50 protein-coding genes and 2 tRNA genes (2 of these 52 cut by a window edge) are annotated in these 57,671 nt (G+C 33.9%); 34 read left to right on the top strand and 18 right to left on the bottom strand.

Annotated features, from left to right (window positions below; genetic code table 11):
- From nhaD to MTX13_RS02985, 8 genes are all read left to right on the top strand, one after another.
- Positions 1-1,073, top strand: the 3' portion of a protein-coding gene (nhaD, locus tag MTX13_RS03020) for a sodium:proton antiporter NhaD (protein WP_250432936.1). It extends 316 nt beyond the left edge of the window; only the last 1,073 of its 1,389 coding nucleotides appear in the window; the start codon falls outside the window, past its left edge; the stop codon is at positions 1,071-1,073.
- Between the two features lie 53 nt (positions 1,074-1,126).
- Complete coding sequence (locus MTX13_RS03015) at positions 1,127-1,828, top strand: MotA/TolQ/ExbB proton channel family protein (RefSeq protein WP_250432935.1); 702 nt, start codon at positions 1,127-1,129, stop codon at positions 1,826-1,828.
- 1 nt (position 1,829) lies between these two features.
- Positions 1,830-2,225: an ExbD/TolR family protein gene (locus tag MTX13_RS03010; protein ID WP_250432934.1), complete on the top strand. Its 396-nt coding sequence runs from the start codon at positions 1,830-1,832 to the stop codon at positions 2,223-2,225.
- A 1-nt stretch (position 2,226) separates the two neighbouring features.
- Entirely contained in the window at positions 2,227-3,114 is an 888-nt protein-coding gene (locus MTX13_RS03005; protein WP_250432933.1) for an energy transducer TonB, read from the top strand.
- A 3-nt stretch (positions 3,115-3,117) separates the two neighbouring features.
- Positions 3,118-4,335 carry a bifunctional folylpolyglutamate synthase/dihydrofolate synthase gene (locus MTX13_RS03000; protein ID WP_250432932.1) on the top strand — a complete coding sequence of 406 codons (1,218 nt, stop codon included), beginning with the start codon at positions 3,118-3,120 and terminating at the stop codon, positions 4,333-4,335.
- Positions 4,336-4,393: 58 nt separating this feature from the next.
- A complete protein-coding gene (locus MTX13_RS02995) occupies positions 4,394-5,131 on the top strand; it encodes a DUF6263 family protein (RefSeq protein WP_250432931.1) in 738 nt (245 codons plus the stop codon).
- 102 nt (positions 5,132-5,233) lie between these two features.
- Positions 5,234-5,308, top strand: a tRNA-Val gene (locus MTX13_RS02990).
- Between the two features lie 38 nt (positions 5,309-5,346).
- Positions 5,347-5,421, top strand: a tRNA-Val gene (locus MTX13_RS02985).
- A gap of 34 nt (positions 5,422-5,455) precedes the next feature.
- Here MTX13_RS02985 and MTX13_RS02980 read toward each other — a convergent pair.
- Positions 5,456-6,748: a UDP-N-acetylmuramoyl-tripeptide--D-alanyl-D-alanine ligase gene (locus tag MTX13_RS02980; protein WP_250432930.1), complete on the bottom strand. Its 1,293-nt coding sequence runs from the start codon at positions 6,746-6,748 to the stop codon at positions 5,456-5,458.
- A 66-nt stretch (positions 6,749-6,814) separates the two neighbouring features.
- A complete protein-coding gene (gldJ, locus tag MTX13_RS02975) occupies positions 6,815-8,506 on the bottom strand; it encodes a gliding motility lipoprotein GldJ (protein ID WP_250433855.1) in 1,692 nt (563 codons plus the stop codon).
- A 263-nt stretch (positions 8,507-8,769) separates the two neighbouring features.
- Between gldJ and porU the strand changes: the two genes are divergently transcribed.
- The 8 genes from porU (at position 8,770) to ctlX (ending at position 19,950) form a co-directional block, all read left to right on the top strand.
- Positions 8,770-12,639, top strand: coding sequence for a type IX secretion system sortase PorU (porU, locus tag MTX13_RS02970; protein WP_250432929.1), 3,870 nt, complete (start codon positions 8,770-8,772; stop codon positions 12,637-12,639).
- Between the two features lie 33 nt (positions 12,640-12,672).
- Complete coding sequence (gene porV, locus MTX13_RS02965; protein ID WP_250432928.1) at positions 12,673-13,911, top strand: type IX secretion system outer membrane channel protein PorV; 1,239 nt, start codon at positions 12,673-12,675, stop codon at positions 13,909-13,911.
- Between the two features lie 92 nt (positions 13,912-14,003).
- Positions 14,004-14,486: a cytidine deaminase gene (gene cdd, locus MTX13_RS02960; RefSeq protein ID WP_250432927.1), complete on the top strand. Its 483-nt coding sequence runs from the start codon at positions 14,004-14,006 to the stop codon at positions 14,484-14,486.
- A gap of 90 nt (positions 14,487-14,576) precedes the next feature.
- A complete protein-coding gene (pdhA, locus tag MTX13_RS02955) occupies positions 14,577-15,575 on the top strand; it encodes a pyruvate dehydrogenase (acetyl-transferring) E1 component subunit alpha (RefSeq protein WP_250432926.1) in 999 nt (332 codons plus the stop codon).
- Positions 15,576-15,578: 3 nt separating this feature from the next.
- Positions 15,579-17,198, top strand: a complete 1,620-nt coding sequence (locus MTX13_RS02950) for a pyruvate dehydrogenase complex dihydrolipoamide acetyltransferase (protein WP_250432925.1) — start codon at positions 15,579-15,581, stop codon at positions 17,196-17,198.
- A gap of 85 nt (positions 17,199-17,283) precedes the next feature.
- Positions 17,284-18,234 carry a M20/M25/M40 family metallo-hydrolase gene (locus MTX13_RS02945; RefSeq protein WP_250432924.1) on the top strand — a complete coding sequence of 317 codons (951 nt, stop codon included), beginning with the start codon at positions 17,284-17,286 and terminating at the stop codon, positions 18,232-18,234.
- A complete protein-coding gene (locus tag MTX13_RS02940; RefSeq protein WP_250432923.1) occupies positions 18,227-18,910 on the top strand; it encodes an SDR family oxidoreductase in 684 nt (227 codons plus the stop codon). Before MTX13_RS02945 ends, MTX13_RS02940 begins: the two co-directional genes overlap by 8 nt.
- A 110-nt stretch (positions 18,911-19,020) precedes the next feature.
- Complete coding sequence (ctlX, locus tag MTX13_RS02935; protein WP_250432922.1) at positions 19,021-19,950, top strand: citrulline utilization hydrolase CtlX; 930 nt, start codon at positions 19,021-19,023, stop codon at positions 19,948-19,950.
- Here the strand turns inward: ctlX and MTX13_RS02930 are convergent.
- Positions 19,947-20,573, bottom strand: a complete 627-nt coding sequence (locus MTX13_RS02930; RefSeq protein ID WP_250432921.1) for a chromophore lyase CpcT/CpeT — start codon at positions 20,571-20,573, stop codon at positions 19,947-19,949. The genes ctlX and MTX13_RS02930 overlap by 4 nt on opposite strands.
- Positions 20,574-20,610: 37 nt before the next feature.
- The gene (locus tag MTX13_RS02925; RefSeq protein ID WP_250432920.1) at positions 20,611-22,686 is read right to left on the bottom strand and encodes a tetratricopeptide repeat-containing sensor histidine kinase; all 2,076 of its coding nucleotides are present in this window, start codon (positions 22,684-22,686) and stop codon (positions 20,611-20,613) included.
- 345 nt (positions 22,687-23,031) lie between these two features.
- Here MTX13_RS02925 and argS point away from each other — a divergent pair, with 345 nt between their 5' ends.
- Together argS and MTX13_RS02915 are read left to right on the top strand one after the other, a co-directional pair.
- Positions 23,032-24,810: an arginine--tRNA ligase gene (gene argS, locus MTX13_RS02920; protein WP_250432919.1), complete on the top strand. Its 1,779-nt coding sequence runs from the start codon at positions 23,032-23,034 to the stop codon at positions 24,808-24,810.
- Between the two features lie 91 nt (positions 24,811-24,901).
- Positions 24,902-25,402, top strand: coding sequence for a hypothetical protein (locus MTX13_RS02915; protein ID WP_250432918.1), 501 nt, complete (start codon positions 24,902-24,904; stop codon positions 25,400-25,402).
- Position 25,403: 1 nt separating this feature from the next.
- Here MTX13_RS02915 and MTX13_RS02910 read toward each other — a convergent pair whose 3' ends face one another.
- Genes MTX13_RS02910 through MTX13_RS02900 form a run of 3 tightly spaced genes read right to left on the bottom strand, consistent with a single transcriptional unit; the run spans position 25,404 to position 29,154 of the window.
- Entirely contained in the window at positions 25,404-27,695 is a 2,292-nt protein-coding gene (locus MTX13_RS02910) for a TonB-dependent receptor plug domain-containing protein (protein ID WP_250432917.1), read from the bottom strand.
- A complete protein-coding gene (locus MTX13_RS02905) occupies positions 27,688-28,584 on the bottom strand; it encodes a FecR family protein (protein WP_250432916.1) in 897 nt (298 codons plus the stop codon). The genes MTX13_RS02910 and MTX13_RS02905 overlap by 8 nt, the downstream gene beginning before the upstream one ends.
- Before the next feature lie 54 nt (positions 28,585-28,638).
- The gene (locus MTX13_RS02900; RefSeq protein ID WP_250432915.1) at positions 28,639-29,154 is read right to left on the bottom strand and encodes an RNA polymerase sigma factor; all 516 of its coding nucleotides are present in this window, start codon (positions 29,152-29,154) and stop codon (positions 28,639-28,641) included.
- A 102-nt stretch (positions 29,155-29,256) separates the two neighbouring features.
- Between MTX13_RS02900 and MTX13_RS02895 the strand changes: the two genes are divergently transcribed.
- From MTX13_RS02895 to MTX13_RS02885, 3 genes are all read left to right on the top strand, one after another.
- Complete coding sequence (locus tag MTX13_RS02895) at positions 29,257-31,614, top strand: LamG domain-containing protein (protein ID WP_250432914.1); 2,358 nt, start codon at positions 29,257-29,259, stop codon at positions 31,612-31,614.
- A gap of 127 nt (positions 31,615-31,741) precedes the next feature.
- On the top strand, positions 31,742-33,070 hold the full coding sequence (gene ffh, locus MTX13_RS02890) for a signal recognition particle protein (RefSeq protein ID WP_250432913.1): 1,329 nt from the start codon (positions 31,742-31,744) through the stop codon (positions 33,068-33,070).
- Positions 33,071-33,114: 44 nt separating this feature from the next.
- Positions 33,115-33,996 (top strand): bifunctional 5,10-methylenetetrahydrofolate dehydrogenase/5,10-methenyltetrahydrofolate cyclohydrolase, encoded by an 882-nt coding sequence (locus MTX13_RS02885; RefSeq protein ID WP_250432912.1) that lies wholly within the window; start codon positions 33,115-33,117, stop codon positions 33,994-33,996.
- Positions 33,997-33,998: 2 nt separating this feature from the next.
- Here MTX13_RS02885 and MTX13_RS02880 read toward each other — a convergent pair whose 3' ends face one another.
- From MTX13_RS02880 to MTX13_RS02840, 9 genes are all read right to left on the bottom strand, one after another.
- Positions 33,999-34,421: a VOC family protein gene (locus MTX13_RS02880; RefSeq protein WP_250432911.1), complete on the bottom strand. Its 423-nt coding sequence runs from the start codon at positions 34,419-34,421 to the stop codon at positions 33,999-34,001.
- Positions 34,422-34,498: 77 nt separating this feature from the next.
- The gene (locus MTX13_RS02875) at positions 34,499-35,068 is read right to left on the bottom strand and encodes a hypothetical protein (RefSeq protein WP_250432910.1); all 570 of its coding nucleotides are present in this window, start codon (positions 35,066-35,068) and stop codon (positions 34,499-34,501) included.
- A 107-nt stretch (positions 35,069-35,175) separates the two neighbouring features.
- Entirely contained in the window at positions 35,176-36,057 is an 882-nt protein-coding gene (locus tag MTX13_RS02870) for a LytR/AlgR family response regulator transcription factor (protein ID WP_250432909.1), read from the bottom strand.
- Entirely contained in the window at positions 36,057-36,818 is a 762-nt protein-coding gene (gene rluF, locus MTX13_RS02865) for a 23S rRNA pseudouridine(2604) synthase RluF (RefSeq protein ID WP_250432908.1), read from the bottom strand. Before rluF ends, MTX13_RS02870 begins: the two co-directional genes overlap by 1 nt.
- Before the next feature lie 17 nt (positions 36,819-36,835).
- Positions 36,836-37,660 (bottom strand): alpha/beta fold hydrolase, encoded by an 825-nt coding sequence (locus tag MTX13_RS02860; protein ID WP_250432907.1) that lies wholly within the window; start codon positions 37,658-37,660, stop codon positions 36,836-36,838.
- Positions 37,657-38,022 carry a cupin domain-containing protein gene (locus MTX13_RS02855; RefSeq protein WP_250432906.1) on the bottom strand — a complete coding sequence of 122 codons (366 nt, stop codon included), beginning with the start codon at positions 38,020-38,022 and terminating at the stop codon, positions 37,657-37,659. Before MTX13_RS02855 ends, MTX13_RS02860 begins: the two co-directional genes overlap by 4 nt.
- A 1-nt stretch (position 38,023) precedes the next feature.
- On the bottom strand, positions 38,024-38,998 hold the full coding sequence (locus MTX13_RS02850; protein ID WP_250432905.1) for a YitT family protein: 975 nt from the start codon (positions 38,996-38,998) through the stop codon (positions 38,024-38,026).
- A gap of 20 nt (positions 38,999-39,018) precedes the next feature.
- Complete coding sequence (locus tag MTX13_RS02845; RefSeq protein ID WP_250432904.1) at positions 39,019-39,570, bottom strand: hypothetical protein; 552 nt, start codon at positions 39,568-39,570, stop codon at positions 39,019-39,021.
- 26 nt (positions 39,571-39,596) lie between these two features.
- Entirely contained in the window at positions 39,597-41,135 is a 1,539-nt protein-coding gene (locus MTX13_RS02840) for a helicase HerA-like domain-containing protein (protein ID WP_250432903.1), read from the bottom strand.
- A 103-nt stretch (positions 41,136-41,238) separates the two neighbouring features.
- On the opposite strand from MTX13_RS02840, the gene MTX13_RS02835 reads away from it, so the two are divergent.
- A complete protein-coding gene (locus tag MTX13_RS02835; RefSeq protein WP_250432902.1) occupies positions 41,239-41,871 on the top strand; it encodes a 7-carboxy-7-deazaguanine synthase QueE in 633 nt (210 codons plus the stop codon).
- A 57-nt stretch (positions 41,872-41,928) separates the two neighbouring features.
- Here MTX13_RS02835 and MTX13_RS02830 read toward each other — a convergent pair whose 3' ends face one another.
- Entirely contained in the window at positions 41,929-42,474 is a 546-nt protein-coding gene (locus MTX13_RS02830) for a DUF2911 domain-containing protein (protein WP_250432901.1), read from the bottom strand.
- A gap of 263 nt (positions 42,475-42,737) precedes the next feature.
- On the opposite strand from MTX13_RS02830, the gene asnB reads away from it, so the two are divergent.
- The 12 genes from asnB (at position 42,738) to secDF (ending at position 57,151) form a co-directional block, all read left to right on the top strand.
- A complete protein-coding gene (asnB, locus tag MTX13_RS02825) occupies positions 42,738-44,426 on the top strand; it encodes an asparagine synthase B (protein ID WP_250432900.1) in 1,689 nt (562 codons plus the stop codon).
- Positions 44,427-44,502: 76 nt separating this feature from the next.
- Positions 44,503-45,267, top strand: a complete 765-nt coding sequence (locus MTX13_RS02820; RefSeq protein ID WP_250432899.1) for a hypothetical protein — start codon at positions 44,503-44,505, stop codon at positions 45,265-45,267.
- A 96-nt stretch (positions 45,268-45,363) separates the two neighbouring features.
- Positions 45,364-46,107 (top strand): DUF6090 family protein, encoded by a 744-nt coding sequence (locus MTX13_RS02815; protein ID WP_250432898.1) that lies wholly within the window; start codon positions 45,364-45,366, stop codon positions 46,105-46,107.
- A 38-nt stretch (positions 46,108-46,145) separates the two neighbouring features.
- Positions 46,146-46,907, top strand: a complete 762-nt coding sequence (locus MTX13_RS02810) for a DUF6090 family protein (protein ID WP_250432897.1) — start codon at positions 46,146-46,148, stop codon at positions 46,905-46,907.
- 232 nt (positions 46,908-47,139) lie between these two features.
- Positions 47,140-47,709: a helix-turn-helix domain-containing protein gene (locus MTX13_RS02805; RefSeq protein WP_250432896.1), complete on the top strand. Its 570-nt coding sequence runs from the start codon at positions 47,140-47,142 to the stop codon at positions 47,707-47,709.
- Positions 47,710-47,732: 23 nt separating this feature from the next.
- Positions 47,733-48,443 (top strand): CPBP family intramembrane glutamic endopeptidase, encoded by a 711-nt coding sequence (locus tag MTX13_RS02800; protein WP_250432895.1) that lies wholly within the window; start codon positions 47,733-47,735, stop codon positions 48,441-48,443.
- Complete coding sequence (locus MTX13_RS02795; protein WP_250432894.1) at positions 48,440-49,258, top strand: type II CAAX endopeptidase family protein; 819 nt, start codon at positions 48,440-48,442, stop codon at positions 49,256-49,258. Before MTX13_RS02800 ends, MTX13_RS02795 begins: the two co-directional genes overlap by 4 nt.
- 292 nt (positions 49,259-49,550) lie before the next feature.
- The gene (gyrB, locus tag MTX13_RS02790; RefSeq protein WP_250432893.1) at positions 49,551-51,488 is read left to right on the top strand and encodes a DNA topoisomerase (ATP-hydrolyzing) subunit B; all 1,938 of its coding nucleotides are present in this window, start codon (positions 49,551-49,553) and stop codon (positions 51,486-51,488) included.
- Between the two features lie 119 nt (positions 51,489-51,607).
- A complete protein-coding gene (gene mdh, locus MTX13_RS02785; protein ID WP_250432892.1) occupies positions 51,608-52,534 on the top strand; it encodes a malate dehydrogenase in 927 nt (308 codons plus the stop codon).
- A 91-nt stretch (positions 52,535-52,625) separates the two neighbouring features.
- Complete coding sequence (locus MTX13_RS02780; RefSeq protein ID WP_250432891.1) at positions 52,626-53,288, top strand: DUF4412 domain-containing protein; 663 nt, start codon at positions 52,626-52,628, stop codon at positions 53,286-53,288.
- 94 nt (positions 53,289-53,382) lie between these two features.
- Positions 53,383-54,003: a hypothetical protein gene (locus MTX13_RS02775; protein ID WP_250432890.1), complete on the top strand. Its 621-nt coding sequence runs from the start codon at positions 53,383-53,385 to the stop codon at positions 54,001-54,003.
- Positions 54,004-54,184: 181 nt separating this feature from the next.
- Positions 54,185-57,151 (top strand): protein translocase subunit SecDF, encoded by a 2,967-nt coding sequence (gene secDF, locus MTX13_RS02770; RefSeq protein WP_250432889.1) that lies wholly within the window; start codon positions 54,185-54,187, stop codon positions 57,149-57,151.
- Positions 57,152-57,226: 75 nt separating this feature from the next.
- Here the strand turns inward: secDF and MTX13_RS02765 are convergent, their stop codons facing one another.
- Positions 57,227-57,671 carry the 3' portion of a DUF192 domain-containing protein gene (locus MTX13_RS02765; protein WP_250432888.1) on the bottom strand. It continues 53 nt past the right edge of the window, so the window shows 445 of its 498 coding nt (coding positions 54-498); the start codon falls outside the window, past its right edge; the stop codon is at positions 57,227-57,229.

The raw sequence follows: 57,671 nt of genomic DNA, 5'->3' as shown, positions 1-57,671 counted from the left end.
TTGATGGGTTCTCAACCATTAAAACTTTTATAAAAACAAAAAGTAAGAAACGAATACTTTGGATTTTTGGATTTTTAGCGTTTTTTCTGTCAGCTATTATTGATAATCTAACGGCTACAATAGTTTTAATTTCCATACTTCAAAAAATAGTAAATGATAGAAATGTAAGAATTTGGTATGCTGGTTTAATAATAATAGCAGCCAATGCTGGTGGAGCATGGTCGCCAATTGGTGATGTGACCACTACCATGCTATGGATTGCAGATAAGGTTTCAACTGGGCATTTATTTGTATACTTGTTTGTGCCTTCGTTATTGTGCATGTTAGTGCCATTTTTTATCGCGAGTTTTTTACCTGCTTTCAAAGGCGATCTAGATTATGAAGATAAAGATGACAAACCTAAAAGTCGCTTTAGTTCAACAATGCTGTATTTAGGTTTGGGAGGTATTGTATCTGTACCAATCTTTAAAACTGTAACGCACTTACCCCCTTATGTCGGCATGATGTTAGCGTTAGGTGTAGTGGCCGTTTTCGCCGAAATTTACAGTTCTTCAAAGTTTAGCATATCTAATTTTGATTCTGAAAGTGATGCTCATAGCTCTCATAGTCCGGTTCATCATTCACTATCCAAAATTGAAATGCCAAGTATTTTGTTCTTTTTAGGAATTTTAATGGCGGTAGCTGCGTTAGAATCTTTAGGAATATTATTTGGTTTTGCCACATCCTTACAGGAAAATATGCCCATGATGGGTACCGAATTACACCATGAAGGTGTTTCTGATTTAGTGGTTTTATTATTAGGAGTAGGTTCTGCTGTAATTGACAATGTGCCTTTGGTAGCGGCTAGTTTAGGAATGTTTTCTGTACCTATGGACAATGAACTATGGCATTTTATTGCCTATTCTGCAGGAACAGGAGGTAGTATGTTAATTATTGGTTCTGCTGCAGGTGTTGTTGCCATGGGAATGGAGAAAATCGATTTTTTTTGGTATCTAAAAAAGATTTCTTGGTTAGCACTTGTTGGTTTCTTGGTTGGAGCTGTAGCATTTATGTTTACTAGAACAATATTTTAGCATAATTTAGTTAGAAAAAACACGTTATAAGTTAAAAATAGATTCAATTTAATATGATAAATTCTATAATCCAAGACGTTCAGGATGGCACAGAAGTGTTAACAGATGGAGAATCAGTTGAAAAAACATTGTCCATTATTGAGTTAATTACCAGTGGCGGAACAGCTGGAATGTTAATTATACTATTGCTTTTTGTACTATTAATAGTTGCTTGTTACATATATTTTGAAAGATTATTTGCTATTAAAGCAGCATCGAAGGTAGATAGTAACTTTATGAATCAAATTAAAGACCATGTCAGTAATGGCAAAATTGATTCAGCCCAAATGCTATGCGCTCAAGTAAATTCACCTGTATCACGCTTGATTAATAAGGGATTAACACGTATAGGTAAGCCTCTGGAAGATATTAATACAGCAATTGAAAATGCTGGCCGTTTAGAGATTTACGGATTGGAAAAAAACGTAAGTATGTTAGCCACCATTTCAGGAGCTGCTCCAATGATTGGTTTTCTTGGTACTGTAATAGGTATGATATTGGCAATATTTGAATTGGCTAATGCAGGAGGAACTATCCAGATGGATGTTTTGGCAAGTGGGCTATATACAGCCATGACGACAACTGTTGCTGGTTTGATTGTAGGTATTGTTGCTTACATTGCCTATAATCATTTAGTTGTAAAAACCAATAAAGTTGTTTATCAAATGGAAGCGAATTCAGTAGAGTTTTTAGATCATTTAAACGAGCCAATATAGTATGGATATTCGCGGAAGAAATAAAGTAACACCAGAGTTCAATATGTCTTCAATGACAGATATTGTATTCCTTTTACTTATATTTTTTATGATCGCTTCTACTTTAGTTACTACAAGCGCTATTGATATTTTATTACCAAAAGCTAGTGGCAAAACTGAAAACAAAAAATCTGTTGCAGTTAGTATTACCAAGGATTTACGCTATTATGTGGATCAAAAATTAGTTGGCGAGAGTGTTCTGGAAAACGAATTGGTAAATGTTTTATCTAGTAAAGACCAACCAACAATTGTTTTACGAGCAGAAAAAACCGTGCCAGTAGATAATGTGGTTAAAGTAATGGATATTGCCAACCGAAATAAATTTAAAGTTATCCTTGCGGTAAAACCAAGTAATTAGGATGAAATATTTAGAGACTAAACACGAACGTAATTCGGCTAAAATCACAACTTTAATCGTTATGATTATTTTGCTGCTTTTATTTGTTGTTGGTCCTCCGTATATGGATCCACCTATTGAGTATGGTGTAGCCGTTAATTTTGGAAACAGTAATGTTGGTCAAGGTAATGTTCAACCCAAAAAACCTATAAAATCTGAACCTAGAGAGATTCGTAAGCCTATTGAAGAAGTTTCTAAACCAAAAGAAACTACCCCAGAACCAGCTTCATCTGAAAAAGCAAAGGCCGAAGATGTTCTAACACAGGCTGAAGAAGAAGCTATAGCAATTAAAAAACAAAAAGAAGCAGAAAGAAAAGAGCAATTAGAAGCTGAACAAAGAGCAAAAGCCGAAGCAGATGCTAAAGCAAAGGCTGAAGCTGATAGAATAGCGAAGGAAAAAGCTGAACAAGAAGCTAAAAAGAAAAAATTAGATGCATTAATAGGAGGCGTTAGTAAATCTGAAGGCTCTGAATCTGGTGGAGAAGGTAATGATAATAAAGCAGGAGATAAAGGACAATTAGATGGGGATCCTTATGCAGCAAGTTATTTTGGAGACCCAGGCACTGGTAGTGGAGGTGTAGGTTATGGGCTAAATGGTAGAGGAAAAGCAACATACCAAACCCTTAAACAAGACTGTAATGAATCTGGTATGGTGATTGTAAAAATTGTTGTGAATAGAAACGGTAATGTTATTGAAGCCGTTCCAGGTGTTAAAGGCACCACCAACACTGCACAATGTCTATTGGACCCTGCAAAAAAAATAGCTTTATCCCATAAATGGCGACCAGATTCTAATGCACCAGCCAAACAAATAGGTTTTGTTAAAGTAAACTTCAATTTAGGTCAATAACCAATGACATATCAAGATACTTTAAATTGGATGTTTTCAAAACTTCCAATGTATCAAAGACAAGGTAAGGCAGCTTATAAAGCAGATTTAAGTAATACACTTTTATTGGCTAGCCACCTTAACAATCCTCAAGATAAAATTAAGTGTATACATGTGGCTGGAACCAATGGAAAAGGTTCTACTAGCCATATGATTGCTTCCATTTTACAAGAATCGGGTTTAAAAGTAGGACTTTTTACTTCTCCGCATTTAAAGGATTTTAGAGAACGCATTAAAATTAATGGTGTTTGCGTAAGTGAAGAATTTGTAATAGAATTCATTAACCGAAACAAAGCATTTTTTGAAAGTCAATCGCTTTCATTTTTTGAAATGACCACAGGAATGGCTTTTGAGTATTTCTCAACACAACAGGTAGATATAGCTGTAATTGAGGTTGGTCTTGGTGGCCGATTGGATTCAACAAATCTTATAACACCACTTGTGTCGGTAATCACAAACATTGGTTTGGACCACACCCAGTTTTTGGGAAATACACTGGAGGCAATAGCCTATGAAAAAGCTGGAATTATTAAACCTGAAGTTCCAGTTGTTATTGGTGAGTATATGGAAAAAACTAAACCAGTGTTTTTAAAAATAGCACTCGAAAATAAATCAGAGATATATTTTGCCCAAAACTTGTATGGTGCAAATTTTGAAAGTGATTTAAAAGGAAGTTATCAAAAGCATAATATTAAAACGGCTGTAAGTACTATTCAAGTTTTAAATTCACTAGGTTATAGAATTACTGACATAAATATTAAGAATGGACTCTTAAATGTAGTAACGAATACCGATTTAAAGGGAAGATGGCAAATATTGCAGGAAAGGCCTAAAATAATTTGTGATACTGCTCATAACGAAGATGGTTTAAGACATGTCATGAATCAATTACAAGCTGAAGATTATGAAGACTTGTACATGGTCTTTGGTGTAGTTAATGATAAAGATTTAGATGCTATTATTAAGCTTTTGCCCAAAAAAGCGTATTATTTTTTTTGCAAGCCTAATGTTCCTCGTGGTCTGGATGTACATACTTTAGCGAACCAATTTTTAGAGAAAGGATATAAAGGCGAAGTATGTGAAAGCGTAGAAGATGCGTTAAATAAAGCCAAATCTAAAGCAAGTATTAACAATGTTATATACGTGGGAGGTAGCACTTTTACTGTAGCAGAAATAATTTAGCCCATCTCCTTTTAAGGCTCTATATTTGTTTTCAATTAATAAAAAATATTTTAAAATCATGAAGAACTTAATTACACTATTATTGTTAGTGGTTTCAACTGTTTCATTAGCCCAAGAATCTACATTTTTGAGATTTAATTATAATACAGGAGACAAGTATTTAATGAATATGGTAATGGTCCAGGATATGGGTGAAACTATGAAAATGGATATGCAGGTGGAAATACAGACAGAAGTAAAAGAAACTATTGATACTATTTTTAATACTGAAATGAGTTTTAAAAGAATTAAAATGGACATGGCTCAAGCAGGTACTAAACTGTCTTACGATTCAGATACTAAAGAAGAAGATTTAGATGACGAAATTAAAATGATGAGTGCGCAAATGAAGCCTATTTTAGAAACTGTTTTAGCAGTGAAAACTAATACTTATGGAGAGGTTTTGGATATGAAAATGATTGAAGGTAATGCTGCTAATGCTAATCAGTTTACTAACCAAACACAAAGTTTGATATATCCTAAAGAGGCTGTTAAAATTGGTTCTTCTTGGACTGATGAAAAAGAAAACGATGGTGTGATAATTAGTTACATGTATACGGTAAAATCCATTGATACTAAATCGGTAATTTTAGATGTAAGTGGTAGTATTTCAGGAGTTGCAACTGGTACTTTAGCAGGAAGTATGAATATAGACAAAGCTTCAGGTGTTTCTAATACATCTAACCTTACAATGGATATGGACGTTATGGGGCAAAAAATGACAACAGAAATAGTAATTTCTATGACTAAAGTATAATAATTTTAAAACGAACAGGTTGATTTAAAAAAGAATTTATTTTTTTTGAAAAAAGCTTTTGTGAATTGAAAAACTACTTTATATTTGCAGTCCGATTACAAAGGGCGATTAGCTCAGTTGGTTCAGAGCACCTCGTTTACACCGAGGGGGTCGGGGGTTCGAATCCCTCATCGCCCACAAATTAAGTCCGTTTTAAAACGGACTTTTTTATTTTTGGGTCATTAACTCAGTTGGTTCAGAGTGTTACCTTGACAGGGTAGAAGTCACTGGTTCGAATCCAGTATGACCCACTAAAAAATCTGCATATAGCAGATTTTTTAGTTTTTATTCATTGACAAGTAAATCCAATATTCTTTCTAAAGCCATACCTCTTGAACCTTTTATAAGTAGCAAACTATTTTTTATTTCTAATTGCGGGTAATACTCTTTAAAATCACTAAATGATTTAAAAAACAGATTACTTTCTACATTGTTTTTACATAAATAGAAATTTTCTCCAATAAAATATTTTTGAGTAAAAGGCATACTTTGAACTCGAGTAACAATACGTTGATGTTCCAATTGAGAGCTTTTACCCAATTCAAACATATCACCAAGAAAGACTATCTTGTGTTTAGCTTTTTGTTTGTTGAAGTTTATTAAAGCGGCTTCCATGCTAGTTGGATTCGCATTATAGGCATCTAAAATAATTTTATTAGTCCCTTTGATTATTATCTGCGATCGGTTGTTGTTTGGAGTGTAGTTTTCAATAGCTTGTTTAATATTTTCTGGAGAAACTTTAAAATAATCACCAATTGCTATTGCTGCAGCAATATTTCCAAAATTGTAATCACCAATTAATTGAGATTGGATTTGTTGGTTTTTGTAGGCAACTCTAACATATGATTCATAATTTTGTAAGCTAATGGTTATTACGTCCGAACCTGAAGATGTGCCAAATTTTATTGTTTTAGCATTTTTCGTTTTTTCGAATTGAATAGAATCATCAGTATTTACAAAAATAGTTTTATTATATTTTATTAGATGAGTGTACATTTCTGATTTCCCTTCTATAACACCTTCTACACCGCCAAACCCCTCTAAATGGGCTTTTCCAAAATTAGTTATGTACCCATAATCTGGTAGAGCAATATGGCATAAAAAACCAATCTCTTTTTTATGGTTAGCACCCATTTCAACAATGCCTAATTCAGTATGTTTGGTCATAGAAAGCAGAGTTAATGGCACACCAATATGGTTATTCAAATTGCCTTTAGTAGCTACGGTATTGTATTTTTTAGATAGTACTGCATTAATAAGCTCTTTGGTTGTGGTTTTTCCATTACTGCCAGTAAGGGCAATAATTTTAATGCCAATATAGTTTCTGTGGTAAGTAGCTAGTTCTTGCAATGTTTTTAAAACATTATCTACTAAAATGGTTTGGTCACTAATTTTGTAGGTGTGTTCATCTATTATTACGTATTTAGCCCCTAGCTTTAAGGCCTCGTCTGCAAATTTGTTTCCGTTGAATTTTTCACCCTTAAGAGCAAAAAACATATCACCCTTTGTAATTTTTCTAGTGTCAGTTGAAATGTTTTTACAGTCTAAAAAAAGCTTGTGAATATCTTGTATCGTCATAGATTAAAAGTATAAAAAAAGTCCTGACGACAGTCAGGACTTTTCAAAATATTTTAGAACAAAATCTTAATTTTTTGTTTTGTTTTTCTTTTCAGATTTAGAGCCTACACGCGACATGGCGCATCTAAATCCAATATAATCTGTAGCCATATCCTGTGGGAAATAACGACGTGTAGCTGGGTCTAACCAATACTCTCTATCTTTCCAAGAGCCTCCTTTGTAAACACGAACTTCATCGTTGATTAAGGAAGTACGTTTATCAGATTGGTCGTACTCACGAATTAACTGCCCAGAAGAATCAACTTCTACATTGTGCTTTGGAGAGTTATACATTTTACGTGTATGTGATCCATCTACCACTTCACCGTCTTCATCTTCATTAAAGTTATCTCTGTATTGTCTAGAAGAACGCTTGTCACCATCTCTAAAGTTTCTATTGTCACTAGTGTCAAAGTTCATTCTCAAGTATGTTTCGTTTTCATCAACAGGTACTTGGTGAATTTCTCCAGGTAAGTTTCTAGCAATTACTTTTCCGTTTGGTAGGGTATCAAAAACAATATCTTCAGTAGTTACTATTTTTACAGTACCATCTTCATTAATGGCATTTTTTGTATACACATTACCACGGTAGTAGTTAAAGTCAGTAAATTCATCATCTACAATAGGTCTATAAACATCAGCTACCCATTCGGCAACGTTACCAGCCATATCATATAAACCATAATCATTAGGTTCATAAGATTTTACTTGGTTTGTAATATCGGCACCATCATCAGACCATCCTGCTATACCACCATAATCACCTTTACCTTGCTTAAAGTTGGCTAATTGATCACCACGAACTTTACGTTTACCAGAACGTGTGTATTGACCATCCCATGGATATTTTTTACGACCTCTATAAACATTATAACTTCTTAATGATGTTAGTCCTAAAGCAGCATATTCCCATTCAGCTTCGGTTGGTAGTCTATATTTAGGCGAAATCAACCCCGTTTCTCTAGTTGCATGTACATTAATTGTATCGCCTGCAGCAGTAGTTTGAACTCTTCTACGAGTGTTTGCTGGACTAGTAATACTATCATTACCACCATAAACTTGTGATGGTGCATTAATATAAGTATCAGTATTGAAAGTAGCGTCAGCAGAAACCGAATTTAATTTGGCATCTCTAGCTATGTAACCAGCATCTTCTAATTTAGCTTCGTTAACACGGTCTGAACGCCAGTTGGCAAATTCTACAGCTTGAATCCAACTTACACCAACAACAGGATATTCTGCATAACCTGGGTGACGCAAATAGTTTTCAGTCATAACTTCGTTGAAACCTAAACGGTCTCTCCAAACCAATGTATCAGGCAAAGCGCCATTATATATGGCTCTGTAGTTTTCATCAGTTGGTGGGTAAACACGCTTAATCCAATCTAAATATTCTAGATACATTAAATTGGTTACCTCAGTTTCATCCATATAGAATGATTGAACGTGTTGCTGATTGGGTGTGTTGTTCCAATCATGCATAACATCGTCTTGAACTTTTCCCATTGTGAAGGTTCCTCCTTCTACAAAAACAAGACCAGGACCTGCTTCTTGACCTTTGAAGGAAGTATTGTATTGGAATCCACCATCTCTTGAGTTGATGTCCCAACCTGTAGCTCTGGAGCTGTTTGAACTGGATGATCTTTTACAACCAACCATAGTGCTAGCGATAGCTAAAACTAACAATACCCTTATTGTTAATACATTTTTCATATCCATACGTTTAAGTAAGCCATTATTATTTTGGTGACGCAATATAAGAATTATACCTAATAATACAAGCAAAAAATCAATTTTTAGCTAAAAAAATATGCATTTCATCCTATTTATTAGGCATTACACCGATGATTTTTGACGTTTTTATTGTTGTTTTCTCACATCATAACGTCTATTTTTGTCATTTATTATTGTTGAATAATCTTGTTTTTTGAAATTTGTTTATTTTCAAATAATAAGTAGTGTTAATTCACGTTATTTGTGTGATGAAAAAGAAATTGCTACTACTAACCATATTGACTCACCTTATAGGTTTTTCACAACAAAAAAGTTTTGTGATAAATTGGGAAGGAGACAAAACTATATCTATAGAGAGGTTCTCGTTTAAGGTTCCTGCATTTAATCCCGATAATTTTAGTTATAGCCTTACCCAAGGATTGCAATTTATTAGTCAATGGAGCATTGGTCAACTAGTTGATGAAAATTCTGTTGAAATTACTAATGTGAGCTATGGGGCAATTACAAAAAGTGAATTAAAGAGTTTAAACCTTCAAACTGTACCCAAGTCGTTAAAAGTTAAGTTGGAAAATAGTATAGCTCGTGATAAACGCTATGCATTTTTAACGCTTTCTCCAATTATTAATGAAAACGGGGTCTATAAAAAAGTAACCGCATTTAGTATTTCTTATCGTACGAATAATAATACTAGAACAGGTTTTAGGCATAATATTACAAATTCAGTTTTAAGTTCTGGAAGTTGGTATCGTTTTCAAGTTGATAAAACTGGGGTTTATAAATTATCTAAAAACTTTTTAGAGCAATTGGGTGTTAATGTTAACGGTGTAGATCCAAGAACAATAAAGTTGTATGGCAATGGAGGTCGAATGATACCTTATGCCAATTCAGAACCTTACCCTTATGATGTTGCTGAAAACGCCATACGGTTTGTTGGTGAAGATGATGGTGTTTTTCATGATAGCGATTATATTTTATTTTATGCTCAAGGACCTAGGGGTTACGACGAAACTCGAAATACCAACATTAACTGTTACACAGATATTACCAATTATTATATAAATATCAGTTCTGGGAATGGAAAGCGCGTACAGCCTATAATCGAGCCGCCCGGAAATCCTGATTTGATAATCGATACGTTTCAGGATTACCAATTTCATGAAATAGACGAATATAATTTAGCTAGCGTAGGCAGACGCTGGTTTGGTGATAATTTTGATGTTGAGAATAGCAAAAGTTTCGAATTTCAATTTCCAAATTTAGTAACAAGTGAACCTGTTAAGCTAAAAACTTATGTTGCTTCAACATCTGAAGTAGCATCGGTTATGGAATTAGCCTTGAACGGTAATGGTATTGCTAACTTGGTAATACCTGCCACCACTGCAAGTACATTGGCAAGTGAAGCTATATATGAGGGAAATGTTAATGTGGGTTCAGATAATGTAACAGTTTCCCTAACTTATGACAACAACGGTAACCCTTCTGCATCGGCTTATATCGATTATATCTCTGTAGAAGCAACAAGAGCATTAACTTATGCAGGGAGTCAGTATACATTTTATAATGAGGATGTTGTCAGTACATCAGGAATAGCTCAATACAATGTGTCTAATGCTAATCAAGTAAACGAAATTTGGGATGTAACTGATATTTATAATGTTAGAACGGTATTAAATTCTGACTCGGACTCTAATATAAGTTTTAAATCTACACTTGGTAGTTTGAAAAAGTATGCCCTTGTTCCATCAACAGGGTTTTATCAACCTATTGCTGTTTCAAATAGTAGGTTGGGTAATCAAAATTTAAAAGGGACTATTTTTAATAATGCTCAAGGTGTTTTTGAAGATATAGACTACCTTATTATTGCCAGAAGTAATTATGTTAATCAAGCAGAACGTTTGGCAGAGATAAACCGTGTTCAAAATAATTTAAATGTAAAAGTTGTTGCGTTAGAAAGTATATACAACGAATTTAGTACTGGTAATCAAGATATTGGCGCTATTAGAAATTTTGTGAGGTATGTGTACCAAAATGCCAGTAACCCAGAAAACAGAGTGAAATATTTATGCCTTTTTGGAGATGGTTCTTACGATTACAAAAACCGATTGTCTAATAATACTAACATAATACCTTCTTGGCATGCCTATGATAGTTTTAATTTAACAAGTTCGTTTGTAACTGATGATTTTTATGGCATGATGGATGAGAATGAAGGTTCTATGCAAACATCGGATAAGTTAGATATTGCTATTGGTAGAATATTGGCAGATTCGCCACAACGAGCTAAAGATTTGGTTGATAAAATTCAATCGTATTACGTTGAGGCCTCTTTTGGCAATTGGCGTAATAATTTTTTAGTCGTGTCGGATGATGTTGATGAAGCATGGGAAAAAGATTTACAGGGAACGACAGATGAAATTGGAAATTTGGTGGCTGAAAAAAAACCATTTATTAACGTAACCAAAATACATTCTGATGCCTACTTGCAAGAATCTTCGGCTGGAGGTGATCGTTACCCAAGTGTGACTTTGGCAATGACAAATGCAATTGAAGCTGGTGTTTTAGTCGTAAATTATTTTGGGCATGGTGGAGAAGATGGTTTAGCTAAAGAACGCATATTTGAAAAGCCAGATTCGCAAAACTTGAATAATGTTTGTAAGTTAAATTGTTTTGTGACAGTTACTTGCGAGTACACACGTTTTGATAATCCTTTGCGTCCAACTGCTGGCGAATTTACCTATTGGAATAAAGATGGTGGAGCTATAGGTCTTATAACTACTACACGCCAAATTTTTGTAAGTGTTGGAATAACTTTTAATATTGTTTTAGAAGAGTATTTATTTTCGTTTAGTGAGGATGATGATTATGACGATGATGAGTATCCAACAATGGCAGAAGCATTAAGGCTCACAAAAACAAATCCTTCAATTTCGGGTATTGGCCAAAGACGATTAGTGTTTTTTATTGGCGATCCTGCAATGAAATTGGCTTTTCCAAAACCGGACATTAAGTTAACAGCAATTAATGATGTTCCGGTTAGTCAACAAACTAATCCTATTGAGGCATTAAGCAGAGCAAAACTAAATGGAGAGGTTGTTGATGATTCAGGAAATGTAATTTCAGATTTTAATGGTATTTTATCTGTTGTTATTTATGATAAGAAAATTGAAAGACAGACGCTTGGAAACGATGGCACTAGAGAAAACGGCCAACTCATTATTATGGATTTTGAAACTTTGGGATCTGTGATTTTTAGAGGACAAGCTTCTGTTACAAATGGCGTGTTTGAATTTGAATTTATAGTGCCTAGAGACATAGGTATACCTGTTGGAGAGGGGAGGGTCAGTTTTTATGCCAAACGCGAAAACCAATTGGTTGATGTAGCTGGAGCTAATATTGATGATTTATTAATTGGAGGGTTAAACCAAAACGCCCCAGAAGATAATACAGGGCCTCAAATTTCATTATATATGAATGATGAAAGTTTTGTTTCTGGCGGTATTACTAACGAATCACCAAGTTTATTGGTGAAGTTAGAGGATGAAAACGGTATCAATACTGCCAGTGGGATAGGTCATGATATTGTAGCAATTATTGATGGGGATGAAACAAATCAATATGTCTTAAACGATTATTATCAAACTGAATTAGACGATTATCAAAGAGGTTCAGCGAGCTATCCTTTACGTGATCTAGAGCCTGGATTACATACCTTGACCCTTAAAGCATGGGATGTATATAATAACTCATCAACTGCCGAAATTCAATTTGTTGTACATGACGAAGACCAGGAGTTAATGATTAACAATGTGCTTAATTACCCTAACCCGTTTGTAAATTATACAGAATTTTGGTTTAATCACAATAGTTCTGAACCTTTAGACGTTTCTGTACAGATATTCACCGTTTCTGGTAAATTGGTTAGAACATTAAACGCACAAACCAATACAACAGAATGTTGCGGGAAAGGTGCTTCGGCTTTATCAAGAGATATTGTTTGGGATGGACGTGATGATTTTGGAGATAAAATAGGTAAAGGGGTTTATGTCTATAAACTTAAAGTCCGGTCAAATACTTTAAATAAAACTGTCGAAGTTATTGAGAAACTTGTAATACTATAATAATAATTTATATTTGTTAAATAAATTCAATTCATGAAAAATAAGATTTTAATACTATTTGCAGTTGTTTTTGCAAATCAAATTTTCGCGCAAACCGTTGTGTTGCCAGACGAACCAGATTCAAGAGTAATTACAACTGGTATGCCTTTTTTATTAGTTGCACCAGAAGCTAGAGGAGCTGCGATGGGAGATATGGGTGTAGCGACGTCTGTAGATGTATTTTCACAAAACTGGAACTCATCTAAATACGCTTTTTCAGAAGCAAAACAAGGATTTGGTGTAAGTTATACGCCGTATTTAACAAAAATTGTAAACGATATTTCGCTAGGTTATTTATCTTATTTTAACAGAATAAATGACCGTTCTGCATTTGCTGCGAGTTTTAAATATTTTGGTTTAGGTGAAATAGAACTGGTTCAAGATGAAAATTCGCAACCATTGGTTGTTAAGCCTAATGAACTTTCTATTGACGCATCTTATGCTTTAAAATTAAGTGAACAATTTGCCATGTCTGTTGCCATGCGCTATTCGCGGTCTGATTTAAAAATCCAACAAGTAGATGCTAATGCGCAAGCAGCAAATACATTTGGTGTGGATGTTTCTGGATATTATCAAAGCGAAGAAACAGCGTATAATAGTTTTAACGGTAGAACACGTTTGGCATTCGCTATTCAAAACATTGGTCCAAAATTTAAATATGATGAAGGTGGACAAGAAAATTTTCAACCAACAACCTTAAGATTGGGAGCTGGCTTTGATTTTATATTGGATAATTATAATAAAGTATCTGTAACAGGAGAGGTAACTAAATTATTGGTGCCTACACCTCCTGTTTATGGAACCGAGTATGAATACATAGATAATAATGGTAATGGACAATATGATCCAGAAGAAGATGAATTGGGAGACGTTGTTCAAACAGATGTTATTATTGATGGTAAAGATCCTGATGTTGGATTTTTTAAAGGCATGTTCCAATCGTTTGGTGATGCGCCAGGAGGATTTAGTGAAGAAATGAAAGAATGGACTTGGGCTCTAGGGGCTGAATATGTTTATAACGACGCCTTTGCTTTACGATTAGGTTACTTTCACGAATCGGAAGAAAAGGGAGCAAGACAATTCTTTGCCATTGGTGCAGGATTTAAGTACAATATAATAGGTATTGACCTATCCTACCTGTTTTCATCATCAAGTGTACAGAATCCTTTGGAGAACACCTTGCGATTCTCTCTATCATTTAATATAGATAGAGGTGCTTATGTCGAGTACTAGGAAATTTATAAAATCAACAAAAAACTATTGCCTATCGCAATAGTTTTTTTGTCTAAAATAGTTTCTTACTTTTAATAAATCATACCCAATACATGAAAGAAGTAAAAATAGAATCGGTTTTACAAGTTTATGATGATTTAGATGAATTGCCTGAAAACATAATTGATTTAATGCATCAGGCCATGAAAGCAAGGGAGAAAGCTTATGCGCCCTATTCCAAGTTTTCTGTAGGTGCAGCCCTACTTCTTGATAATGATGGGGTTGTTACGGGCAATAATCAAGAAAACGCGTCTTACCCTTCTGGTTTATGTGCAGAACGAACAGCAATTTACTATGCAGGAGCCAAATTCCCTGGTGTTAAAATTTTAAGAATGGCTATTGTTGCTGGTTCAAAACTTAAACAAACGGTTTCTCCTATTCCACCTTGCGGAGCCTGCAGACAAGCCATAGCAGAATATGAAGTAAAACAAGATGCACCCATTGAAATTTACTTTATGGGTGAAACTGGAAAAGTGGTTAAGTCTGAATCTTTAGCTAATTTATTACCATTAGTTTTCGATAAATCCGTCCTATAACGTTTTCGAAATAAATTTTACGATTTTCGGTTTTTTCATTACTAACTAAAGTGTTACTTTTGTTAATCGTTTATTTAATTAACGTAACTCATGCAAAAAATAACAAAAGAAGTTTACCTGAAGTGGTATGAAGATATGTTATTCTGGAGAAAGTTTGAAGACAAACTTGCAGCAGTTTACATACAGCAGAAAGTGAGAGGATTTCTTCACTTATATAATGGTCAAGAGGCGGTTTTAGCAGGTGCTTTACATGCTATGGACCTTTCAAAAGATAAAATGATTACAGCTTATAGAAACCATGTGCAACCCATAGGAATGGGAGTTGATCCACGTCGTGTAATGGCAGAATTATATGGTAAGGCAACTGGGACATCACAGGGGTTAGGTGGATCGATGCATATATTTTCTAAAGAACATGGTTTTTATGGTGGTCATGGTATTGTTGGTGGGCAGATTCCTTTAGGTGCTGGTATGGCTTTTGGAGATAAATATCACGAAACAGGAGCCGTGACTTTATGCTATATGGGAGATGGTGCAGTAAGACAAGGTTCGCTTCATGAAACCTTTAATATGGCCATGAACTGGAAACTACCTGTTGTTTTTATTTGTGAGAACAACGGCTATGCCATGGGTACATCGGTTGAACGTACAGCCAACCATACTGATATTTGGAAACTTGGTTTAGGTTACGAGATGCCATGTGGTCCAGTTGATGGTATGAATCCTGTAAAAGTTGCTGAAGCCATGCACGAAGCTATGGAAAGAGCAAGAAAAGGAGAAGGGCCAACATTCCTTGAAATGAAAACCTACCGTTATCGTGGTCACTCTATGAGTGATGCCCAACATTACAGAACCAAAGAGGAGGTGGAAGAGTATAAAAAAATAGACCCTATCACACAGGTGAAAGATGTTATTCTTGAAAAGAAATATGCTACAGAAGCAGATTTAAAGAAAATAGATAAACGTGTAAAAGATTTAGTAAGCGAATGCGAAAAATTTGCAGAAGAATCTCCATGGCCAGAGAAGAATGTCATGTACGATACAGTTTATGAGCAAGAAGATTATCCATTTTTACAATATAAATTATAAGCTATGGCAGAAATTATAAATATGCCTCGTTTGAGTGATACCATGGAAGAGGGAACCGTCGCTACTTGGTTGAAAAAAGTGGGTGATAAAGTTGAGGAAGGTGATATTCTAGCTGAAATTGAAACTGATAAAGCCACCATGGAGTTTGAATCTTTTCATGAAGGTACCTTATTGCATATTGGTGTTCAAGAAGGAGAGACGACCAAAGTAGATGAACTTTTGGCAATTATTGGAGATGAGGGTGAAGATATTTCGGGCTTATTAAATGGAAACTCTTCAAAAAAGAAAGATGAAAATGAGATTCAGAGCGATAGCGAAGAATCTCAAGAGAGCAAAGAAACAAATGAGTCAGTAGAAAAAATACCAGAAGGAGTAACCGTTGTAACCATGCCACGGTTAAGTGACACCATGGAAGAAGGAACTGTTGCCACTTGGTTGAAAAAAGTGGGAGATGATGTGGAAGAAGGTGAGATTCTTGCTGAAATTGAAACTGATAAAGCCACCATGGAGTTTGAATCGTTCCAATCAGGTACATTATTACATGTTGGATTGCAAGAAGGCGAATCGGCAAAAGTTGATGCCCTTTTAGCAATTTTAGGTCCTAAAGGAACTAATGTTACAGATATAGCAAAAAACTTCAAAGCACCATCAGGAGAATCAGAACAAGTGCCAAAAGTTGCTTCTAAACCAGAGACAAAAGCTGAAGCTCCTAAAACAAATACCGCATCTTCTAACACTGAAGTTAAGTCTTCAACTTCGAGTTCTTCTTCAGGTAGAATATTTGTTTCACCGCTAGCCAAAAAATTGGCAGAAGAAAAAGGAATTAACCTATCTCAAGTTCAAGGTTCTGGAGAAAACGGTAGAATAATTAAGCGTGATATTGAAAATTATACACCTTCAAACTCTGCTGCTGCAGTTGGTAAATTTGTGCCTTCTGGACAGGAAGATTTTGATGAAGTTGCAAATTCAAATATGCGTAAGGCAATTGCTAAAAATTTAGCTAAATCCAAATTTACGGCGCCACATTATTATTTAAATGTGGAATTCGACATGGATAATGCTATAGCTTTTAGAGCACAATACAATTCGCTTCCCGATACTAAAATATCTTTTAATGATATGGTAGTTAAAGCTTGTGCTTTAGCTTTAAAGCAACATCCTCAAGTTAATTCGCAGTGGTTTGATGATAAAATGCGAATGAATAATCATGTTCACATTGGTGTAGCTGTTGCGGTGCCAGATGGCTTGGTTGTACCAGTTGTTAAATTTGCTAATGAGCAGTCGTTACCTCAAATTAATGCTACAGTGAAGGATTTTGCTATTAGAGCAAGAAATAAGAAATTGTCATTAGACGAAATGGAAGGCAGCACGTTTACCATTTCTAATTTGGGTATGTTTGGAATTGAGAGTTTCACTTCTATAATTAATCAACCAAATTCCGCCATATTATCTGTTGGTGCAATTATTGAAAAACCAGTGGTTAAAAATGGGCAGATTGTTGTTGGTAATACTATGAAACTTTCAATGGCATGTGACCATAGAACTGTTGATGGTGCTACAGGAGCAGAGTTCTTGCAAACTTTAAAAGGTTATATTGAAAATCCAGTAACCATGCTAGTATAACATAACAGATTTTATAAAATACTTTAAATCCCATTGCAAGTAATTGAAGTGGGATTTTTTTATCTTTAGCATCTAATTTCTTTATATGAAAAAACTTATCATTTTAGTGTTAGCTATAGCGCTTTCAGCTTGTAAGGGTTCTAAAGTTTCAAATAAGAGCGTTGTTATTACTTCTAATGAAGTTAAGGAAACAGTATCCTTTTTAGCATCGGATGATCAAAAGGGAAGGGGAACAGGTACGACAGGAATAGACGCTTCCTCAACATTTATTGAAAATCAGTTAAAGGCATTTGATATAAAGCCATACTATGAAAGTTATAGAGATAGCTTTAAGGTTAAAGACTTAAATGCTTACAATGTTGTTGGCTTTTTAGAAGGTTCAGATTCAAAACTAAAAAATGAAATTATAATTATTGGAGCACATTACGATCATATTGGAACTCGAGCAAAGCCAGTAGATAATGATTCTATTGGAAATGGAGCCAATGATAACGCTGCTGGCACTGCAGCTGTATTAGCTATGGCGCGATATTTTGGAGCTAAAAAAACAAACAAACGAAGCTTAATGTTTGTGCTTTTTTCAGCAGAAGAAATGGGTTTGCTAGGGTCAAAACATTTAGCGCAAAGACTGAAAGATGAGAATATTGATTTATACACTGTTGTTAACATAGAAATGATTGGAGTTCCATTTAAAGATAGGGACTATGTGGCTTTTGCTACGGGATATGATATGTCCAACATGGCAGCGAAGATTAACGAATATCTTGATAGTAATTTTATTGGGTCTTCAGATGTGGCTAAACAGTATAATTTATTTAGGGCATCAGATAATTACCCTTTTTATGAAGTGTTTAAATTGCCAAGTCACACCTTATCGTCTTGCGATTTATCTAATTATGATTATTATCATCATGTAGATGATGAGGTAGATAAATTGGATTACGATTTTATGGCTGGTTTTATTAATACACTCATTCCGGCAATTGAGACAATGAGCAATACACTTACAAAAGAAATCGTAATGACTAATGAGTAAAAACATAATCATAACCGGAACAAGTAGAGGTATAGGTTTTGAAATGGTTAAAATTTTTTCAGAACAAGGCCACCGTGTTTTGGCACTTTCTAGGAATTCTGAAACTGTTAGCAAGCTTAATTTAAGGGGTGTAACTGCATTTTCTTTCGATTTGAGTAAAAATTCAGATTACAAAAAGGTTTCAGATTTTATTGAGAGTGAATGGCAAAACGTAGATGGATTAATTAATAATGCAGGATCACTGCTTAATAAACCATTTTCAGAAACTACAATATCAGATTTCGAAAGTGTATACAAGACTAATGTTTTTGGAGTTAGCGAAATGATACGTACTGTTTTACCTTTTATGCAGAAAAATAGTCATGTTGTTACTGTAAGTTCAATGGGAGGTATTCAAGGCAGTCTTAAGTTTCCAGGTTTAGCTGCGTATAGTTCAAGCAAAGGAGCTGTTATTACCTTAACCGAATTATTGGCTGAAGAATACAAGGATTCTGGAATTGCATTTAATACACTGGCTTTGGGTGCTGTGCAAACTGAAATGTTAGAGGAAGCTTTCCCAGGTTATCAAGCGCCTACTACAGCAAGCCAGATGGCGTCTTACATTTGTGGGTTTGCCTTGAATGGTCAAAAGTATTACAATGGTAAAACATTACAGGTCTCAAATACTACACCCTAGCCTTTCTTTTATAATTCAATAAAAAAATAGTGCTTCACTTTAATTGATAGTTGATTTTGCTAGTAAATATTATACGAAATTAACTAATTTTGTAAGCCAAAATATTTCGAATGCAAACAACAAATACCATATTGATGATTCGTCCTGTGAATTTTAGGATGAATGAGCAAACCGCTGTAAACAATTATTTTCAAGAAGATTTAGATTTAAAAAATGCAGAAATTAATGCGAATGCTCAAAATGAATTTGATGCCTTTGTTGAAAAGCTACGCGCAGTTGGTGTAAATGTTATTGTTGAAGAAGATGATAAATTAATGGATACTCCAGATTCCATTTTTCCTAACAATTGGGTTAGTTTTCATGAGAATGGAGATGTGGCACTTTACCCTATGTTTGCCGAAAACAGGCGTAAAGAGAGACGTGATGAGGTGTTTATTCGTTTAGAAAGTGAAGGGTTTAAAATAGAGAACATTATAGATTATACTAGTGCTGAAGAAGAAGGGATTTTTTTAGAAGGCACAGGTAGCTTGTTATTGGACCGCATTAACCATAAGGCTTATTGTGCTTTGTCTCCTAGAGCAGATGAAGATTTGTTTATTGAGTTTTGTGAAGATTTTGAATATTCACCAATTGTTTTTACGGCTTATCAGTCTGTTGAAGGAGAGCGTCTGCCTATTTATCATACCAACGTCATGATGTGTTTGGCAGAAAATTTTGCTGTTATTTGTTTAGATAGTATTGATGATAAAAAAGAACGTAAAAATGTAGTCAAAAGTTTAAAGCAAGACGGCAAAACCATAATTGAAATAACAGAAGCGCAAATGCATCAATTTGCTGGTAATATGTTGCAAGTACGCGGTCACTTAAATCAACGCTATTTGGTTATGAGTAAAGCGGCCCATGATAGTTTAACTCCTGCTCAAGTATCACAAATTGAAAAATTCTGTCCTATTTTATCAAGTTCTTTAGAGACTATTGAGACCTGTGGAGGAGGAAGTGCACGTTGTATGATGGCGGAAGTGTTTTTACCAAAAGCTTAATTTTTTCTTTCGAATATATAACCGCCTTTTTCGGCTCCCCAAATGTGTTTGCCGTTAGAATCAAAACCACGATCCCAAGATATTATCTTGTCTTTTAGAACCTCTACTTCACTGGTAGCATAAGAGGCGCCATATAATGAACTGGAACAAGTTTTATGGCCGGTACTTCCTTTAAAACTCTTAGGCTTTATACGTTTCAATATAACTTCGCAACCTGACTTTTTTTCAATATCGTTAAGAGAAAGTGTATTAAAGGCTTCTGGTGTTTTCCATTTGCCAATCCATAAGGAGTCATTAGGAATAGTGTAAACTGCCGAACTGAAAGTTTCGTCGTCTATTTGTGTTACTTCATAAATGCGTTGTCTATAGGGTTTGCTAACTCCATTATTTAAAGCTTGCTCTACATAAAGAAAATGCCCTTTATCTTGCCATATGGGATACATGTGCAATGAAATGTTATAGTAAGTTGAATCGGCTAACGATTGTTTTTCAGAATCAAAGCTCCCTTGCATAAGTTGAAATAGTTCTTTCAAATTATTGTTTGATGGATTTTCAACAATTTTTTCTTTTTTAGTGTTCAATAGTAAAGAAAAAATAGCCAAGAAATAGATAGTGTAACGCATGGTTTGTAATTTTCTGTGAAGTTACAGAAAATAAAAATTACGAATTATTATTTAACGGATTAGATTTTGGTAATTCTACATAAAAGGTACTGCCGGAATTTAAATCGCTTTCTACCCATATTTTACCGTGATTTAAATCTACAAGTTCTTTGCAAATAGATAGGCCTAAACCTGTTCCTTTTTCGTTTCCTGTACCAATAGTTGTGAACGAATTGCTCTTAAACAACTTTTTCTGGTTTTCGGGAGAAATTCCAACTCCAGTGTCAGACACACTTAAAATAGATTTGCCACTACTAATATGATTTGCAATAGTTATTGTATCACCTTCTTTACTAAACTTAATAGCATTAGATAGTAGGTTTTGAATAACTATTTCTACCATGCTTCGGTCTGCGTAAACAAAGTCGCGAAGCGTTTTGTTGCGCAATAAAATACCTTTCTTATCAAGTTTTTGCTCAAGTAATTGCGTTTTTTCTTCAAATACTTCTTGAATGTCAAATAAACTAGGACTAGGCTCTAAAGATTGCATTTGCGATTTAGACCAGTTTAATAAATTGAATAAAAGCAATGAAGCATTGTTGGCATTTTCACTTAATTCCGGAATTAAGTTGTTGAACTCAGATTGTGTTAACGAACCTTCCTGCAGTAAATCAATGAATCCTTTAATAGAGGTTAGGCTATCTTTTAAATCATGCGAAACAATAGAAAACAATTTATCTTTTACTTTATTTATGTCTTCCAAATGTTTGGTTTGTTCTAAAATAGCTTCGTTTTGTAATTCAATTTTTTTATTTTTTTCTTCTAATTCACGCGTGTATTTTAAGCGGCTATTACGCTTAACATAAATTAGAATAAAGAATGTAAGCACGATAGCAAAAGCGGCTAATAAGGCATATAAAATAAGTTTGAAATCCTTTAGTTTTTTCTCACTTTCTATTAACTCTTGACCTTGTTTTGCAATTAAATTGGTTTCAGAAGTAGTGGGCACTTTATTTATGTCTTTAACTTGAACTGTACTTGGGGTTGAAGCCTCTGGCTGTAATTTTTCTTTAGAAGCCAGCTTGTTTTTTAAATTAAAATAGTCACGCTGCCATTTAAAAGCACGTTCAAAATTCCTGTTTGTAGAATCTAAAGATTTATAAAGTTTATAGTTTTTTAGTAATTCGTTATCGTTGCCAATCTGGGTTGCAATAATTCTTGCTTCATTCAGCTGCAGTTCTGAAGCCCTTACCCTTCTTTGTTGAAGATTTAAATCGGCTAAATTATTAAGTGCAATTAATAAGCCTAGTTTGTTATTTGTTTTTCTGTTGAGTTGAAGGCCTTCAATTAAATAATTGGCGGCAACATCATAATCCTTGAATTGTAGATATTCGCCACCAAGCCTTGGAAGTATTTCACCTCTTAAAGAATCATTGTTTTGAGATATGTCTTTTAAAACCTTTTCGTAATAATCAATAGCTTTACGGTGTTCTTTTTCTTTCGAATATAGTTCAGCCAAATTTTTATGTGTTGCAATTATGCCATCTTTATTCCCTAATGCTTGTTCAACCTCAAGCGTTTTTAAATTAAACTCAATGGCTTTAGACCTGTCGTTAGTCTTCTTGTATGCCGTAGCTAAGCTTTTATAGGCAGAACATAATTCGTGTTTTAAGTTTCGCTTTTCTAATTCTCTAATGGCAGACAGTGCATATTGCAACCCTTTACTGTAGTTGCCACGCTCAATCTCTATTAAACCTATGCTATTGTTTACTTTGGCTACGCTTAAGGTGTCTTTTTGTAAAAGGAATAGCTCTTTAGATTTTGTGTAATTGTCAATAGCATTAATGTAGTCATTCTTTTTGGCGTAAATAAGTGCCTTGTAATATGTGATTTGAGCAATTCCTTCAGCATAATTTAAACTGGTTGCTAGTTTTTCACTTTCAGAAATAAATTTTAGAGCCTTGTTGTAGTTTTCAGAATTGTATAACGATTTAATAAGGCGTAATGAAGTTAAAACTTTAGAGGTATCAGACTTTTGAAACGCTAACTCAATAGTAAGGCTATCTTGTTCTCTGGTTTGCGAAAAACAAGTGATAGCAAAAAGGAAAATAATTATAGTAATTAAATTCTTCATACAGTAAAAAACAAGCACGCATAATAACAGGCATTCTCTTTAAAGAACTGAATGTTAACTACCGACACTTGAAAGATGTTAGTTAGTTTAAGAAAGTCCATCAATTTGGGGAATTAATAGCATTACTTAACAAAAATTGCCAAAAGTGATTTAAAAAGCTAATTAATGGGTTTTAATACCAATAAATTAGATGAAAGGATAAGAAAAATTTTACATGATTCGAGGTCAATCGACTAACGGCAAATATCTTGGAAAAACTACACTTTTGTCGATGAAATGCACTTGCTTACAATAACCTTTATTACTTACTATAAAATAGTATCTTTGCAATCTTAAATTTAATGTATGAACATTCAAGAAACCCTTTCTAATCAGGTTAAGTTAGCGGTAAAAAACAAATACAATGTAGACCTTTCTACAGTTGAGTTTCAGGCTACACGTAAAGAATTTCCAGGAGATATAACAGTTGTTGTTTTTTCTATGCTTCGTGAGGTAAAAGGAAACCCTGTTCAAATAGGAGAAACTATAGGAGCGTTTTTGGTAGAACATGTTGACTATGTTAAAGGATTTAACGTAGTAAAAGGATTTTTGAATATTGAAATACATGATGACGTTTTTTTAAACGATTTTAATGCTATTTTAAAAGATGATAATTTTGGTATAAAAGCTATTGATGCGAATGGAAAGGCAGTAATGGTTGAGTATTCTTCACCTAACACCAATAAACCGTTACATTTGGGACATATTAGAAATATTCTGCTAGGTTACAGTGTTTCTGAAATTCTAAAAGCTTCAGGTAAAAAAGTATATAAAACACAAATAATTAACGATAGAGGAATTCATATTTGTAAAAGTATGTTGGCCTGGAAGCGTTTTGGTAATGGTGAAACTCCGGAATCTTCAGGTTTAAAAGGCGATAAGCTTGTAGGTGATTATTACGTAAAGTTTGACCAGGAGTATAAAAAAGAAATTCAGGAGTTAATCCAAAAGGACAGTACTGAAGAAGAGGCTAAAAAGAATGCGCCAATACTATTGGAGGCTCAAGATATGCTTCGTAAATGGGAAGCTGGTGATGAGGAAGTCGTATCGCTTTGGAAAACCATGAATCAATGGGTTTATGATGGTTTTGATGAAACCTATAAAGCTTTAGGGGTTGATTTTGACTGTTTGTATTATGAAAGCCAAACCTATTTGTTAGGAAAAGAGTTTGTGGCAGAAGGTCTTAAAACAGGTGTTTTTTATAAAAAAGAGGATGGTTCAGTATGGTGCGATCTAACCGAAGACGGTTTAGATGAGAAAATAGTTCAACGTGCTGATGGAACAGCTGTTTACATGACTCAAGATATTGGTACAGCCATTCAGCGTGTTAAGGATTATCCTGATGTAGGAGGTATGGTTTATACCGTAGGAAACGAGCAGGAATATCATTTTAAGGTGTTGTTTTTAATTATTAAAAAATTAGGTTTTGAATGGGCTGAAAATTTATATCATTTAAGTTATGGGATGGTTGATTTGCCTAGCGGAAAAATGAAAAGCCGTGAAGGTACTGTTGTAGATGCAGATGATTTAATTCATGAAATGGAAGATACAGCCGAAGATATTTCAAAGGAATTGGGCAAGCTTGATGGGTATTCAGATGATGCTAAAAGGGCGCTATATCATACTATTGGTATGGGTGCGTTAAAATATTATATTTTAAAAGTTGATCCAAGAAAACGAATTTTATTCGACCCAAAAGAATCAGTAGATTTTCAAGGAAATACGGGACCTTTTATTCAATATACATATGCTAGAATTCAGGCTATTTTAAGAAAAGCAGATTTTGATTATAGCCATACAATTTCTGATAAGGATTTACATGAAAAGGAAAAGCAACTTATAAAGCTTGTGCAGCAATTCCCTGAAGTAGTACTGAATGCTGCAGACAGCCATAGTCCTGCTTTAATAGCAAATTACACCTATGATTTGGTAAAGGAGTTTAATTCGTTTTATCAAAATGTATCCATACTAGGAGCAGATTCTGAAACCGATAAGGTGTTTAGAGTTCAGCTGTCAATGATCGTTGGTCGTACAATTAAGGAGGCATTTAAATTGCTTGGAATTGATGTTCCTGAACGTATGTAGTATGTCTCGTTTTAACAAAAAAGTTGTTAAAGTTTAAATGTTATGAGTAGAAAGCGCTAAATTTGAAAACCTTTAATTTGAATTCTTTACAATGAAAAAATTAGTATTATTTAGCAAGGTTATTGCACTCTCTTTATTATTTGCATTAGGTTCTTGTAGTTCAACAGACGATGATAGCTCAACTGGTGGAGGATCAGGAGGATCTGGTGGTGGAGGAACCGGTGGAAATGTAAATGCACAAATTGACGAATTAAAGACTATAATGGCTACCGGCTCTTGGGTTGTTACATTTTATTTTGACACTGATCATGAAGAAACTAATAACTTCACAACGTTTTCTTTTATTTTTAATCCACAAGGAAGTATAAATGCCTCAAATGGAGTTGACACCAATAATGGCACTTGGTCTGTTACTCCAGATAGTAGTGGAGATGGTGATATCGATTTTAATATTTCTTTTACCAGTCCTCCAGATTTTGAAGAGATAAGCGATGATTGGGATGTTACTTCATATTCTGATGACAAGTTAGAACTTCGTGATGTAAGCGGAGGAAATGGTGGAACTGATTTGTTAACCTTTGAACGATTATAATTTAAAACGATACCCTAAAAGAAACATTGGGTGTTATGCTTAGAGAGGTATTTTCAATCTTGACCAAATTGCTATTGCTGTCTTTAGTATAGTAGGAATTAAGTACATTTCTTGTGTCAAAAATATTCCAAACAGATATTCCAAAATGACCTTTATATGTTTTTGATAGCTTGATGTTGTACGTAGCCGAAAAATCAGATCGCCAATAATCAGGTAAGTTTTCACTGTTTGGAGAATTGTAATTAATAGTTGAAGTGTTTGCTGAAATATTATTGTTTACAGAAGTAGTAGGCCTACCTGAATGCCAATTTAATCCTAACGCTACTTTTAAATTATTAATCGTATAGGTACCAGCAAGGGTTAATTGGTGTCTTATGTCTAGATTGTTAGGAAAACTATTGTTGTTATTTAAATCGGCAAACTTGTAATTGTTTTTGCTAAACGAGTAACTTAACCAAGTGCTAAATGCGCTAAATTGTTTGTTGATTAAGAAGTCAACACCCCTAACATTGTAGGCTCCAATAACATTAACAAATTGATATTGATTTTGAAAACCTTGGCTAGGGGAAGTAATACCGTCAACATATTTATAATAACCTTCCAAACTAACTAGTAATCCATTTTTATTATAATGGATTCCCGTGGATATCTGTTGACTTTGTATAAGTGGTATGTCTTTATTGTTGGCCAAAACCCATCGTCGTTTTTCAATACCTAAAAAGTCGTTTTGTAAATCAATAATTTGCGATGTGGTTTGACTTTTTAACTCTCCTAAAATTTCTATTCTAAAATCTTTCAAAAAAGTTTGATTAATTGAAATTCGTGGTTCAAAAAAGAAATCAGAAAATTTTTCTATGTAATTGGCTCTTAAACCAAGCCTGGCATGTGTGTTTCCAGAGTTTGATTTAAAAAGCAACTCATTATAGATACTATGTGTTCTAACAACTTCTTTAATGTAACGTCTAAATTCAGGGTTGTCTACATCTTCAAGATTGCCAATGCCAACTTCAGTAAATTGATAACCACCAGAATAGTTCAAGTTTTTATCAATATTATAAATGGCTTGAAGTTTTAGTCCGCCATCGAGAACCTCATTTTCTTGTATTAGTTTTTGATTGTTGTTTAAGTCTTGATTTTTAGCATATAAATCATAATCTGAATAATAAAATGATGCAATGGTCTTAAACTGATTACTCCAATTTCTGGTATATTGGGTGCTAAAGGCTAAACTTCCTTGTGAGAGGTTGCTATTGCTTGAAATGTCAAAATTATTATTGTTTATGGTTTCTTGGTAGTCTAGTGAATTGTAAATATTTAAGAAACTAAATGCCAGTTTATCTTTTTTAGAAATATCATAAATAAGTTTGGAAGATAAATCATAAAAGTAAAGACGCTCATTATTTACAGAAACATTTTCAGAAGTGTTGGTTAAATCTGAATCTTGAAAAATTCGCTTAAAATATTGATTATAGGTAGGCGTTTCATATAAATCTGTTAAAGAGCGTCGCGCTGCCAATTGAAATTCTATTTTATTTGATAAAGGAATTTTAACAAAACCGTCTGCAGCAATTAAATTCATTCCAAGTTCACCGCTAAATGTATTTGATCGTTTGTTTGATGATTGCATATCGATTATGCCAGATACGCCATCACCATATTTAGCGCTTGTGCCATTTTTAGAAATTACAACATTATCAATTAACGATCGGTTAAAGGGAGAGATAAGCCCGAAAAAATGACCCGATTGATACATTTTAATGCCATCCCAAAGAATTAAGTTTTGGTCATGTGTGCCACCTCTTATATTTAAGTTAGAAACCCGTTCGTCAACGCTTATAATGCCTGGCAGTGCCTGAATGGTTTGCAATACATCTGGTTCAATTAAACCAGGTAAAATTCCAAATTCATTGAGTTTTAAAAGCGTGGTGCCATCATCATTTAGTAAAATACCTTGTGTCAAATAATTTTTAAGTACAACTTCTTCTAAAAATTGTGTTTTGGTTATATCTGTAAATTCTAATTTTCGTATCGCAAAAGTATCAGTACTTAACTTTTCAAAAACCAATCCTGTTTCATGTTCTAAATAGATAATAAGCTCATTGAGTTTTAAGTCGGTTTTTGGTATGCTTACGTTTTTTTGTACAACGTTAATATCAGCATAAGTGAAGTTAATGCCATGCGATACTTCAATGGTTTTAAGCACTACTGAAAGAGGTTGCCTATTTTGACCTTGGAGTTGTGTTGTGGCGATTAGAAAAAAACAGAATACAATTATTACAAGGCGTTTACTCACGACTTAATTCAATCAGTTGGTTTTTAATCGAGTATTTAATATTTAAAGGTAAGGTAATTGATTTTAGGGCCAACTCCATATCGTTATGAGTAAAACCGCCAGTAAACAGTACATTGGTGTCAATTGTTTTTGAAACTACTTTCATGTTGTACTGGCGCTCAAACTCTTCAAGAACAAATTTAAAAGGTAAGCTGTTAAATTTGCTTTCGTTGTTTAACCAATTAGGCTTACTAAACGTTTCTTTTTCTGAAGCAATAAATTTCCCATCTAAAATTAAAAAGTTGTCGCCAGGTTTTAAAACCTGTGTTTTTATATCTGAAATTACTTTTACAGAACCTTCATAGCAGGTAACTTTAAATAAACCTTCACGATTATTAACATTAAATTCTGTTCCTAAAACAGTAATATTACCTTGTGCTGTTTGTACTGTAAATTTTTCTCCTTTAGTTACTTTAAAAAAGGCTTCTCCAATTAAGTTTAAATTACGATTGTCTTCCCATTTTTTTGCATTGTAGGTTAAGGTAGATTTGGCGTTTAGGGTAACTGTAGAGGCATCAGGTAAAATGAGTTCTGTTTTTTCAGAAGCTATTGTAGCAACACGTGTATCGTTAGATCCTGCAAAGTAGTATACGCTAAAGCAAATAGCCAGTATTGCTGCAATTCTTAAAAAAGGTTTTACCCAATTGGTTTTAGTTTTTTGCTTTTTTTGTATTTCAGTTGAAATAGTGTCAAAAACACTTGTGCTATCAAAATCAGGTGCTTTAAACTTATTAACAGCACTATGAAGTTTGATTAAACTACTATAATCATCAAGCTTTTCAAAAGCTTGACGTTCTTCAGTAGTTAAATCATGGTTTAACCATTTTTTTATGAGTGTTTCTCTGTCCATTTTCAATGTTCTATTAATATAACAGTTAAGAATTAAAAATTCCTACCTCAAATTTTAAATACCTTCAATTTCTTGCCGTAATTGTTTTAAAGCACCATAAATTCGTTTTTCAACAGCTTTAGTAGAAATATTTAATAATTCAGCAATTTCTTTATGTTTTTTACCTTCAATTCTATTCATTAAAAAAGCTACCCGTTGTGCTTCAGTTAAACTTGAAATTGCTGTTTGTAATTTCAGCATATATTCTTTTTCCTCCATTAAAAATTGAGGCGTTTCATGGGCTATAGATTGGGGTTTTGTTTCTTGAAATTTCAATACTACTTTGTGATGGGCTACTTCATTTAACATGAGATTATTACCAACAGTAAATAAGAATGATTTAGCTTTTTTAGGCAAAATCTTCTTGCAGTTTTCCCACAGTTTTACAAATGCTTCTTGAACTTTGTCTTGCGGATTTAGCTTATCGCCATACTTATAGTAAAGAAAATTATGTAAGTCTTTAGAATGCCTTTTATAAATATTTGAAAAGATATTTTCATCACAAACATTATCATGTAGGTTCTTTGGCATAAGGTATATAATTTCAGGTAAATGTATAAAAAAAGATATATTGAGGTAGGAATTTTTAAAACTCACTTGTTTTATAAGAAATAACCAAAAAAATCATTTACTATGAAACTTAATTTGAAGCCCTTTTACTTTTTAATTGTTTTATTGTTAGGATTAACCTTCTCGTGTCAAGATGAAGTTGTAGAAGAAACTCCTACTAATGAAGAAGAAACCCTGGTAGCTGATTCGAATCTAGCGGTTTTAATGCGAAATACAGTAACGTTGGATGGTTCAATAGACAATATAATAGACCATGCCAATTGTATTTTAATTGATTTACCAGTTACAGTTGTTGTAAACGGAATTACACTTACTATTGAATCTGTAGAAGATTATGATGCCATTGAAGAAATAATAGATGAGTTTACAAACGATCAGGATGAAATTGAAATTCAATTTCCAATTGTTATTATTTTAAGTGATTACACCGAGGTCACTATTGAAAGTCAAGAAGAATTAGAAGCTTATATTGAAGATTGTTTTGGGGAGAATGAACCTGATGATGATATTGAATGTATTGATTTTCAATACCCAATAACCTTTTCAATTTATAACAGTAATTTTCAGGTAATAGATACCGTCGAGATTCATTCAGATCAAGAATTATATGTTTTTATTGAAGAGTTGGAAGGTGGCATTTTAGCTAGCATCAATTTCCCAATTAATATGGTTTTGGCAAGTGGTGAAGTTATAGAGGTTAACAATAATACAGAGTTAGAAATAGCCATTGCAGAAGCTGAAGACGATTGTGATGAAGATGATGATAACGATCATAACGATGATGACGAATGTAATTTAAGTTTGGATTTTGTAGAATTATGGTTGTATGAGTGTCCAATAGTAGCCCATACTTATGACGAGAATGGCGATTTATTAGATGAAAATCTACTTGAGTTTGGTCAAAATGGAGAAGTTGTGGTTAATGGAACGCCAGCTGTTACAGAAACAGGAACGTGGACACTAGAAGATACAGATAATGGTATCATTTTAAACATTTCAGGTTTAAATACATTCAATTTAATTGATGGAGATTGGGCATTAACAAGTTGTGAAAATAATCATCTAGAATTTTCACAAGAGACTGGTTCGGGAATTAGAACCATGGTTTTTGAAATGGATTGTAATGTTAATGAAACACCTTTTGATTGCTTTGGAAATACAACAGTAACAGCTTGTGATTTTGACAATGATGGATTTGCAACTTTTGAACTTGAAACCCTAGTACTTGGCAATGTAATTTGTAATGTTGACTATACACCATCGTTCCATATATCTCAAACAAATGCGGAAGCTAATGTAAATCCAATAGCGCAACCCAATGCATTTGTGAATACAACGAACCCACAGACTATTTATTTAAGAATTGAAGCCCTTAATGGTAACTTTGAAGTTTTTACAATAGAACTTATAGTAGAGGATTGCAGTAGTTCATGCTCTGAAGAAGATGTTGATGCCTTTTTACAAGAGTGTATCTGGAATGTGGTCAATTTTAACGGTGATGATCATCTCATAAGTTATGATTTTGATTTTATATCTACTTCCGAAGTTGTTATTACCGGTAATGGTTTGACTATAGTTTCGGGATGGTCAACTTCACAATCTGCCAATGGTACAATTGTAGAATTTAGTAATGTTGCTGGACCAGATATTCAAGCTATAACAGGAAGTTGGCTAGTTGTAGAATGTCGTGAAGACCGATTACAGTTTGAAGCATTAAATAATACAGATATAATGGTTATGGAACGAGATTGTTCAGACTGTACCAATCCAGGTGTTTTAACAAATGATTTAGTTGTGTATATGCCTTTTGCTGGTGAAGCTAAAGATTTAATTTCTGGAGAGTCTGTACCAAATATCACTAACGGATTTGTAGAGGACAGAGCTGGTAATGTAACATGTGCTATAGGCTTTACTGGGAATGATAATATATCCATTCCAGTTACATCTGATAATCAAATTGTGCAAGGCGATAGTTTTTCAATAAGTGTATGGTTTAAAATGCAAAACACAGAAGCGGGTGATTTAGAAATATTTTTTAGAAAGCCTGGTAATGCAACCGTAGGATTTAATTTAGGTGTATATGACTTAAACACACCTTTGTTTGGTGATAATTTAAGCACAACATTATGGGATAATGACTGGAATCAAGAGGTAGATGTTGTTTGGGATAATACTGACTGGCATCATTTAGTTGTAACTGTTGATTCCAATAACACAGTTAGGCTTTATAGAGATGGTGAGTTGAGAAATGTTGTAGAAAATTCAGATCTTTCAATAGGTTCCGATCCAACAACTCAATATCTCATAGGCGAAGGATTTCAAGGACATTTAGATGACTTAAGAGTCTATAAGCGTACATTAAGTACGAACGAAGTTGGTGATTTGTATGATTTAGAAGCGGATTGTCATACTTGCTTGTAATACTAATTTTAGGTTAATTAGTTTAGGTGAAAAGCTACTGGAAACAGTAGCTTTTTTTTGTTTGCTTAAACTTTATAAATACAGTGCAAATTCCTAAATTTGCAATTCTTAAAATTCAAAGAATCCTATGTTTAATAATTTAAGCGAAAAGTTAGATAAAGCGTTACACGTCTTAAAAGGTCACGGTAGTATTACTGAAGTAAATGTGGCGGAAACCTTAAAGGAAGTTCGTAGAGCACTTTTAGATGCCGATGTTAACTTTAAGATTGCAAAAGAGTTTACAAACCGAGTTAAAGAAAAAGCATTAGGTCAAAATGTATTAACAACCTTACAACCAGGACAATTAATGGTTAAGATTGTTAAGGATGAACTAACACAATTAATGGGTGGTGATGCAGAAGGAATTAACTTATCGGGTGCACCTAGTGTTATTTTAATGTCAGGATTACAGGGTTCTGGTAAAACTACATTTTCTGGAAAACTTGCTAACTACTTAAAAAATAAGAAAACCAAAAAACCTTTGCTTGTTGCCTGTGATGTGTATCGTCCTGCTGCAATTGATCAGTTACATGTTGTAGGTGAGCAAATAAATGTTGAGGTTTATAGTGATAAAGGTAATCAAGACCCTGTAGCCATTGCCCAAGCTGGTATAGCTCATGCAAAAGCTAATGGACATAACGTGGTTATTATTGATACCGCTGGTCGTTTGGCGGTAGATGAAGCCATGATGACCGAAATATCAAATATCCATAAAGCCATTCAACCACAAGAAACCTTGTTTGTAGTAGATTCTATGACAGGTCAAGATGCGGTAAATACAGCAAAAGCCTTTAATGATATTTTAAATTTTGATGGTGTTATTCTTACCAAGTTAGATGGTGATACGCGAGGTGGTGCAGCTATATCAATTAAATCGGTTGTAGATAAGCCAATAAAATTTATTGGTACAGGTGAGAAAATGGAAGCCATAGATGTTTTCTATCCGTCTCGAATGGCAGATCGTATTCTTGGAATGGGAGATGTTGTGTCTTTAGTTGAAAGAGCACAAGAACAATATGACGAGGAAGAAGCTAGAAAACTTCAAAAGAAAATTGCCAAAAATCAATTTGGTTTTGATGATTTCTTAAAACAAATCCAGCAGATTAAGAAAATGGGTAACATGAAAGATCTTATTGGTATGATACCTGGTGCTGGAAAAATGATGAAAGGTATTGATATTGATGATGATGCGTTTAAAGGTATTGAGGCCATCATTCATTCTATGACGCCCAAAGAAAGAACAAATCCATCAGTGATTAATGCTAGTCGTAAAAAACGAATAGCCAAAGGTTCAGGAACATCGGTACAAGAGGTTAATCAGTTGTTGAAGCAATTCACTCAAATGAGTAAGATGATGAAAATGATGCAAGGTGGTGGCGGAAAACGTATGATGCAAGCTATGAAAAACATGAGGTAACTCATGTTTTTCATTTTATATTAATTTAAAAACAAAAATATATCATGACTATACTAGACGGCAAAAAAACAAGTAACGACATAAAAAACGAAATTGCTGAAGAGGTAAAAAAAATGAAAGCTAAAGGGGAAAAGGTTCCACATTTAGCTGCCGTTATAGTTGGTAATGATGGTGCAAGTTTAACCTATGTTGGGAGTAAGGTAAGGGCTTGCGAACGTGTCGGTTTTGAATCTACATTGGTTAAAATGTCCAATACAACAAGCGAGATTGAACTCTTGGATAAAATTGAAGAGCTCAATCAAGATCCAGAAATAGACGGATTTATTGTACAGTTGCCATTGCCTAAACAAATTGATGAGCAAAAAGTATTAATGGCTGTAGATCCAAAAAAAGATGTTGACGGGTTTCATCCTGAAAATTTTGGGAAAATGGCATTAGATATGTCAACGTTTATTCCTGCAACACCTTTTGGGATTTTAGAATTATTAGAACGTTATGGAGTAGAAACTGATGGAAAACATACAGTTATTATTGGTCGTTCGCATATAGTTGGTCGCCCTATGAGCATATTAATGGGAAGAAAAGGATTTCCTGGTAATTCAACAGTTACACTTACCCATAGCCATACCAAAAATATTTCTCAAATAACTACACAGGCCGATATTATTATTTCTGCATTAGGAGTTCCAAACTTTCTAAAAGCAGAAATGGTTAAGGATGATGTGGTAATAATTGATGTTGGAATTACAAGAGTTCCAGATGAATCGTCATCAAAAGGTTATGTTATAACCGGAGATGTTGATTTTGAAAACGTATCGAAAAAAGCAAGTTTTATTACACCAGTTCCTGGAGGTGTTGGGCCAATGACAATTGCTATGTTGTTAAAAAACACATTAATTGCCAGGGAATTGCATAATCGTGATTAGTTTTATTTAGCAAACAAATTATTCATATCCTTAAATGCTTTGAACTCTAAAGCATTTCCAGCAGGATCCTTAAAAAACATTGTGGCTTGCTCACCTGGTAAGCCTTCAAACCTAATATAGGGTTCTATTATAAATTTAATGCCTTTGCTTTTTAAGCTTTCTGCAAATTCCTTAAAAACCTCCCATTTAAGTATCACACCATAATGTGGCACAGGTACATGTTTGCCATCAACAGTATTAGTATGAAGTTCATCTTTCGTTTTTGGTTTGTAATGTATAACCAATTGATGTCCAAATAAATTAAAATCGACCCATTGGTCACTGCTTCTACCTTCCTCACAATTTAATATATCACGATAAAACGCTCTGCAGGTTTCCAAATTATGAACAGGGATGGCAATATGAAACGGTGTTATGGTAGACATAATGAAACGATGTGGTTAATTATATCTACCAAAATAATTATTATTTCCCGATACATCAATTATACTTTTTAAAAACTTCAATCTTTTCTCGTACAACTTATTTTCCATGTTGGGTAAACTATTGTGCCTGCTTTATCAACCCATTCGCCAATCCATTTGTAACCAGAATTGGACATATCATAAAAAGTCAATCGGTAGTAGCCTTCCATGCCATTAGGAGCCGCTTGTTCTTTGGTTAGTATGATTTTGTCGCCTTTTTTGTTGCCCTCCCATGCAGTTAGTGATTTAGGAATGCTTCTTACAGTATAATAATATACATACCACTTACTGCTATCTGCATTAAATTGTCTAATGCTTCCAGAATGAATACCGTCAGACTTTAGCGTTTCGTCCTGAATAGCCATGCCATTCATAATATACTTGAACCTCCATGTCATATCAATTGGTTCAGCCCAAGAGCCATCTTGTTTTCTCACGGTAGATTTGCAATTACATAAACCAATCATAGGTTCAAAGTCCTTAATTTGTTTTGGAGCTTCTGGATTTGGCAAACCATAAGGATGTTCGTTAGATACTGCGTATTCATATTGTGCAGAGATTGATGAAATTGAAAAAATTAGAGCTAAAAATAAAATAGAGTTTTTCATAATGTTATTGTTTTTGCCTAAATAACTAAAAACAAAAACACTACAATTGGTTTTTGCAGAGAATGGAATTAAAAATGCAGTAAAAGGCGTTAAGAAATTCCTAAAAACTAACTTTTTTCGTTGAGGTAATCCTTAACTTTTTTAAGATTACTTTTGGAAATTGATATAGAAGTTTCGTCTTGGATAATTAGGTTGGGTTGGTTGGAATTGTTTAAAGATTTTACTTTATCCATATTAACAATGGCTTTTCGGTGAATTCTTAAAAACTGCCCATTTAGTTTCTGCTCTAGTGCTTTTAAAGAACTGCGCATGGAGTAGGAGCTACCATTGGATGTGTGTACTTTGACGCAGTAGTCATCAGATTCTATCCAATTAATGGTGTCAACAGCAATTATTTTATGGCTATTTCCAATTTTAATATTGAGAATTTGTGCTTTGTCGTCCATTTTAGATTTTAAGTCCTTGTAAGCTTTTGCATGTGATTGTTTTAAATCTTCTAACCGCTGTACTTCTACTTGTAGTTGTTCATTTTTAAAATGAAAATATAATATTATAGCAATAGCTATGTAGCCCAATGTGTAGATTGGTGCTTTTTGAAATGTAAAAAATGGGATAAATTCTAAAAACAAATCGTTTAAAGAAAATGTTGTATCAGAAAATAATAATTGTAAAATAGAAATACTAAATATCCCCAAAACCACTAACCCTATAATTAACAAAGCATACTTTAATAAGTCTTTAGTAGTTACTTGATTCTTTAGTGCCATTTTTCTTGAGAAATCTATAAGAAAAAACGATAGCAATAACCAGACTATCCAGCGCAAGGCTTGAAATTTTAAGAGGCCAAAAAACGTAGCATCGGCTGATAATTGATAGCGGTTTATATAGTAAAGCTGTTGGTAAGATTCAAAAACAATTCCAATGATTATCACACCCAATACAATTAGGATAGTCCGTTTAGGATTGGATATGTTAATCGTTTTAATCATCAAAATTTTCGATGTCTTCTTCGCGAAGATCTTTCAGAATATGTTTTCTTAGAATCTTCAAGTAATGTGTTGAGTTCCATTAATTCATTGTCGGTAAACTCTCTATACTTTCCAACAGGAATATCTAATGTGATATTCATAATCCGTACGCGCTTTAATGTTTGAACTTCGTAATCTAGATATTCACACATTCTACGGATTTGACGATTTAAGCCTTGAGTAAGTATAATTTTGAAGGTATGAGAGTCTAATTTTTCAACACGGCATTTTTTTGTAACGGTATCTAATATGGGAATGCCATTAGACATGCGCTGAATAAATGTTTGGGAAATGGGTTTGTCAACTGTAACAATATATTCCTTTTCATGATTGTTGCTGGCTCGTAATATCTTGTTTACTATATCGCCATCATCAGTCAGAAAAATTAATCCTTCGCTTGGTTTATCTAATCTGCCAATTGGAAATATACGTTTTGGGTAGTTAATAAAATCAATAATATTATCTTTTTCAACACGTGTATCTGTTGTGCAAACAATACCAACAGGTTTGTTGAATGCAAGGTAGGTAAATGTTTTTTTATTGTTTTTTATTTCTTTTCCATCAACGCTTACAATATCATTAGGGCTTACTTTAGTTCCCATTTCAGGAACTTCACCATTGATGGTTACACGACCAGCATCAATAAGTTTATCAGCTTCACGACGCGAACAATAACCAACTTCACTTAAATATTTGTTGAGCCTTGTTAATTTTTCTTCCATATAGCAAATATAAGATTTTAGCTTGCTATAAACTCATGAATGTATTTATAAACATGGTCATTGTTTAACGAGTGTCCAAAGCCATTGGTGGTAATAAGGTTACTATGCTTATAGTTTTGGTTTATTATTAGAGCATCAGCATAAGGAATAATTTTGTCGCTTTCGTCATGTATTATAAGTCCTTTAGAGGTTATGCTTTTTAACATTTTGGCTGTAGAGAAATCGCTGGGTTCTGCATTAAATCGTTCTTTTACTAATTTATAAACACCATCAATTACCCGATTGTTGTAACCCATCATTTTAAAATAACGTTTGAGTACATCAGTAAATTCTGAAGGTGTTCCAAGTAATATAAGGTCTTCTTTCTTGTGGGTGCTATACTCACTTTGATAAAAAGCAGAGGCCATGCCTCCTGCAGAATGTCCAATAATAATATCTGGATTAAACTTTTTGCTAACAACATGAATAAATTCGGCATATTGAATGGCTGTAAAGCGTTTACTGCCACTTCTTCCATGGGCAGGAGCATCTAAAGCTATAATCGAGTAGTGATGTTTTTTTAATTGTTCAATAAGTGGTTGCCAACGTGCGGAATTGCTTTCCCAACCATGGACCAATAATATGGTCTTTCTATTGCCCAACCAACGATACGTCATGATGCTGGTGTCTTTATAATCAATCTCCTCACGAAAAGCGGTTCCTAAAAAATCAGATTGTTTTTCGTTTATTCGACCGCGTCTTGGAGTTGTGAATAAGTACAACGCTATTTTACCAGCAATACGTTTTGATAAAAAAGATATAACATTGACAAAAAAACCAATGAGTTTAGTTATAATCTTCATTCGCTTTCTCTGTTAACTAAATCCATTGAAAAGGCTGGTGTGCAAATAGCAAGGTATTCACACGGCTCTGTAAAAGGATTGGAGTATTGGATTTTGGTGTTTTTGTAGACTTTTATAGATTGGCCAGCTTCTAAAACAACCGTTTCGTTCTCAATGACAAATTGTTTCTTCCCTTTAATAATAAAGGTGAACTCATCAAATTCTGGAGTTTGGAAAGGCTCGCTCCAACCAGGTGGAGCAATCATGTGTGCTATACTGATTTCTTTGTTGCCATCTGTTGCCAATCCAAAATGTTCTTTTATGGTTTTGCCATCTGTGGTTGGAACTACAAAGGGCGTGGTTTGAATTTTGTATTTTTTCATATTATTTAAGAGGGCGTTTTTTAATCATGCCGCCCTTTATGTCTTTTACAATGCCTTTAATAATAAAAGCTTCACTGTCAATCTTATCAATTTCAGTTTCTAATTTAGCTAATTCTAAACGTGTTGTAACAGTATAAATTATATCACGTTTAGTACTTACTCCATTTTTCCCATAACCGCCTTTCCCTTCATAAATAGTACATGCACGTCTTAATTTATCAATAAGCATAATTTTAATTTCCTCATGATGAGCTGAAATAATAGTTACACCTACATATTCTTCTACTCCATCTACAACAAAATCTACTGTTCTGGCTGCAGCTAAATAAGTCAACATAGCATAAAGACCTGTTTCAATAGATAGAATATAAATGCCAAATGAAAAGATTATAAGATTAATTAATAGTAAAACGTCACCAATTGTTAGCGAGAGTTTTCTGCTTAAAAAAATAGCTAAAACTTCTGTTCCATCAATAACACTGCCGCCTCTCATGGCCATACCTATTCCAAGTCCTAGGAAAAACCCACCAAAAACAGCTATTAGTAATTTATCGTCAGTTACAGTAGGATAATCAATATAATGTACTACAAAAGCCAAAAGCATAATAGCAACTATGCTTTTTACGGCAAACCTTATGTTGAGCATTTTGGCTCCTAAAATTATAAATGGAATATTGACCAAAATTAGAAAATAGCTCAATGGAATTTCAGTTACTATTTCAAGAAGCAACGATATGCCTGTGGCACCACCATCGATAAAGCGATTGGGTAATAGAAATCCTTTTAATCCAAAGCCAGCAGAAAACACCCCAATTATAATAAAAACAGATTCTTTGATGGCGTGTTCTAGTTCAACTCTTAAATTTCTTTTAAGTATTACAACTTGTTTTTTAGAAACATGACTTGAGGGATTTGAAGTCTCAAGTTTTTTCTTGGCTACAAATCCCAATAATCTTGAAATTATAGAAGATTTCATAAGGCTTTTATAGATTTATATTACCATCCAATCATAAAGTATTTTATTTTGGCTTTATCAGGTATTTGAATAGCCTCTATCTGTGCAGACATATTAAATTGTAATTCTGCAGGGAGTTCTTTTTTATCTATGGTGATAAAAGCATCAATTTCATTTACAAACACAACTACATTTTTTAGAGTGTTTTGGATACTTGATATTTTATAGTTTTTTTCAATATCTCCAAACGTACTAGATACTGATAAACCTTTTGCTGTTTTGTAACGTGAATCGATAATTTTTATAGTTTCTATAGTTGCTGTTGAGTCAGAAACTTTGTTTGGAGTTAATATCAAAAGAGATTTGCCAGAAGTATCAAAAACCTCTATGTCTCGACCGTCATCAATAAATTTGTTAGTGTCCTTTGCAAAAACCAAAGAGTCATTTTTATAAATAGTTTTTAGTTCTTTTACTTGGGTAGAGTCAGTAAGCAGGCCTATACTTTTTTTGCTAATTAAAAAGGGGTCTTGTTGTTTAGTGCAACCAACAATAACCAATACGATTAAAATTATGGGTAAAAAACTTTTATTCATGTTATTATTTCAATTTAGATTCAGATTTATTTTTTCATAACTTTTGTTAGAATACCAAAAACGCTTCTTATAAATGTGGCACTTGTCAATACTTTAACAATAGGATTCATTCTGGTACTTTTTCTAGTAGTTCCAGATTTTCTTTTTGATTCGGCCTTTTTTAGGGCTTCTTTTTCTTGTCTAGCTTTTTCTTTTGCTTCTTCGGCTTCAGCTTGCTCAATTTTTTCATTAAGCATTTCGTAAGCACTTTCACGATCTATTTCCTCGTTATATTTTTTAACTAGGTTTGATTCTGATAATAAATTTTTTAATTCAGAATCGGTTAAAATGTCCATGCGACTCATAGGTGCCCGCATCATAGTTGCGGCCAATGGTGTTGGTCGTCCTTTTTCATTTAATGCAGACACCAAGGCTTCTCCTGTTCCTAAAGAAGTTAAAACGTCTGCAGTGTCATAATATTCTGTATCAGGATAATTTTGAGCCGTAAGTTTTATGGCTTTACGGTCTTTTGCAGTGAAAGCACGAAGAGCATGTTGGACTTTAAGTCCCAGTTGACTCAAAACGGCTTCAGGAACATCTGTAGGGTTTTGTGTAACAAAATAAAGGCCAACACCTTTACTGCGAATTAGTTTGACAATACTTTCAATTTGATTGAGTAAAGCTTTTGAGGCTTCATTAAAAATTAAATGAGCTTCATCTATAAACATAATGAGTTCTGGTCGTCCAGTATCACCTTGCTCTGGAAAAGTTGAATAAATTTCAGCCAATAGGCTTAACATAAATGTTGAGAATAGTTTAGGCTTGTCTTGAATGTCAGTCAATCTAATGATATTTATATAACCACGTCCATTTTCGTCTATTCGCAAAAGATCATCTACTTCAAAGGATTTTTCACCAAAGAACAGCTCACCACCTTGTTGCTCAATCTCAATTATTTTACGCAAAATAGCACCTGTAGAAGCAGTTGATATTCTACCATAGGCTTCTTGAAATTCTTCTTTTCCTTCGCCAGTTGCGTATTGTAATATTTTTTTGAAATCTTTTAAGTCGAGTAGTGGTAATTTGTTATCATCACAGTATTTAAAAATTACCGATATTATTCCGGCTTGTGTTTCGGTAACATCTAAAATTCTGGAAATTAATACAGGTCCAAATTCACTGATAGTCGCTCGTAATCTAACACCATCCTGTTCAGATAATGTAAGAACTTCAACTGGAAATGCTTTAGGTTCAAAAGGCAACCCGATGGCCGCGTGTCGTTCATCTATTTTAGGATGTCCAGGACTTGGTTGCGCCAACCCGCTTAAATCGCCTTTAATGTCCATTAGCAATACAGGCACACCTTTTTCACTTAAATTTTCAGCTAATACTTGAAGCGTTTTTGTTTTTCCTGTTCCGGTGGCTCCAGCTATCAAGCCATGACGGTTCATGGTTTTTAAAGGAACATTCACATAGGCATTTTTAACGGTTTTGCCATCCAACATGGCAGATCCCAATGTTATATATTCTCCTTTATTAGTATTGCCTTCAGTTATATGTTTAAAGAATTCATCCTGTCTGCTCATTATTTAAAATTTTCATAAAAATACTAATCTTGGTGCAATACCTTTGAAAATCTTTTCAACAATTTTACAGGAAACTAAAATCAGTGGGTTATCTTTGCAAGCTATGACAAGAAGTGAGAGACAAGAGTTGATTGACAAGGGATTGTTGTTGCCTTTAATGGAGGAATTTTATACCATTCAAGGTGAAGGCTATCATAAAGGGACTGCGGCCTATTTTGTAAGAATTGGTGGCTGTGATGTTGGCTGCCATTGGTGCGATGTTAAAGAAAGTTGGCTGGCAGAATTGCATCCGCCTACCGAAACCAATAAAATTGTTGAAAATGCCGTAAAATATAGTGATACCATTGTGGTTACTGGTGGTGAGCCTTTAACTTGGGATATGACAGAGTTAACTACCCAATTAAAAGCTAAAGGGGTTCAGACCCATATTGAAACTTCAGGAGCTTATAAATTATCAGGCGTTTGGGATTGGATTTGTTTGTCACCCAAAAAAATGAAATTACCAAAGGAAGAGATTTATACCAAGGCCAATGAACTAAAATGTATTATTTATAATAAAGATGATTTTAGGTTTGCTGAAGAACAAGCGAGTAAAGTTAATGCTAACTGTATTTTGTACTTACAGCCAGAATGGAGTAAGCGTGATAAAGTTATTCCTTTGATTGTTGATTATGTTATGGGAAATCCTAAATGGAAAGTAAGTTTACAAACCCATAAGTATTTGAATATACCATAAAAAAACGCCTTGAAAAATCAAGGCGTTTTTATCTTGCAGGAAATTAATCCAGGTAGATTATTTTGTAAAAGGAACAGTTATTCGGGTTTTGCCCCAACCTAAATGCATATCAATACCGTTTTTTGCTTCCTCAAAAGCAATAGAAAACGCTTCGAGTACATTTTCATCTTCTTTTACTGGAACATTCAACCGTGCTACATCATTAGCTTGGTTGTAAAAATAACTTCCCCAAACGTTTAAATCTTTGCTTATTATGGCTGTCCATTCTTCATTGCCAGGAATAACATAAAATGTATAAGTCCCAGCTGGAATTCTAGTATCCCCTAATTTCATATCTTCATAAAGGGTTAATTCAGCAGCTTCATTAGCACCTGTACGCCATACCTCCTTGTTGGGTGCCAATTTGCTAACCTCACGACCTTTAAGTTGAGGTCTACTATAAACAATCTTGATTTGCTTGTTGGATTCCTTGTAGCTAGAAGGGAAAGATGCAGCGTCCATCGGACTTTTATCCATTGGTGCAAACTCTTGTCCTGAAACATTTAAAGATAGTAGCATCGTAAATGCAAATGACAGTGCAGTAATAATTGATAATTTTTTCATTGATAATAGTTTGCATTTTCACTTAAGTGAAAATAGGTTAATTAATAAGTATAAAATTATTGAATTCATTGATTTAAAGTCGAAAGGTTCTGTTAAAATTTACAATTATAAAGCAAAATATTACTTTTTCAACTAATTAAATTACAAATGTGTTTATAGTTCATTATTTAAATTAATTTTTGTAATTAAAAACAATATTATAGTTTATTGTATAAACTAAATGAATCATATTTGTTATTAATTTATAATAAACAAATAGAATTATGTGTGGAATTGTTTGTGCGTTTGATTTAAAACAAAAAACAGAAGATTTAAGACCTCAAGTTTTAGAAATGGCAAAAAAAATTCGTCATAGAGGTCCAGATTGGAGCGGTATTTACAGTGACGATAAAGTGATAATGGCTCACGAAAGATTGGCTATTGTGGATCCAGCTTCTGGTAAACAACCATTGTTTAGTGAGGATAAAAAATTAATACTAGCTGCAAATGGTGAGATTTATAACCATAGATCATTACGTTCTCAATTTAAAGGAAAATACCAATTCCAAACTCAAAGTGACTGCGAAGTTATTTTGGCTTTATATCAAGAAAAAGGGACTGACTTTGTTGATGAACTTAGTGGTATTTTTGGTTTTGCAATATACGATGTTGAAAGAGACGAGTATTTTGTTGCCCGTGATCATATGGGTATTATTCCTTTATATATAGGTTGGGATAAACATGGAACGTTTTATGTTGCGTCAGAGTTGAAAGCATTAGAAGGATATTGCTCTAAAATTGAATTGTTTCCACCTGGGCACTATATGAGTAGTAGAGATGGAGAATTTGTAAAATGGTATAAACGGGACTGGGAAGATTTTGAAGCCGTTAAGGATAACCAAACAGAAATTGCTGAAATTAGACAAGCACTTGAAGACGCTGTACATAGACAGCTTATGAGCGATGTGCCTTATGGTGTACTATTGTCCGGTGGTTTGGATTCTTCAGTTACTTCGGCTATTGCAAAAAAATATTCTGAACGTCGTGTTGAAGCCGATGATAAAGAACAGGCTTGGTGGCCACAACTGCATAGTTTCTCGGTTGGATTGGAAGGTTCTCCAGATTTAGCAGCGGCGAAGAAAGTGGCAGATCATATTGGTACGGTTCACCATGAAATTAAATTTACCATTCAAGAAGGGCTTGACGCGATTCGTGATGTGATTTACAATTTAGAAACCTATGATATTACAACCATTCGTGCCAGTACACCTATGTATTTAATGGCACGAGTTATAAAATCTATGGGAATTAAAATGGTGCTGTCTGGTGAAGGAGCAGACGAGTTGTTTGGTGGTTATCTTTATTTTCACAAAGCACCAAATGCTCAAGAATTTCATGAAGAAACGGTTCGTAAATTAAGTAAATTGCACCAATACGATTGTTTACGGGCGAATAAAAGTTTGGCAGCCTGGGGAATAGAGGGTCGTGTACCGTTTTTGGATAAAGAATTTATAGATGTCGCTATGCGAATCAACCCAGAAGACAAAATGATTAATGGTGATCCTATCGACTCACGCTCAAGACAGGCTACGGAAAAATGGGTCATCCGTAAGGCTTTTGAGGATATGTTGCCAGAAAGTGTGGCATGGCGACAAAAAGAACAGTTTAGTGATGGTGTGGGTTACAGTTGGATTGATACGCTTAAAGAATTAGTGGATAGTGAGATTTCAGACGAACAAATGTCAAATGCACACTTTAGGTTCCCTATACAAACACCACAAAACAAAGAGGAGTTTTACTACCGCTCCATTTTTGAAGAACATTTTCCTAGCGATGCGGCTGCATTAAGTGTGCCTCAAGAACCAAGTGTGGCTTGTAGCACAAAAATTGCATTGGAGTGGGATGAAGCTTTCAAGAACATGAACGACCCAAGTGGTCGAGCTGTTGCGAAAGTACATGATGATGCTTATTAATTATTAAAACCAACAAATGTGTTGGTTTTTTTATTTTTAAAATGAAGTATCTTTACTTTAAATTTTATGTGTAATTATGGTAAAATCTAATAAGTTATTCGGCTTTTTGGGAATTTTTATTGCCTTATTTAGTTGTCATAATGAAATTATTGCACAAGAAAATCTTAATCAAGAATCCATTGATATTCCCGAACCTCTTATGTTTGATTTGGTGCGTGGTTTAGGTGCAAAAAAAGGTGAACTGGAAATTAATGCGCTTGCAGATTTTCCTATTAATAATATTTCATCAAGAGAAGTAGAATGGGCGCCAGAAGTAGAGTATGCTATATTTGATAGTTTTGCTGTAGAATTAGAATTGCCTTTTGAAAATTTTGAATTGGAGGCTGTAAAAATGGCTGTTCAATGGACTATTGGGCAATCTAAAAACAACAAATATATTCATGGTTTACAAGTAATTGGTGAAACCATGCTTCATGATAATATAACCGAATTTAGCATTCTGTATGTGCCAGCCTATAGGTTTAATAAAACATGGAGCACGCTAGGTCTTTTTGGTGTCATGTTGGAAGCAGGATCTGATGCACCAGATAAAAAAGAAACTATTTTGTTGAATGCTTCACTTTTTGCTAATTTAAATGAGCATGTAGTATTTGGTTTAGAACTAAATAATACAGATCCTACGTTACAGGGAAGAGATGATAATGAGATGTCACTTTTAATATTACCTCAAATGCATTACGAGTTTGATAGTGGTTTGGCATTTCAATTTGGAATTGGTCCAAGATTTGAAGATTCAGAAACTGAAGCTTCAGCAGTATTAAGAGTAATAAAAACCTTTTAAGTTTTATTTATTGATAAATAATTGAAAGTCAGTTTCAAAACTGGCTTTTTTTATTTTATAAATTACTTATATTTAGACATTAACCAGCCAAATTATATGATTAAATTCTTCAGAAAAATACGTCAACGCCTTTTATCAGAAAACAAGTTTTCTAAATACTTACTGTATGCTTTGGGCGAAATCATTCTTGTGGTTATTGGTATTCTCATTGCGCTCCAAATCAACAATTGGAATGAAGGTAGAAAAACCTTAAAAGAAGAAAAAGCAACCATAGCCAGTCTTAAGCTAGAATTCCAGAAGAACGTAATCGATCTTGAGTCTAATATGCGTAATGTGGAAGCGTTTATTAATGCGGGAAATGTTTTATTAGACCATACTGGTCCAGAATACATGGAAGGTGATTTAAAGAAAGTTGATAGCCTTATTGCGATGACCTTCAGAATGTCAGTTTGGGATCCTAGCCTATACACTTTAAGTAACATAAAGAATTCAGGAAAACTTTCGAAGCTTTCCAATAATGATTTAAAGGAGCGATTGATTGAGTGGGAAAGTTTTTACAGTAATTTGTTAAGCTGGTACGATTTCTATATTTCGGGAGGAAAAAAGTATTTTGAGTATTTGGAAGAACATGCTATTGTGAAAAACTTAATTTCAAGTAATCCATACGGCTACGATATTTCAAATTTTGAAGGTTCTAATGAGGGGCTTCTTAAATTAAAATCCTATGAGAATGTTTTGATAAATAGGGTTTTTCAGAATAGATTTATTTTGAGATTCTATAAGGACGCCAAACAATTGCATAACGAAATTATAAGGGAATGCGAAACCTATGAGGATTAATCTGTAAGTTTTTGTTTCTATAGTTAAAATGTATAATCATGATTAAATTCTTCCGTCATATTCGTAAATCACTCCTTATGGAAAATAAAACATCCAAATATTTTAAATACGCTATTGGTGAGATTATACTTGTGGTTATTGGTATTCTCATTGCGTTGCAGATTAACAATTGGAATGAGAAAAGAAAAAGTAAAGTAGCTGTAAAGATAGCGCTTGAATCATTAATTTCAGATTTAAAAAAGGACACATTACAGCTACGTGAAGACCTTGGTTATATAGATCAAGATCATAATAGGTTAAAAGATTTTAGATTGCGATTATCACATCCTTTAGCCACAATTGATTCTGCAAGGCGTATTGCTCGATATGAGTATTCCCCTTTTTTCGATCCAAGTAACACCTTAAACAGAAATACCATTACTTCTTTATTAAGTACAGGTCGTATTGATGATTTTGATCAAGACTTAAAAAACAAAATTTTGACCCATAATGCTGAACAGATAAAGGGTTTGCGTATAATGGATCAGAACGTATCCATTTATTTGAATAACCAAACGAAATATTCAGATATAGTTACTGTGCAAAGTGAAAATTCACGTTTAGACGACTATGTAGTTAGAGGTCCTCTTTTGGATCAATATTGGAAAAATAAGTCTGATAAAGAAATTCTGGATACTATGTTGACCATGATTACAGCTAAAAGTTTGATGTACCTTATTATAGGAGAATATAAAAGGTCAATTAAGGATAAAACAGAAGATATGATTAATTATTTAGAGAGCTATTTAGATGAATATTAGAACTAACTTGAAATTTATATAAATGATTAAATTCTTTCGCCACATACGTATATCACTCCTCTTGGAAAATAAATACCTTTAGAGATTTCATTTTAACAACAGAAATCATAAAATAAAGATGTTTGTCCCCTCTAACCCTTATGATACTTACAAATGACAGCTAGGTGACATTTAAATGTCGTGTTAAAATCCAATTACATGAAGTAGATTTGTACCAGAAAAATAATCAAAAATGAATAAAAATTCTTTAAGCGAAAATTTAACCTATCAGCGAAAGCTAAAAGGATATACGCAAGAGCAACTTTCTGATAAAACTACTGTTACGGTTAGAACCATTCAGCGTATAGAAAAAGGTGATGTACAACCGCATCTTCAAACGGTGAAATTATTGGCAGCAGGCCTTGAAATTGAGATTGACGAATTGTTAATTCTTGAAGATCCCAAAGAGGAAGTCATACAACGCAAATGGATGTTGTTACTTCATGGTTCTCCTTTTTTAGGATTAATCATTCCATTTGGTAGTATTTTGTTTCCGCTATTTCTTTGGATTCATAAAGCTGAAGATAGCAAGGTATATGATGCCCATGGTAGAGCTGTTGTAAATTTTCATGGGACAATGGCCTTGCTGTTCATTTTGTCATTATTGTCCTTTTTTATTATTCCAGGTTATAATTTTTTTATTTCTGGAACGATTGTGCTTTTTGGTATCATCACCACGATATACAATATCTCAAGATCACTGCAAACAGGGACTTTTAAGTATCCATTTTCAATCCCTTTTTTGAAACCAAAAGAGGTGTAACTTTAATTTAAAACGTATTTCAAATGTTAGGATTATTAATAATAATAGTAATCTCATGGGCGCTTCTACGCTTTATTGAGAAAAAAAATATCGATGTTTTAGGCATTATTCCAAACCTAAATAGATTGGGTCAATTGGTAATTGGTTTTTTAGTCATTACCCTTATTGTGTTGATAAACATTTATATCGAAACCCAAATTTTAAATGTAGAGTGGAAGTCAAAGGCAATAGATTACGCCACGTTTTTCAATGCTTTTATATATCATTTAAAGTCAGCGTTAACTGAAGACTTGATTTTTAGAGGTGCTATACTGTATATTTTAATTCAAAGAATAGGTTCTGTAAAAGCCATTTGGTTATCGGCTATCATGTTTGGTGTGTATCATTGGTTTTCATATGGTATTATTGAAGGAAGGCTAATTCTTTTGTCGTATGTTTTGGTTGTAACGGGTTTTACAGGATACGTCTGGGCTTATACATTTTATAAAACAAAATCTATAATGACGGGTTTAGGGTTTCATTTAGGTGTGAATTTAATAAACGCTTGTTTTTTTGAATCACAACCTTATGGTGAAATTTTCTTTCAGAAAGTATCAAGTATAGATGTTAACGATTGGAATTGGTTGTTTTTTAATTTGTTTAAAGGCTTGTTTCCTTCTGTAGCTACGTTGATTTGTCTGAAGTTTTTATTGAAGACAAAGTTGTATTCACAAACTGAAAGCAAACTATCATGAAAAAGGTTATAAAAAACTACCCAAATGCTTCAAGATTTGTTTTGGCAATATTATTATTTGTGGTTGCCTTAGCCTTAAGCTTGTTCATCAATGTTGGCGTAGTTAAACAGTATTTTCCTTATACGACACCAATACTTTTATTTATAGCTACTTGGTTTTTGTATAAAGGAGAAGGGAAAACATTAAAAACTATTGGATTAAATTTTAGTTTAAGGAATTTATTGTTTCTGCCGCTTGGTGTTTTAATCGGAGCTTTTGCCTTTTTTGGGGCTAAATATTTAAGAGCTTTATTGGTTGGTGAAACCTTTGAATTGTCAGTTTCAATAGATTATTCAACACTATTGTACGCGTTCTATTTTATTTTACCACAAGTCGCCACTGAAGAATTATTATTTAGAGGTTACTTGTTTAAAAAAACGATTGAAGTATCCAATGTGGTTATAGCCAACGTAATTTTTTCTATCTTATTTACACTCATTCATGTGTTAGATGAAGGCGTGTTGAGTAATTTGGGTATGATTGTTATGTTAAGCGTTTCAATACCTGTAGGACATTTGTTATTTGCCACAGGATTGTTAAAATCTAAAACGCTCTATTTTCCTATTGGTCTTCACTTGGGTAATAATTGGGCTACACGTCATTTAATTAGTAGTGATATTTCAGGTGAGAGTATCTTTTTTATTCCCAACACGGTTATGTTTGATACGTGGACACCTTTTATCTCCATGTTAATGTTATTCAATGGCTTTTATTTACTGGTAACATTTCTGATTTGGAAATGGAATGTTTTACTTTTTTTTCGAAGCAAAACATAATTTTTTTAATGTAATTCCATCAAACTATAAACGCGTTAAAACCGCTATAAAGCGTTTTTGTATTTTATCAATTTTCAAGGAGTGTTAAAAAACTTCAAAATCTGTTTTAAGGCACTTTTTAGGCGATTTAAGCCATTTTTGAGTAATTAACAAATGTTAATAAAAATAAACGATACTCGTTAAAATGCTTTTAAAAAGCATCTGTAATTCGTATATTTGTAAGTATCCGAAAATGATGCGCAGGCGTCATTTTTTTATTGTAAAAAATTTAAGATTTAAAAGATATAAATTCATGAGCGAAGAAAACAAAAAACAGTATTCAGCCGATAGTATTCAGGCACTCGAAGGAATGGAGCATGTACGTATGCGTCCTTCCATGTATATTGGAGATGTAGGTGTTAGAGGATTGCACCATTTAGTGTATGAGGTTGTCGATAACTCCATTGATGAAGCATTGGCTGGGCACTGTGATAATATAACCGTTACTATAAACGAAGATAATTCTATTACCACTGAAGATGACGGTAGAGGTATTCCTGTAGATATTCATAAAAAAGAAGGTGTTTCGGCATTAGAAGTTGTAATGACTAAAATTGGTGCTGGTGGTAAGTTTGATAAAGATTCTTATAAAGTGTCAGGTGGTTTGCATGGTGTTGGTGTGAGTTGTGTGAATGCACTTTCGGAACACTTAAAAGCAACTGTTTACAGAGATGGTAAGATTTGGGAGCAAGAGTATGAGCGCGGAAAAACACTTTACCCAGTAAAACAAATTGGTGAAACGGATAAAAGAGGTACAACGGTAACGTTTAAACCCGATCCAACAATATTTACGCAGACTTTAGAATACAGCTACGATACTTTAGCGAGCAGAATGCGTGAGTTAGCCTATTTAAATAAAGGTATCACGGTTCATTTAGTAGATAAGCGTCATAAAAAGGAAGATGGATCTTTTGAAGGTGAAACATTTCATTCAGAAAATGGATTGCCAGAGTTTGTGAAATTCCTAGACGGCAACCGTGAGCCATTAATGCAGGATGTGATTGCTTTTGAGGGTGAAAAAAATGGTGTTCCTGTGGAGGTAGCCATGGTTTACAATACGTCGTATGCTGAAAATTTACATTCATATGTAAACAATATTAATACACACGAAGGAGGTACGCATCTTTCTGGATTCCGTCGTGGCTTGACGCATACCCTTAAAAAGTATGCTGACGAATCCGGTATGTTGGATAAATTGAAATTTGATATTGCTGGTGATGATTTCCGTGAGGGTTTAACGGCTATTGTATCCGTAAAAGTAGCTGAACCTCAATTTGAGGGACAGACTAAAACCAAGTTAGGTAACCGTGAAGTTTCGGCTTCTGTTAGTCAGGCTGTTTCTGAAATGCTTACGGATTATTTAGAAGAGCATCCAGATGATGCCAAAACCATTGTACAAAAAGTAATTCTTGCTGCGCAGGCAAGGCATGCTGCACAGAAAGCACGTGAAATGGTACAGCGTAAAACCGTGATGAGTATTGGTGGTTTGCCAGGTAAACTATCAGATTGTTCAGAACAAGACCCAGCAAAATGCGAAGTGTTTTTGGTTGAGGGAGATTCGGCAGGCGGAACTGCAAAACAAGGTCGTGATAGAGCATTTCAAGCTATTTTGCCTTTACGTGGTAAAATATTGAATGTGGAGAAAGCCATGACGCATAAGGTGTTTGAAAACGAAGAAATAAAAAATATCTTCACGGCTCTTGGTGTGACTATTGGTACCGAAGAAGATAGTAAAGCATTGAACCTATCAAAATTACGTTACCATAAAGTCGTAATCATGTGTGATGCCGATATTGATGGGTCGCACATTGCTACTTTAATTCTAACATTCTTCTTTAGATACATGAAGGAGTTAATTGAAAATGGCCATATTTATATTGCTACACCACCATTATATTTGGTAAAAAAAGGTAATAAAAAGCGTTATGCATGGTCTGATAAAGAGCGTGACACCATTGCCGAAGAATTTGGAGGCAGTGTGAGTGTACAACGTTATAAGGGTCTAGGTGAGATGAATGCTGAACAACTTTGGGACACAACCATGAATCCAGATTTTAGAACGTTACGCCAGGTAAATATCGATAACGGTGGAGAGGCAGATAGAATTTTCTCAATGTTAATGGGTGACGAAGTACCGCCACGTAGAGAGTTTATTGAGAAGAATGCAATTTATGCCAATATTGATGCGTAAGAGCTTCAAATAATTAGTGTTAAAGCAGAAGAATATTCTTCTGCTTTTTCATTTACACTATAATAATTCGTAATTTCGCAGTCTCAAAAAACAACACAAAATTAAAATATAAAAACATTATGAAAGTAACAGTAGTTGGAGCAGGAGCAGTAGGTGCCAGTTGTGCAGAATACATTGCCATAAAAGATTTTGCTAGTGAAGTCGTTTTATTGGATATTAAAGAAGGTTTTGCAGAAGGTAAGGCAATGGATTTAATGCAAACCGCTTCATTGAATGGTTTTGATACTAAAATTACAGGAGTTACAAATGATTATTCAAAAACAGCAAATAGTGATATTTGTGTCATTACATCTGGTATTCCAAGAAAACCAGGAATGACTCGTGAGGAGCTTATTGGAATTAATGCGGGTATTGTAAAGTCTGTTTCCTCAAGTTTAATTGAGCATTCGCCTAACACCATATTAATTGTTGTGAGTAACCCAATGGATACCATGACCTATTTGGCTCATAAGTCTACCAATCTTCCTAAAAACAGAATTATAGGAATGGGAGGTGCTTTAGACTCTGCTCGTTTTAAATATCGTTTGGCAGAAGCTTTAGGAGCGCCAATAAGTGATGTAGATGGCATGGTAATTGGAGGACATAGCGATGTTGGTATGGTGCCGTTAACGCGTTTAGCAACAAGAAATAGTGTGCCGGTTTCAGAATTTATTTCAGAAGACCGTTTAAGCCAAGTAAAAGAAGATACTAAAGTAGGTGGAGCAACATTAACTAAATTATTAGGTACGTCTGCATGGTATGCGCCTGGTGCGGCTGTTTCTGCTTTAGTTCAAGCTATTGCTTGCGATCAGAAAAAAATGTTTCCATGTTCTGCCTTGTTAAGTGGTGAGTACGGTTTATCTGATTTATGTATTGGTGTGCCAGTAATTTTGGGCCGTAACGGAATTGAAAGTATTGTTGAACTGGATTTAAATGATGCAGAGAAGGAGCATTTAAATACCAGTGCAGAAGGCGTTAAAAAAACAAATGGATTACTTGATGTCTAATACTTATTAGGCTACTTTAGTAACAAAATAGAGAGTTGTGCTACAAATACTAGAACAACTATTAATAATTAAATTTTAAAAAATAACTCACATGAAAAAACTAATTTTTGTTTTAGTATTGGCATTAAACGTTACAGTTTTTGCTCAAGAAAAATTAACTGAAGGGGTAGTGACCTCTAAACAAACCATGTCAAGCGATAATGAGCAAGTTCAAGCACAATTGGCTATGGTAGGGGAAATTGTGTCAACAACATATTTTAAAGGCAATAAAACACGTACAGAGACCTTTAATTTAATGACAGGAAACTCAACATCAATCATGGATGGTGATTCCAATGAAATGATGGTTGCTATGGATAATCAAATGGTTGGAAAAAAGTATGTTGTGAAGAGCATTGATCCTGAAAATGAAGATATGAAAGATGTTAAAATTGAAAAAGGTGATGAGACCAAAGAAATATTAGGTTACACATGCCAAGAGTATAATTTAACAACAACTAAAGATGGTACTGAAGTACAAATGGATATCTACGTAACAGATAAAATTTCAGCTATGTCTAATCAAGTTACTCAACTTGGTGCAAAATTACCAGGTTATCCTATGTATATGGAAATGAATGTAAGCCAAATGGGCATGGGTATGAAAATTACAAGTGAAGTAACCGAAATTAAAAAAGAATCGGTTTCTGATGATAAATTTGATATGACGCCACCAGAAGGTTACGAAAAAACAGAATCATTACAAGGTATGTAGTTTTACTACCAAAAACGTTGTATTACGAGATATAACAGATATAATTATATAAAGACTGTAGCAATACAGTCTTTATTTTTTTTATATTTGGCGCGTGAAAACCCGATTGCACATTTATATACTAATACTATTCCTAACATTTGTAGGTGTTGTTAGTCAACAGCAAACCGCAAATGCTAATCAGGAATTGGTGTTGCATTTCACCAATATAGATTCTAACTCGCTTGAAGCTAGAAATACCATTTCTATTGTAAAAAATCAGTTAAGCGATTTAGGGGTAGATAATATTCAGGTTAAGCATGAAAATCAAGGTAAACTTGTTATTACGTATTACAGTCATGTAGATGTAGCAAGTGTTAGGGAGGTCCTTTCTAAAGAAAAGCGATTACATCTAAACTATCCCGAAAAAAAACCAGTTGAAGAAGATTCAGATGGAAACAAACAGGGTAATTACAATTTAGACATTTTTGAAATTCAAACCGGAAATGATTATAACTCTGGGTTTGATGGTTGTATAGTAATTAAAAAAACAGAAAGCGATAGATATTACGATCCTAATTCGTTATATGCTTCATCGGTTTTAAACAATCAAAACGAAGAATTTTTAATACAGGTATCATTCAAGAAATGGAGTGCTATCAGTATTTCAATAGATAATAATTCCTATGTCATACCAGAAGTAAGGGCTGGTCCTAACAGAATAGGGAATTCATAACACGGAAAAAATTCCCAATTAACTCCATAAGCTTAAAATTAAATTTTAAGAAGCCTTTCTAAAAGCATTTGAAAGGCAAATCAATCAATAGTTTATTCATAAAAAAATAATTGTCAAATTATACGGTAAGTTCTATATTTGCTCGTTTTTTAAAAAATTTGACACATAAAAATCAATAACAATGCAAAATAAAGGATTAGTAAAACTATTTGCTGTTTTGTTCGGTTTGGTAAGTATTTATCAGCTGTCTTTTACATTCAAAGCAAATAGTATTGAGGAAGCTGCTCAAGTGGTTTCTAATGGCGATGAAGTAAAAGAACGTAAGTATTTAGATTCTATAGCAAACGAAGAAGTTTTTAATTTAGGAATCGCAAATTACACCTACAATGAAGTAAAAGAAAACGCCATGAATTTAGGTTTAGATCTAAAAGGTGGTGTAAGTGTTATTTTACAAGTTTCTGTAAAAGATATCTTGAAAGGTCTTGCTAACTATAGTAAAGACCCTGTTTTTAATAAAGCTTTAGATGATGCTGAAGAAATACAAAAGAATAGTCAGAATACATTTTTAGAGGATTTTTATGTTGCGTTTGATAACATTAAAGGCGACACCAAATTAGCCTCTCCAGATATTTTTTACACAAGAGCGCTAGATGGTGAGATAGAAGGCTCAATGACAGACGATGAGGTTAAGCCAATTATCGAGCGTAAAATTGATGAATCAATCGTTTCAGCTTTTGAAGTACTTCGTAAACGTATTGATGAGTTTGGTGTTACGTCACCAAGTATCCAGCGTTTAGGAAACTCTGGTCGTATTTTAGTAGAATTGCCAGGTGTAAAAGATAAAGAACGTGCTATTAAGTTATTACAGAGTACGGCTCAATTAGAGTTTTGGGAAGTTTACAAACGCGATTTATTTGGTCCTTTTTTAGTTGAAGCTAACAATGTTCTTAAAGACATGCAAACTCCAGAAAAAGAAGAGGTTGTTGATGAAGAACCTCAAGATTCTGAAGATGATGCCATTGAAGATTTATTAGGAGCAGATCCAGATTCTACTGCAGTTGAGGTTAATCCACTTCGTGATTTGTTGTTCCAATCGCCAGATCCTGCTGCATTAGCTATAGTTAATATTAAAGACAAGGAGCAAGTAATGGAGTACTTGAATATGCCTCAAGTACGATCGTTATTACCAGCAGAGCAACGTTTTGTAAAGTTTGTATTTGGAAAACCAGCTAAAGATAGCGAAGTAGTTGAGCTATATGCTTTAATTGGAAACCGTGATAACGTACCACCATTAAGTGGAGCTGTGGTTACAGATGCTCGTCAAGAGTATGATGCAGTTGGAAAGCCAAATGTGTCTATGCAGATGAATGCTAAAGGCGCGAAAATCTGGGAAGAAATGACTGGGAAAGCCTTTACCCAAGGTTCTCAAATAGCTATTGTTTTAGATAACGTTGTATATTCTGCTCCAGGTGTAACTACAGGAGCAATTTCAGGAGGTAACTCGTCTATTTCAGGTAGTTTTACATTAAATGAAGCAACCGATTTAGCTAACGTATTACGTGCTGGTAAATTACCGGCTTCTGCAGATATTATTCAAGGAGAAGTTGTTGGGCCATCGTTAGGACAAGAGGCTATTGACAGCGGTAAAATGTCATTCTTAATCGCATTAGGTGTTGTATTGGTTTGGATGTTCTTATACTACGGTAAAGCAGGTTTGTTTGCTGATATTGCCATGTTGTTTAATATCGTTTTAATCTTTGGTGTGTTATCAGGGTTAGGAGCTGTTTTAACATTGCCAGGTATTGCAGGTATTGTATTAACAATTGGTATGTCTGTGGATGCCAACGTGCTTATTTTTGAACGTATACGTGAAGAATTGGCTAAAGGTAAAGGTATGAAGGAATCTATTGCTGATGGATTTAGTAATGCCTTGTCTTCTATTTTAGATGCCAACATCACAACAGGCTTAACTGCTCTTATTCTATTTATATTCGGTACAGGGCCAATTAAAGGTTTTGCAACAACATTATTAATCGGTATTGGTACATCGTTATTTACTGCTATTTTCATCACTAGGTTGTTAGTAGATTGGTATGCTGAAAGAGGCGGAACTTTAGATTTTAGTACTGCTATTACCAAAAACCTTTTCAGAAATATTAATATCAATTTTCTTAAGAAAAGGAAAGCCGCTTACATTATTTCTGGAGCTTTAATATTATTGAGTTTAGGCTCGTTATTTACAAATGGTTTAGACCAAGGTGTAGATTTTGTAGGAGGTCGTACGTATCAGGTACGCTTTGCTCAAGATGTAAGTGCTAATGAAATTTCATCAGCCTTATCTGATGCTTTTGGAAGTGCAGAGGCAAAAACTTTTGGAAGTGCCAATCAATTAAAGATTACAACAAAGTACAAGGTAAACGAAACTGATAATGCAGTAGATGAAGAAATAAGAACTACATTATATAACGAGTTACAGCCCTATTTTGATGGGTTGTCTTATGAAGAGTTCATTAGTGATGATGAGGCCAAAACAATTGGTTTAATGAAATATTACAAAGTGAGCCCTACAATTGCTGATGATATCAAGAATGCATCTTATTTAGCCATTTTAGGTTCTTTAATTGTAGTATTCCTGTACATCTTATTCCGATTTAAAAGATGGCAATTCTCGTTAGGAGCCGTTGCTGCGGTTTTCCATGATGTATTAATTGTATTGGGTGTGTTCTCGTTAACTTATAAGTACATGCCATTTAGTATGGAAATAGATCAAGCGTTTATAGCTGCAATACTTACAGTTATTGGTTATTCGTTGAACGATACGGTTGTTGTGTTCGATAGAATTAGGGAATTCTTTAATGAGCACTCGTCATGGCCGTTTAATAAGGTTATTAACTCGTCATTAAGCAGTACACTAAGTAGAACATTAAACACCTCTTTAACTACTTTGGTAGTGTTACTTTCAATCTTTGTATTTGGAGGTGATTCCATTAGAGGATTTATGTTTGCCTTAATTGTTGGTGTTATAGTAGGTACATACTCATCTATGTTTATTGCTACACCATTAATGTATGATTCGGTTAAGAAAGGTGATGCTAAAGAAGCCTTAAAGCACAAAGTAAAAGAAGTTGAGGAAGAAGAACAGGCATAAGCCTGTTTTCAAATAACAATAAAAAAAGCCTTTTTGAATTATCAAAAAGGCTTTTTTTATTGTTCTATTTCTTATTTAATCTTTTGTAAAGATCATTTTGTCGCCAACTTCTAAATGCCATTGCTTAACTAAACCTGCATTGACTTCTAATACATATTTAGCAGGTGCATTAGAAGGTAAAGAGCTTTCATCAAAAGGTTTTGCATTTTCTTGAAAACTAACCACGGTTTTATCGGTGTCAAGGTAAATTAAATCTAAAGGTATTTTGGTGTTCTTCATGTAAAATGAACGTGGTCTTGAATCGGGAAAAATAAACAGCATACCACGATTTACTTCCATGGATTCACGATACATAAGTCCGGTTTGTGTTTCATAATCATTGTCGGCTATTTCAATATCTAATTCAGCAATAACAGAATCGTTTACTGCTTTCATAAGTTGTAATTCACCTTCTTTTTTAAAAGAAACCTTAGTTTGTTTAACAGATTTTTTTTCCTCTTTGCAAGACGTAGTTGCCGTG

Origin of the sequence: Hanstruepera flava (assembly GCF_023634025.1) — a bacterium.
In the GTDB taxonomy this organism is placed as follows: Bacteria; Bacteroidota; Bacteroidia; order Flavobacteriales; family Flavobacteriaceae; genus Hanstruepera; species Hanstruepera flava.
The sequence above is the reverse complement of the archived record's forward strand: the minus strand, read 5'-3'. Positions and strand labels throughout refer to the sequence as shown.

What these genes read in the sequence shown, in the direction of transcription:
- MTX13_RS03015 (WP_250432935.1), top strand. Translation starts at nt 1,127, where the DNA reads ATGATAAATTCTATAATCCAAGACGTTCAGGATGGCACAGAAGTGTTA.
- MTX13_RS03010 (WP_250432934.1), top strand. Translation starts at nt 1,830, where the DNA reads ATGGATATTCGCGGAAGAAATAAAGTAACACCAGAGTTCAATATGTCT.
- MTX13_RS03005 (WP_250432933.1), top strand. Translation starts at nt 2,227, where the DNA reads ATGAAATATTTAGAGACTAAACACGAACGTAATTCGGCTAAAATCACA.
- MTX13_RS03000 (WP_250432932.1), top strand. Translation starts at nt 3,118, where the DNA reads ATGACATATCAAGATACTTTAAATTGGATGTTTTCAAAACTTCCAATG.
- MTX13_RS02995 (WP_250432931.1), top strand. Translation starts at nt 4,394, where the DNA reads ATGAAGAACTTAATTACACTATTATTGTTAGTGGTTTCAACTGTTTCA.
- MTX13_RS02980 (WP_250432930.1), bottom strand. Translation starts at nt 6,748, where the DNA reads ATGACGATACAAGATATTCACAAGCTTTTTTTAGACTGTAAAAACATT.
- gldJ (WP_250433855.1), bottom strand. Translation starts at nt 8,506, where the DNA reads ATGGATATGAAAAATGTATTAACAATAAGGGTATTGTTAGTTTTAGCT.
- porU (WP_250432929.1), top strand. Translation starts at nt 8,770, where the DNA reads ATGAAAAAGAAATTGCTACTACTAACCATATTGACTCACCTTATAGGT.
- porV (WP_250432928.1), top strand. Translation starts at nt 12,673, where the DNA reads ATGAAAAATAAGATTTTAATACTATTTGCAGTTGTTTTTGCAAATCAA.
- cdd (WP_250432927.1), top strand. Translation starts at nt 14,004, where the DNA reads ATGAAAGAAGTAAAAATAGAATCGGTTTTACAAGTTTATGATGATTTA.
- pdhA (WP_250432926.1), top strand. Translation starts at nt 14,577, where the DNA reads ATGCAAAAAATAACAAAAGAAGTTTACCTGAAGTGGTATGAAGATATG.
- MTX13_RS02950 (WP_250432925.1), top strand. Translation starts at nt 15,579, where the DNA reads ATGGCAGAAATTATAAATATGCCTCGTTTGAGTGATACCATGGAAGAG.
- MTX13_RS02945 (WP_250432924.1), top strand. Translation starts at nt 17,284, where the DNA reads ATGAAAAAACTTATCATTTTAGTGTTAGCTATAGCGCTTTCAGCTTGT.
- MTX13_RS02940 (WP_250432923.1), top strand. Translation starts at nt 18,227, where the DNA reads ATGAGTAAAAACATAATCATAACCGGAACAAGTAGAGGTATAGGTTTT.
- ctlX (WP_250432922.1), top strand. Translation starts at nt 19,021, where the DNA reads ATGCAAACAACAAATACCATATTGATGATTCGTCCTGTGAATTTTAGG.
- MTX13_RS02930 (WP_250432921.1), bottom strand. Translation starts at nt 20,573, where the DNA reads ATGCGTTACACTATCTATTTCTTGGCTATTTTTTCTTTACTATTGAAC.
- MTX13_RS02925 (WP_250432920.1), bottom strand. Translation starts at nt 22,686, where the DNA reads ATGAAGAATTTAATTACTATAATTATTTTCCTTTTTGCTATCACTTGT.
- argS (WP_250432919.1), top strand. Translation starts at nt 23,032, where the DNA reads ATGAACATTCAAGAAACCCTTTCTAATCAGGTTAAGTTAGCGGTAAAA.
- MTX13_RS02915 (WP_250432918.1), top strand. Translation starts at nt 24,902, where the DNA reads ATGAAAAAATTAGTATTATTTAGCAAGGTTATTGCACTCTCTTTATTA.
- MTX13_RS02905 (WP_250432916.1), bottom strand. Translation starts at nt 28,584, where the DNA reads ATGGACAGAGAAACACTCATAAAAAAATGGTTAAACCATGATTTAACT.
- MTX13_RS02900 (WP_250432915.1), bottom strand. Translation starts at nt 29,154, where the DNA reads ATGCCAAAGAACCTACATGATAATGTTTGTGATGAAAATATCTTTTCA.
- MTX13_RS02895 (WP_250432914.1), top strand. Translation starts at nt 29,257, where the DNA reads ATGAAACTTAATTTGAAGCCCTTTTACTTTTTAATTGTTTTATTGTTA.
- ffh (WP_250432913.1), top strand. Translation starts at nt 31,742, where the DNA reads ATGTTTAATAATTTAAGCGAAAAGTTAGATAAAGCGTTACACGTCTTA.
- MTX13_RS02885 (WP_250432912.1), top strand. Translation starts at nt 33,115, where the DNA reads ATGACTATACTAGACGGCAAAAAAACAAGTAACGACATAAAAAACGAA.
- MTX13_RS02880 (WP_250432911.1), bottom strand. Translation starts at nt 34,421, where the DNA reads ATGTCTACCATAACACCGTTTCATATTGCCATCCCTGTTCATAATTTG.
- MTX13_RS02875 (WP_250432910.1), bottom strand. Translation starts at nt 35,068, where the DNA reads ATGAAAAACTCTATTTTATTTTTAGCTCTAATTTTTTCAATTTCATCA.
- MTX13_RS02870 (WP_250432909.1), bottom strand. Translation starts at nt 36,057, where the DNA reads ATGATTAAAACGATTAACATATCCAATCCTAAACGGACTATCCTAATT.
- rluF (WP_250432908.1), bottom strand. Translation starts at nt 36,818, where the DNA reads ATGGAAGAAAAATTAACAAGGCTCAACAAATATTTAAGTGAAGTTGGT.
- MTX13_RS02860 (WP_250432907.1), bottom strand. Translation starts at nt 37,660, where the DNA reads ATGAAGATTATAACTAAACTCATTGGTTTTTTTGTCAATGTTATATCT.
- MTX13_RS02855 (WP_250432906.1), bottom strand. Translation starts at nt 38,022, where the DNA reads ATGAAAAAATACAAAATTCAAACCACGCCCTTTGTAGTTCCAACCACA.
- MTX13_RS02850 (WP_250432905.1), bottom strand. Translation starts at nt 38,998, where the DNA reads ATGAAATCTTCTATAATTTCAAGATTATTGGGATTTGTAGCCAAGAAA.
- MTX13_RS02845 (WP_250432904.1), bottom strand. Translation starts at nt 39,570, where the DNA reads ATGAATAAAAGTTTTTTACCCATAATTTTAATCGTATTGGTTATTGTT.
- MTX13_RS02840 (WP_250432903.1), bottom strand. Translation starts at nt 41,135, where the DNA reads ATGAGCAGACAGGATGAATTCTTTAAACATATAACTGAAGGCAATACT.
- MTX13_RS02835 (WP_250432902.1), top strand. Translation starts at nt 41,239, where the DNA reads ATGACAAGAAGTGAGAGACAAGAGTTGATTGACAAGGGATTGTTGTTG.
- MTX13_RS02830 (WP_250432901.1), bottom strand. Translation starts at nt 42,474, where the DNA reads ATGAAAAAATTATCAATTATTACTGCACTGTCATTTGCATTTACGATG.
- asnB (WP_250432900.1), top strand. Translation starts at nt 42,738, where the DNA reads ATGTGTGGAATTGTTTGTGCGTTTGATTTAAAACAAAAAACAGAAGAT.
- MTX13_RS02820 (WP_250432899.1), top strand. Translation starts at nt 44,503, where the DNA reads ATGGTAAAATCTAATAAGTTATTCGGCTTTTTGGGAATTTTTATTGCC.
- MTX13_RS02815 (WP_250432898.1), top strand. Translation starts at nt 45,364, where the DNA reads ATGATTAAATTCTTCAGAAAAATACGTCAACGCCTTTTATCAGAAAAC.
- MTX13_RS02810 (WP_250432897.1), top strand. Translation starts at nt 46,146, where the DNA reads ATGATTAAATTCTTCCGTCATATTCGTAAATCACTCCTTATGGAAAAT.
- MTX13_RS02805 (WP_250432896.1), top strand. Translation starts at nt 47,140, where the DNA reads ATGAATAAAAATTCTTTAAGCGAAAATTTAACCTATCAGCGAAAGCTA.
- MTX13_RS02800 (WP_250432895.1), top strand. Translation starts at nt 47,733, where the DNA reads ATGTTAGGATTATTAATAATAATAGTAATCTCATGGGCGCTTCTACGC.
- MTX13_RS02795 (WP_250432894.1), top strand. Translation starts at nt 48,440, where the DNA reads ATGAAAAAGGTTATAAAAAACTACCCAAATGCTTCAAGATTTGTTTTG.
- gyrB (WP_250432893.1), top strand. Translation starts at nt 49,551, where the DNA reads ATGAGCGAAGAAAACAAAAAACAGTATTCAGCCGATAGTATTCAGGCA.
- mdh (WP_250432892.1), top strand. Translation starts at nt 51,608, where the DNA reads ATGAAAGTAACAGTAGTTGGAGCAGGAGCAGTAGGTGCCAGTTGTGCA.
- MTX13_RS02780 (WP_250432891.1), top strand. Translation starts at nt 52,626, where the DNA reads ATGAAAAAACTAATTTTTGTTTTAGTATTGGCATTAAACGTTACAGTT.
- secDF (WP_250432889.1), top strand. Translation starts at nt 54,185, where the DNA reads ATGCAAAATAAAGGATTAGTAAAACTATTTGCTGTTTTGTTCGGTTTG.